Origin of the sequence: Pedobacter miscanthi (assembly GCF_003315595.1) — a bacterium.
Lineage (GTDB): Bacteria > Bacteroidota > Bacteroidia > Sphingobacteriales > Sphingobacteriaceae > Pedobacter > Pedobacter miscanthi.
In genome coordinates this window covers 288,358-346,028 of sequence record NZ_QNQU01000003.1, presented here as the reverse complement: position 1 = coordinate 346,028, position 57,671 = coordinate 288,358, and the positions used below count along the sequence as shown (strand labels likewise).

Genomic DNA, 57,671 nt, shown 5'->3' with positions numbered 1-57,671 from the left:
GGATATTGGCTGCCTTTGCAGAAAAAATCCTCCAGGTATTTTTTCTTACTTTTTCTACTCTAACCGTTTTTCCTGCTGCTGTAGCTTTAAATTCTTCTACACTTTTTTCAAACTCACGTACCAGATAAGAACCTGGCGTCCATACCGGCATTTTTACATCTACATAATCTTTTGCCAAGCCAGAAATATTCATCTGCACTTCGGCATAATGTGCCTGTGGTTCTTTAAAAGAAACCTCAAAGCCTATTTTTACCTGCGCCTTCGCTGCCATAATACACGTTAGTAGTAAAACTAAACTTAAAATTGATTTTTTATTAAACATATTCACTGTGTTTTGCCACAAATTTATATTTATTGATGAGGTTTTGGAACAAAATAGCTAATTGTGGTGTAAAATAGTTGTTTCTGTTGAACTGGCGTTTTGCGCCGGGCGATTGGCGGAAAGCAAAGGACTGTGGCACTGAAGCCCTATTAGACATCAAATTATTGATTATTGTGGAGAAATAGACTTATTATTTTGCGGTTTGACTGTGAACATCGGACCTCCAACTTCAGACTAAAATCAGTAACATCCTTAATACAACAAATTTAGGACTAAACTATTTGAATATTTTTACGCTCTAATTCTGGAACATTAATCTTATTTTAATAACCGGAATACGCACGACACAAATATAAACATGAAGAAAAGGTATATTATCTATGCTGTTTTAGCCATAGGCCTGGCTTATTTAGTCTATTACAGAATTAATGCTAACAAAAAACTCGAGGGTAAAGGCGGGGCATCTGCAGGGGCAGGAAAAGGAAAATCAGGAGGTAAAGATGGTAAATCGGCACCACTGGTTGTTGATGGTATTGTGGTAAAAACAACATCGTTTGATAACGACCTCGAAGTTACCGGTGCCATTGATGCCAACGAATCTGTTGTACTTAAAAGTGAAGTATCGGGTTTGGTAACAGGTATTTTTTTCCAGGAAGGAACAAATGTAAGCAAAGGAAGTGTACTGGTAAAAGTAAACGACAGGGATATCCAGGCACAATTGCAGGACGCATTAACGAAACAAAAACTTTCGGCTACAAACGAAAACCGCGCAAAACAACTTTTGGCTAAAGGCGCTATCAGTCAGGAAGAATACGATACTTCGTTAGCCGATTTAAGATCGTTGCAGGCACAGGCTCAATTAATCAGGGCACAGCTGGCCAAAACCACTATACGCGCTCCTTTTAGCGGACGTGTAGGTTTACGCAGCATTTCGGCAGGAACTTATTTAACGCCGGCCACGGTTATCGCTAATCTGGTAAGTACCAATCCGGTTAAAATTACTTTTTCTGTTCCGGAGAAATATGCCGGACAAATTAAAATGAATTCCGAGATTTCCTTTACTACCGATGGTTCTTCAAAACAGAATAAAGGAAAGGTGTATGCCATAGAGCCCGGCATCAATGCCACAACACGTACCTTACAAATCAGGGCTTTGGCTCCAAATGCCGATAATGCATTGTTACCTGGTTCGTTTGCCAAAATTAAACTGGCTTTAAAAACCCTTCAAAATGCGATCCTTATCCCCAACGAAGCGGTTGTTCCGGTTTTAAAAGGTAAAATCGTATACATCCAGAAAGACGGAAAAGCGCAGGAAGTTAAAGTTGAAGCAGGAACCCGTACCGACGAAAACATTGTAATTACTTCAGGGTTAAAAGTTGGCGACACGGTTTTAACAACCGGATCGATGGCTTTGAAGAAAGATGCTCCTGTAAAAGTTCATTTGGTTAAAGAATAATTATGAGTATCTCAACCACGAGTATAAAAAGGCCGGTTCTGGCCATAGTGATGAACTTATTGATTGTCCTTTTCGGGATAATCGGCTATACGTTTCTGGGGGTGCGCGAGTACCCTTCTATTGATCCAACGGTGGTTTCGGTAAGAACATCTTATCCGGGAGCAAATTCGGATATTATCGAATCGCAGATTACCGAACCTTTAGAGAAATCGATCAATGCCATTGATGGGATCAGGAATATTTCTTCATCGAGTAACCAGGGTACCAGTAACATCACCATCGAGTTTAACCTCGATAAAAATATTGAAGAAGCAGCGAACGATGTACGCGATAAGGTATCGCAGGCCGCCCGTACACTGCCAAAAGATATCGACGGTTTACCGGTAGTAAGTAAGGCCGATGCCAACTCGGATCCGATTTTATCCATGACGATCCAGAGTGATAAACGCAATACTTTGGCTTTAAGTGATTACGCCGAAAACGTAATTGCCGACCGTATCCAGACCATTCCCGGTGTAAGTAGTGTACAAATCCAGGGGCAAAGGAAATATGCCATGCGTATCTGGATGGATCCGAATAAATTAAGTGCTTATGGATTAACCTCGCAGGATATTGTTACCGCACTGGATAACGAAAACGTTGAGCTTCCATCAGGAAAAATTACCGGGGCAACCACAGAGTTAACAGTAAAAACCTTGGGAAAACTAACCGATGAAAACCAGTTTAATAACCTGATCCTGAAGTCAGACAGCAACCAGGTAGTTAAATTAAAAGATGTTGGCTACGCAGTACTAGGGCCTGAGAACGAAGAAACCATTTTACGCGAATCAGGCAAACCAATGGTGGCTATTGCCATTATTCCACAGCCGGGGGCCAATTACCTCGATATCAGTAAAGAATTTTACAAACGTTTCGATAAGCTAAAAGCCGATATTCCGCAGGATATTAAGTTAAAGGTTGCTTTAGATAATACCCTTTTTATCAAACGTTCGGTAACAGAAGTAGCCGAAACCATCGGTTTATCATTGGTATTGGTAATCCTGATCATTTACCTTTTCTTTAGGGATTGGGCCATCGCATTCAGGCCGCTGATTGATATTCCGGTATCGCTGATTTTTACTTTTTTTATCATGTACGCCTTTGGTTTCTCGATAAACGTATTGAGTTTACTGGCCATTGTACTGGCTACCGGTTTGGTGGTGGATGATGGTATTGTGGTAACCGAAAACATCTTTAAAAAGGTGGAGGAAGGCATGTCACCATTTGAGGCCGCCATTAAAGGATCGAACGAAATCTTTTTTGCGGTAATTTCCATTTCCATTACCCTTGCTGCGGTATTTTTACCGGTAATTTTCTTACAGGGCTTTGTGGGCCGCTTGTTTAGGGAGTTTGGGGTAGTAATAGGCGCTGCCGTACTGGTATCGGCCTTTGTATCGTTAACTTTAACGCCAATGTTGAATGCCTATTTAATGAAAAAAGGCGGACATAAACCTTCGAGATTTTACAACTGGACGGAGCCTTACTTTGTGAAGCTAAACGATGCATACGAATCGAACCTGAATAAGTTTTTAGATAAAAGATGGCTTTCCATTCCCATTATTCTGGTATGTATGGGCTTAATCTTTCTCTTCTGGAAAATATTACCAAAAGAAACAGCCCCTTATGATGACAGAAGTGCGATAAACATCAACGTAACAACGCCAGAAGGTGCATCTTTTACCTATACCGATCAGTTTATCATGAAACTGAACCAATTGGTAATCGATTCGGTTCCTGAAAAAAATGTAAATATTACCATTACTTCACCAGGTTTTGGTGGTTCTGGTTCTGTAAACTCAGGTTTTGTAAGGATGGGTTTAATTGATCCCGAAGAACGCGAACGTTCGCAAAAGGATATTGCCGATATGCTTACCCGGGTAACCAAAAAATATACCGAAGGTAAAACCATCGTTAACCAGCAGCCTACCATTTCGGTGGGGCGCCGTGGAGGTTTGCCCATCAGTTATATCATCCAGGCACAGAATTTCGAAAAGCTCAGGGAGAAAATTCCTTTGTTTATGGATGCTGTATCAAAAGATCCAACTTTTACCGTTTCGGATGTGAACCTAAAATTTAACAAACCCGAAATTAACCTGACCATCGACCGCGATAAGGCAAAAAATCTTGGTGTTTCCATTTCAGCGATAGCCCAAACCCTAAATCTGGGCCTAAGCGGACAAAGGTTCTCCTATTTCTTTATGAATGGAAAACAGTACCAGGTAATTGGTCAGTTCGATCGTGGCGACAGGAAAGATCCGTTGGATTTAAGCTCAGTTTATGTACGTAACGATAAAGGCGAACTGATCCAATTGGATAACGTGGTTACTGCAAAAGAAGAAAGCAGTCCGCCACAGTTATACAGGAACAACCGTTTTATCGCAGCCACGGTTTCTGCCGGTTTAGCCCCCGGGAAAAGTATCGGCGAAGGTATAGATGCGATGGATGCCATTTCTAAAAAAGTGCTGGACGAAACCTTTTCTACCGATTTAAGCGGAGAATCAAGGGATTTTAAAGAAAGTTCGTCAAACACCTTTTTTGCCTTTGGTTTAGCCCTCCTGCTCGTTTATTTAATCCTTTCGGCACAGTTTGAGAGTTTTAAAGATCCGATTATTATTATTTTAACAGTACCAATGGCTGTTGCCGGGGCCTTTCTGTCACTGTGGTTATGTGGTCAGAGCTGGAATATTTTCAGCCAGATCGGAACTATCATGCTCATTGGCTTAGTTACCAAAAACGGTATCCTGATTGTTGAATTTGCCAACCAGCTGAAAGAAAAAGGCATCGCTATTCCTGAAGCCATCCGCGAAGCTGCTGTTTCGCGTTTGCGTCCAATTTTAATGACCAGTTTGGCCATTGCCATTGGAGCCCTACCTATCGCCCTGGCCTTAGGTGCCGCTGCAAAAAGCAGAATGAGTATGGGAACCGTAATTGTTGGCGGAACATTATTCTCGTTGGTTTTAACCTTATTTGTAATCCCGGCCATTTACTCATATTGGGCAAAACCATACAAACCGAATAAAGAATTAAAAGAAGCCCATCGTTTTGAACAGGAAGCTTTACACACAGAAGAATAAGATGAGCAAGAAATTTAAAATATTGATCCTGTTGGTAAGCCTGTCGCTTTCGGGCTTTGCGCAAGAGAAATTAAGCTTACAAGAGGCCATTACCATAGCCTTACAGAATAACTACGATATTAAGATCAGCAAAAATCAGATCGATATTGCAAAAAACAATGCAAATATCGGTAACGCAGGAATGTTGCCCAATTTAACCGGAAATTATACCAATGGCGGAAGTATCCAGAATACCAGGCAAACCCCTGCAACAGGGCCGGATAGGGTGATTACCGGCGCAAAAAGCACCAACAACAGCTATGGTGCTGATTTAAACTGGACCATTTTTGACGGTTTTAGCATGTTCGCCAATTACGATCGTTTAAAAGAACTGCAAAAACAGGGCGAGCTTAACTCTCGTTTAACCATTTTAACTACTGTTGCCGATGTAATTACGGCTTATTATGATGTGGTGAGGCAGCAACAACTGCTAATCGCGGCTGATAGTGCCATGGATGTTTCTGTTTTGCGTACCAATATTGCCAAAACCAAATTACAGCTTGGCCGGGGTTCGAAACTGGATGTACTTACTGCGCAGGTTGATTATAATGCAGATACCTCGAGTTATTTGCAAACCAAAAACACATTGCAGGTGGCCAAAGTTCGTTTAAACCAGTTGATGGTGAGGGATATTGGTACAACATTTACGGTTGATAGCAATATTGATGTAGATAAAGGAATCTTATTTAGCAAAATGGCCGAATTAGCCGAACAACAGAACCCGAACGTACAAAATGCTTTTATTAACCAACGTATTGCAGCCTTAAATTTAAAATCTATCCGTGGTGCAAGGTATCCGGCAATCAGCTTAAATTCGGGCTATAGCAGGGCAAATAGCACCAGCCCTACAGGTTTTAACCAGAAATTTGCGGCCAACGGGTTTACTTATGGTGTAACCGCCAGTATCAACCTATTCAATGGCTTTCTACAAAGGCAAAACGAGCGTAATGCAAAAATTGAAATCGATAATTCGGCCCTCACCTTAAATAAAACCAAACTCGATGTCAACTCGCAATTGCTTACTGCTTATCAAAACTATAGCACTTACCTTGATCTGATCAAATTAGAACAGCGGAACGTAGATATTGCGAAAGAAAATCTCGATATCACTTTAGCGAAATACCGTTTAGGCAGTATCGCCCCCCTAGAATTGAGGGAGGCACAACGCAATGCCATTGATGCGCAGAACCGTTTTATCGAAATGCAATACCAGGCCAAAATAGCTGAAACCAACTTAAAAGCAATTAGTGGGAATATAGATTTGGGGAAATAGTTTATTGGGTTAACTGGTTAATTGTTTAAACCGGTTAATCGTCAGGAACTGGTTTATTGGTTCATTAGCGATTCGTTCATTGGGTAGCATGGGTGTAAAATCTTTGAGTAACTGCCTACTGTTAACAGATTACTATTTAACATCACACATAAAAATCCGTTTTGTGCCTTCGTGCCTCTGTGGTAAAACGTTTAGGCTAAATTTATCCAGTGTAATCTTTCTCCAATTCAACACTAAAACGATTTAATATTGGTAACGAAATTATTTCAAGTATAAAATTCTGTAATTAATTTTTATATTTAATCCATGATACTTGTTGCAGATAGTGGCTCATCGAAAACGGATTGGATGGGCTATCACAATGGCGAAACCATTAAATTTAGCACACCAGGGATAAATCCTTATTTTTTGAGTGAGCAGGAAATTACTAAACTGATTACCAAAAACGAATCCCTAATCCAATATGCCAGTGATGTTAGGGAAATTTACTTCTTTGGCGCTGGTTGCTCCTCGCCCGATAAACATGAAGTAGTTTCGAACGGCTTATCAGCGGTTTTTGAAAACGCTTTCATCTCTGTAGATCATGATCTTTTAGGTTCAGTATATGCCACCTGCGGCAATGCAGAAGGCCTGAACTGCATCTTAGGTACCGGATCAAACATCTGCTATTTTGATGGAAAAAAAATCCATGATGGCCATCATGGCCTGGGTTATGTACTGGGCGACGAAGGTTCGGGAACTTTCTTCGGAAAAAAGGTACTTTTAAGCTATTTATATAACAAAATGCCTGCTAATTTAGCAGCAGAATTTAAAAAAGCTTTTCCGGCAGAAAAGGAACAGATCATCACCAACGTTTACCAGAAACCTTTCCCAAATATCTATCTTGCAGGATTCAGCCGTTTTATGGCCAGTCATAAAGACCATCCTTTTATACAGGATATCCTCCGTACCGGCTTTCAGGAATTTGTTGATACCAACATTAAAGATTATCCCAAACACAAAAACGTTCCATGCCATTTTGTAGGTTCAATCGCCTATTATTATCAGGATTCGCTGGTTTCGGTATTATTGGAAAATGGTATCGAGCCCGGAAAAATACTCCAGAAACCTATTGAGGAACTTTTCAGTTTCATTTTACAAAAAGAAGGCATTGTGCAACAGGCCAGTTAAACCTATTTTGCTTCGGTTATAAATTTATTGTTAAAATATTCTTAAGATTGTAAACATAACAACATAACTATTGTTATAATTTTATAGCATATAAATTGCTGACGTATATGAAGAGAATACTGGTTGTAGATGATGATATTGAGGTTTTAGAAACCATACAATTGATATTGGAAATTGGAGGCTTTAAAGTCTCGGCACTTAGTGATGGTGAGGAAATTTTCAACAGGATTGAAAGTTTTAACCCGGATCTTATATTACTTGATATTTCCCTGGGCCATATCGATGGGCGCGTGTTATGCGAGCAGTTAAAATCGATCGAGAGCACTTCTAAAATTCCGATTTTACTGATCTCGGGTTTATACGACCCAAAAGATTTTACCACATTGAATTATGGTCAGGACGATTTCCTTTCGAAGCCTTTCCAGATGGATGTGCTGCTAAAAAAGATTTCAAAAATCCTGTCACTTGAAGAGGACAAACCAAGTTTTCACTTGAATTAATTTCAGTCCGATCAAAAATATTCAGCCAGAAAGACCTTAAATCTCTCTGGCTTTTTTATTTTTATAGTTTATCTACTTTTAAAAACCAATATGATAGCACCAAGTGAAACATGGTTAAAAACCTGGAACGAAAAACGTAATTTATTAGCCTGCCCCAACAACCTTAACGATTATTTTGAAGAAACCGAGGTAGCCGGCAAAGAGATCGATCATCTCGAACTGGGCAGCGTATCTATCCCAACTGGAGAAATTCTGGTTCGCGATCCATTGGTTTATATCCGGAAAGATGCTGAGCCATATATCATAAAAGTACCTACCGGCGAATTTCCGGTTACTGCTGCTGTAGTAGTGCCCGATGATGAAGATTGTGCACGTTATGCAGCGGTAAAAGTGCAGTTTACTGCTTATGATGCGGTAAGGTTCGAAGAAGCATTAATTGGCACAGAAGATCTGGTTGATTTTAACGAGGGCGAATTTTTCGGGTTCAATGTAGATGCAGGCCTTGGCTGTGTGCTGGATAGTGAAACACTAAAACATTTCTGTGCTTTCCAGGATAAGTTTCATAGTGAAAATCCGGGTAAAAACCTTTACGATGATTATTTCGCAGTTCTTTTTGCCGCCAACTATGCCGAAAATCCAATTTATCAACGCGAAGCCGGCGACTGGATCAACTGGAAAATCCCCGAAACCGATTACCATATACCGTTTTTTCAAAGTGGCTTTGGGGATGGTACCTACCCTGTTTATTATGGTTTTGATGCTGCAGGTAATGTATGCTCACTGATTATCCAGTTTATTGATATCGAACTGGCTTACGGGGAGGAAAGTTAAGCTTATTGAGAAGTTTTATTGGTGGTTTGTGGAGACACAGACCACAGGGCAGAATGGATCCTGAAACAAGTTCAGGATGAAGCCCGGAGAAAAACCTTTCATCCATCATCCATTTTCCATATCACCTATATTGTACTGTCATTTTGTCAAATAAATTCTTTTGGAACAGCGCTTGATGTGCGTGATGTAGTTTTAAACAATTTATTTACGTATGAGCATACAGGAAAAAGGAAATATCTCGATACATACCGAGAACATCTTCCCGATAATTAAGAAGTTTTTATACTCTGATAACGAAATTTTTCTTCGTGAATTGGTTTCTAACGCAGTAGATGCGGTTCAAAAAATCAAAAGACTAGGTTCATTAGGTCAGTTTAACGGCGAAGTTGGTACCCCATTGGTACAGGTGGCAGTTGATAAAGACGCAAAAACCATTACCATTAGCGATAACGGTTTGGGTATGACTGCCGAAGAAATCAAAAAATACATTAACCAGGTTGCATTTTCTGGCGCAAGCGAGTTTGTAGAGAAATTTAAAGATGCTAAAGATGCCAACGAAATCATCGGTAAATTTGGTTTGGGTTTCTATTCGGCCTTTATGGTGGCTGATTTAGTTGAAATTCAGACTTTATCATACCAAGATGGCGCTGAACCTGCACGTTGGGTTTGCGATGGAAGCACCGAATTCGAAATTACCGAAGGTACCAGAACTACACGCGGTACCGATATCATCCTTCACGTAAACAAAGATTCGGAAGAGTTTTTAGAAGAAAGCAAACTTCAGGGCATCCTTGATAAATATGCTAAATTCTTACCTGTTCCGATTAAATTCGGTACCAAAACAGAATCTGTTGAAGATGGTGTTGATGAAGAAGGTAAGGCAAAATATAATGATGTTGAAGTTGATAATATCATCAATACCACTAACCCGATCTGGACTAAAGCTCCTGCAGATTTGTCAGATGAGGATTATTTAAGCTTTTACCGCGAATTATATCCGTTTAGTGAAGAACCTTTATTCTGGATCCACCTGAATGTTGATTACCCGTTCAATTTAACCGGTGTACTGTATTTCCCTAAGTTGAAAAACGACTTCGAAATGCAGCGTAACAAAATTAAGCTTTACTCGCGTCAGGTTTTCATTACCGACGAGGTTAAAGACATTGTACCTGAGTTTTTGATGTTATTACACGGTGTAATCGATTCGCCGGATATTCCGTTAAACGTTTCGCGTAGTTTCTTACAGGCCGACAGCAATGTTAAAAAGATCAACAACTACATTACCAAAAAGGTTGCCGATAAATTAGCAGAACTATTTGCTAAAGACCGTAAAGCATACGAAGACAAATGGAAAGACATTGGTTTATTTGTAAAATACGGTATGATCAGCGAAGAGAAGTTTTATGATAAAGCCAAAGATTTTGCGTTGGTTGGAAACACTAAAAACGAACTTTTCACCTTACCTGAATACAAGGAAAAAGTTTCGCCGTTACAAACCGATAAAAATGGCACCGTGGTTTATCTATATACCAACGATGCTGCTAAACAGGATGCTTTTATCCAGTCGGCCAATAAAAAAGACTACGATGTGCTCGTATTGGATTCGCCAATCGATAATCACTTTATCAATCAGTTAGAGCAAAAACTGGAAAAAACATCTATCAAACGGGTTGATTCGAGCGTTGCCGACAAATTAATTGAAAAAGACGAGCAAAATGAACACGTATTAAGCGAAGATCAGGTAAAAGAAGTAACAAGCATTTTCGAAAAAGCCATTACCAAACCAGGTATGCATGTAGAAATTGTGGCCTTAAATCCTGAAGAATTGCCTGTAACCATTACCATGGACGAGTTTATGCGCCGTATGAAAGATATGGCTGCAATGGGTGGCGGAATGAATTTTTATGGTCAGATGCCAGACAACTACAAAGTAGCCATTAACGGAAACCATAAGCTGATCAGCAAGATCTTAAAATCAGATGAGGCAGAACAAAGCACGTTAGCCAAACAAGCGGTAGATTTAGCGTTGTTGGCCCAGGGCATGTTAACCGGAGCAGAACTAACTGCTTTTGTAAGCAGAAGCGTTGAACTGATCTAATCAGAAAATAATATAATCATTTACAGAGGATGTTCGGAGAAATCTGGACATCCTTTTTGCGTTTGGAGCGGAGCGGAGAGCGGAGAGCGTTTGGCGTTTGGCGTTTGGCGCGGAGCGGAGAGCGTTTGGCGGAGAGCATGGAGCAGCGTGTGCTAAGCGTTGGCGTAAAAAATTGCGCACAAAAAAAGTCCTGATTTTTACAACCAGGACTTTTTCGGAATTTCGGGAACCTATTAGGTTGAAATTAATATTTTTAGCTTGCTAAAGGATTGCTTTTAGCATCTACATTGAAGTAATCTTTATGTTCTTCGATCATTTTTGCAATGGTAGCTGCTTTGGTATCGGTAATTTTGAATTCGAAAGCAGGCTCCTGGTTTTTCTTAGATCTTACCATTTTCTCTGTATAGAAACGGTAAACCAAACCGTTGGTTAATAAACCATATTTAGCTTTAGTTTTGCGGAAATACTTAGATAAACGCGAATCATGGATATCTAAGTTATCATCATGGTGCTTGCACTCTACCAAAATAGTTGGTTCACCATCTTTCATAATGGTATAATCCACTTTTTTGCTTTTTTTAACCCCAAAATCTAATACAGCTTCAGATTGAACCTCAGATGGGTCGAATCCTAAGATCTGGATAAATGGCATTACCAAAGCATTCCTTGTTAAATCTTCAGATTGAACTTGTGGAAGCATTTTTTTGATTCTTACGGCAAATTGCCCTATTTCGTCTTTCAATTCCATGTTATATCTTGTTAGGTTTTAGTTTTTCAAATTGTATTGGTTAAATACCGAATTTGCAGTGATGATAATCTGATCTAAACTTTGTTTATCAAAGAAATTTCTGTTCAACATATCAACCATATAGGTTAATTTATTGATATCAGCTGTTTTCATGCTAAACTGAAAGCTTTTTAAACCGTCTTTAATGGCTTGTTGAACATAGTTACGAACAACCAAAAAAGATTTTCTGAATGCATAATCACTGTCTAGTTTTCCGTTTACAAGGCCCGGAGTATCCAGGTTACTGTATTCGTTCTGCATTCTCTGGTACATATCAGAGTTGATTCCCTGGCTTTTAAGAATCCCCTTGTAGTAAATTTTGTTAAGTAAGTACTCGTATTCGTTGTGTTTCATTTTGGAGGTAGATAGATGTAGGGGAAATAATTCTTGTTTTTCGGTATTTTTTTCTTTTTAAGTTTTCAATTCAATCTTTAAACCCAGTTTTGTATGGCCTGTTTATATTTTTTATCCACAGGCTACACAATATTGGGCAGGTAGATGTTTTTTTAATTAATCCGGGATTTAACTCCCTGATTGTTTTGTTTTTGGCAAACAGTTTAAAGATTACAAAAAGAAGTTGACGGGATAAGTTTTTTACACGAACCCGGCAGAATTTTACACGAAACCAGTAGGTTTTTTAGATAAACCCAGAGTTGAAGATTTTTTTAGCCCATTTGCTAAATCAATGCATTTTTATTTAACTTGCATTCAAATCAAAACAAACCTATTTAAAATCATGAATCTAAAATGCGTTGTTATAGACGATGAGCAACATGCAATTGAGGTGTTAACTGACCACATTGCAGAAATGCCGGGGCTAACAATATTTAAGACCTTTACCAGCCCGGTGCAGGCACTTACGGAAATAAAAATCGACGATGAAATTGATTTATTATTTATGGATATTGATATGCCTGGTATAAATGGCCTCGAACTAGCCAAAAACATCAGGGAAAAAGCAAAATATCTGATTTTTACTACTGCTCATCCTGATTATGCCTTACAGGCTTTTGATGTACAATCAGACCAGTATTTACTAAAACCAATTTCCTTTGCAAAATTTGCTTTGGGGATTGACCGGATTTTAAAGAAAGAAGCGCTAAATAATAAGGCTTCAGCCCCTAAAGAACCCGAGCAAGTTGCTGCACTTTATATTAAAGGCGATCACAAATATGCTTTTTCTAACATCGCGATAGATGAAATACTCTATATTAAGGCTTTACAAAACTATATCCAGATTATAACCAAAAATGAAACCCATACAACCTACCTTACACTTAAGGAGATTGAGAAAGCTTTGGAAACCCATGCTTTTATAAGGGTTAACAAATCGAATATTGTGGCTAAATCGGCAATTAAAAAGGTTGATGGAAATATAATCCGTTTAGTAAATAATGAGATGATCCAGATTGGCGAAGGTTACAAAGATGCTTTTTTCGCCTATGTACAGAGCAGTTTACTAAAATCAAACAGAAATCAATAGTAGATTAGATTACGTCGATCCAGCTGGTCATTACCACAGTATGACTTTGATCGCCTGTTGGTGTAGTTTGATAGTTATTTTGAACTTTGATGCTTTTGTAAACAAAAACAGTTTTTTTAGAAAGTTTAGCTGAAGTATTTTGAATTTTCATGATATGAATGTTAAATATAAGGTTTTTAAATATTTGATTTTACAATTAGATTACATCAATCCAGCTAGTCATTACTATAGTATGGCTTTGATCTCCGGTTGGAGTGGTTTCGTAGCTGTTTTGAGTCTTGATACTTTTATAAACGAAAACAGTTTTTTTAGAAAGTTTAGTTGAAGTAGTTGTGTGTTGAGCTTTCATGATATGATGTATTTTAATTTTTTAATTATCGTTGTTATTAATTTCTGTAAAGATGCACCGCAAAATCAATCATCACCACTTTTTTACACAAACCCCTAATTTTAGAAGATAAAAACCCTATTTCAATAGATATAAAGCGAAAAAATGACTTTTTCAACCCTCAAAACATTATATAAAAAATATAAACTTCACCTATTCATCTGGAGTATTTACATCATTTATGAAGTATTTATTTTAGGTTTTACATCTAAACAGTTTAAACCGGCAGGTATATATCTTCTTATCTATATCACAAATATTTCGACCTTTTATACGCATGCCTTTTTATTGAATAAGGTGTTAAATAACAAAAATCAATCTTTCAGGTTCGTTAAGATTTCTTTATTGATACTGATTATGTCTGCAGCTTATATTGCATTTAGCTTTATACTGGTTTTGGCATTTGAAAAAATCAGACTCATCGAATTTGACATGGCAAATTTTGACTCACGTAACTTTATTCTTTCTTGCTTATACCGATCACTTTACTATATTGGTTTTGCAACAGGTTATGTTTATCTGATCAAATCATTTCAGGATCAAAAGAAAGTAGAAGCGCTTGAAAGACAGAATTTGGTTACCCAGATCGAAAAACAAGCTTTGGAAAACGACCTGGTTCAATCGCAGAACAATTATCTGCGCAGTCAGATCAATCCACACTTTCTATTTAATACTTTAAACTTTATTTATAACGACGCCCGTAAAAAAGCCCCCATGGCAGCAGATGCAATTATGAATCTTGCTGAAATGATGCGCTATGCCTTAAAACGCCCTGAGGCATCAGAAATGGTTCCTTTAAGCGAAGAAATTGAGCAGATTGAACACCTGATCAATCTTCATAAACTCCGAACGGCTAACACGATTAATCTGGAACTTGAAGTAAATGGAGATTTATTTGGATTAAGGTTCCCACCTCTTATCTTATTAACTCTTGTAGAAAACATATTTAAGCACGGAAATGTTTCGCATTCTACACAGCCTGCGCTGATTAATATTACTTACGAAAATGATAAGCTGAATATCAAAACCATCAACATGATTAATGATAATAAGGGCAAACAAACCGAAAGTCATCATGTAGGCATCGAAAACATTGGTAAACGCCTGAGCAATTTTTACGGCAGCGAATATGTTTTCAGGTATTTTAAAGATCCGCTTAACCGCTACATTACCGAAATTGAGGTAACTGTAGTTAACCCAATGGCCAGGCTAAACCGCTAAGCATTTATTGCATTTTGCCTCTGGATATCTTTTAACAAAAAGTAGTACATCACCATTTCGTGTGTACGCTGATCTCTGTTAAAAAGCCTGTTTACATGCATGTGCATTAAATTGCTAAACAGTTTAACACGGTTTTCTGGTTTTTCGCGCTGAAGAATATTGATAAATGACATTGCAAACGCTTCTAATTTTTGTGCCTGAACAGGGTTTAGCGCATTAAATTCTGCATTTCTAAACTGCTGATATTGGTTGTTGAGCTGTTTAAAATCTGCAGCGTCCAGCTGGTGCTCCTGATTAAAGGAATCGGAAATCGACCTGATGATTTTAACCGCAGCCTGTTTTCCGAATACCCCTGCCTTAACAATTTGTGATGCCAGAATACTGCAAAGCCGGTATTTCTCGAAATAATCGGGCTGTGTTTCGAAAAGGGAGAGTACATAATCACTATCTACTGAAAAGTGCTGTTCAACACTTTCGATCATATCGTGGCCATAACGCTCGAGTTCGCGTTTATAAGTTTTAATCTGTACATCAGATACCAGTCCGGAGTTGACAAACACGGTCAATTCATCCATCAGGCCTGATGTTAACGCCTGTACTTGAGACTTGTTATTTAACTGCAGCCTGAACCGAATGTGGTTTCCATTTTCATTGTAGCGGATAAAAAACCATGAATTTATATCATCTTGGTAATTTTCTAAGAAAGATGCAATTACTTCGGCCAAAATCTGGTCGGAACGTTGTTGATGGCAATAAATTTCGAAATAAAGCCACTCTGATCCCGGCAAGAAATAACGGGTTACCTGAGCTGGTGCTTCTTCGGGCATTAAAGCTTTATATATTTTCTCCTGATGGTTGATGCTTAAAATAAACTGTGCAAAATAAGGTCTCCCTTCCTCATCTATCACCTGGCTATCGACAGGAATGATCACTTCTTCTATATATAATGAACTTTGTTTTTGCATATACTGAAGAAAGGCATTCAGGTCTTCATCATTGTGCAGGGCAAAACAGAGGGTTTGATCGGATACGCCTGCTTTAAAATAATTGCCCACACCAATTTCTACGAGGTGGGCACGGCAAAGCTCGGGAGATAAGAACTTTTTATCCTTATCCAGAAGATTCTCTTTTCTGATCTTCCATTTACAGTTGCTTAATACGATATTCTGGTATTGTAAACGCGGATAATAATCCAGATCGGGGAACAAGGTATCGAGCGGGATAGAAAGGCTGGCCTGTAAACCCTGGTGCTGTAAATCGCATAAAAGCCTGAATACGGATAAATCGGAACGTGAATAATTATAAGCAGAAGCCAACCGGGGCATCAAACGTTTATTTAAACGTTTACTCCGCAGCACTACTTCATTTCCCACAACCGAAAGATGGATATCATTTAAGGTGAGCGGATGCTCAGAAGTGTCAAAATTTAAGATGGATAGCTGATGCCCGTAGAGTAACTTACGTCGGTTTACATTATCTATATTGGTTTCTACCATATAGGCCACATCAAAAAACAGCACATCCGGATTGGCGGCCTGTTCGGCATCGGCTATGCTTTTGGCATAATTCTCTACAGCTTCATCAGCCATGGTAAACCTTCCGGTTAAGGCATTAGAAGTTACACCGCCAATCTGTTCGGCAAAAATAAGTCCGTCGGTTACCGACATAATCATGCTAAAGGAATTGGGTAGCGGTTTTGTATTTTCGGATGGTTTTATGGTAAGTTTATTCAATAATAAGGATTTACCTTTTTCGAAATTTTGTGGAGAAAGGAGATCCTTAAATACTGATTTAATATTTCCGTTGCTGTTTTCAGATTTGTCTGACTTGTTTTTGAGTTTGTAGATAAAATCGTCGTTTTCGCCGGCCTGTTCGAGTTCATCATAGCCAATGCCCATTTCAGGATCGAGTGCAAATAAAAGCGGTACTTCCTGCTCTTCGAATTTCTTTTTAAACCTGTTTATAAACTGACTTAGGGCTTCGCGGTTATTATCAGGTAAAATACCGTGCAGCAAGTTAACCATGTTGGGTATAGCCTGAAGCAATTGTTCGTTTAAATGGCCGCTCTGCACTGTTCTTTGCGCAATCAGGTATTTTGGCAAATCATTTGTGTTGCTAACCCCGATTCTTTCGAAATAATCTTTTCCAATGATATTAGGATCGTAACTGGTAAAAATGAGCTGCAGATCGTGCATATCCTGCAGCAGCGAAAATAAGTGATCTGTTTCGCCATCTTTTAAATTTAATGCACAAACGAGATCATTAACAGTAATGGGTTTTAAACATAAATTCAGTATCTGTTTTACAAATTCATCTTCATCAAGCTCTGCAAGCTCAAAAACGCCATCGGTACAGGCAATATAACGGATGCTACCGGGTGTAAAATAATAGCTGCTATTGCTAAACAGCAAACAGTTTTTTTGAAGCAGACCGGCTAATGGAAGCCGGATATTGTTTTTGTAGGGCCAATCTACCAGTTCACGGATTTTTTGTTCCCCAGAAATTACAATTTTGCTTTCTGAGGGTTTAATGCCATTGTTAAGCAAGCTAAAACCTGCAAATATCCCATAAGGGGTAGAACGGAATTTTGCCCGGTTAAAATATTTCCAGATGGTAAAATAAACCTTTGGTGGCAGATCTTTTAATTCGCCGGCACTTACATCTTTTATGGTTTCGTAAAAAGAAGCTGAGGATAGGGAAATCGCTATTTTTAATTCCTCCCAGCAATCGGCAATTTCCGATTGGTATGAAAATTTAGGTGTTCTAAAAATTACACTTGGTTGGATATTCAGCTTCATTGGATTTAAATTTTGTTCGGTCTGTAATGCTACTAACCGAGGCGTGGTGAAAATTACAAAGATTAATTTAAAAACAATGAACAGTTTTCCAGTTGACAATTTTCCACGGCCTTATTGGTTCGTGGAGACACGAACCGACGCGTATGGGAATGGGATTGCCCCCCGACCAACGCAAAAACAAAAAAGCCACCTTCTAAAAAAGAAGATGGCTTTACCGGGATGTTAATTGTATTTTATTTTTTGGTTACTTTAAATTCAGTTCTTCTGTTTTTGGCCCTACCGGCTGGATTATCTTTTTTCTTGCGTTTAACGATGATCTCGTTTGGTGCAATAGGCATCGATTCGCCATAACCTTTAGAAGTCATTCTGGCTGCTGCAATTCCTTTACTTTCCAGATAGTCGGTACACGATTTAGCCCTTCTGTTTGACAAATCAAGGTTGTATTCGTCTGTACCAATGTTATCGGTATGAGAGCCCAGTTCGATTTCCATTTCAGGGTTATCTTCCATAATCGGGATCAGGAAGTCTAATACTTTTTTAGATGGTTCAGTTAATTCGGCACTGTTAAATTCGTAATATACGTTATCCAATGCAATAGGAATACCCAGTTTGAAAGGACTTAAACAGTAATCTTTGTAAATCAGTGTATCTGCTTTTGCTAACTCTTCGTAAGGATAATTTTTGGTAACCGCGAAGTAATTATCTTTTGCGAAAAGCAATTTAATCGGTCTTTTCGAATCTATTTTAAACCTGTAAATACCATCGTTACCAGTGGTTACTTTTTGCGAACCTTCTGCATTGCTAAGTGTAACAGATGCACCGGCCAAAGGTAACTTGGTTTTACAATCGGTTAAAAGACCAGCAATAGAAAGGTATTCTTTTTTCACTTCGAAAATCTCCAAACAGCATGACGATTCGCGATCGGAGCTGATGTAACCTTTTGTTCCCCTATCATCGGTTGCAGTAAAGTAAACATCATCTTTTGAAGAGTTAAACGGATAACCCAGATTTTTCGGGGTAGTCCAGCTTACCAGGTCGCCTTCTGATTCGAAGAAATCTAATCCGCCAAAACCTGTTCTGCCATCGGTGCTGAACAATAATTTTTTGGTTAGGGTATTGTAATAAGGTGCGCGTTCGTCATTTTCGGTATTAATGGTTGAACCAAAGTTTACCGCCTGACCCAATGAACCATCTGAACGGATGGCGCAATACCATAAGTCGAATTTGCCATAACCTCCAGTCCTATCGGACGAGAACAGCAGGAATTTACCATCACTGGTTATGAATGGCTGCGAAGAGTTAAAATCTTTACTGTTTACCTGCAAGCCAACCGGTTGCGGATCTGACCATTTATCGCTCACTTTTTTAGAGCTGTAAATCGCATATTTTTCTTTATCCTTCCAAACGGTAAAATAAACGGTATTGCCATCAGGAGTAAATGCAGGCGCAGCAATCTCTGTGCCTTTAGGGAAATTAATATCCAGTTTTTTAACTGCAATATCGCCCGAAGTTAAATCGCCTTTGGCCGAATAAATGTTGTTGATAAAAGGATTGGCTTTGGTTGCTACCTGAACTTCAGTTCCGGCATCTGTTTTAACCATATCTTTTTTGCTGCCAACAAAAACAGGGCGTGATGAGGTAAAATACAGTTCGTTGTTCAATTTAACAGCAGCATAGTTAGATCCTAATCCATTTACATTGGCAGGTACCTTTTTAACCTGCACCATACGTGGAAAACGCATTTCTTCCATTGCAAATTTGCAGGATTCGATTTCTTTTTGAGCATCTTTAACCAATGGATCGCCGCTATTTTTCTGGATAAACTGTTGAAAAGCATCAATAGCCAGATCGAATTTTTTATTTGCCCTTAAACTCTGTCCATAATAAAACAAAGCTTTTCTGAAACGGGTATTGGTAAAGCTAATTGCCAGGCCATAATATTTTTCGGCTTCGTTAAATTCCCTGTACAACCTGCTCGATTCGGCAAGGTTATATACAGATCCTTCATAATCCTCTATCGCTTTAGTATCAGAGGCTGATTTTCTGTCCCCTCCGTAAGGTAATAAGGCCTGGGTACTGTCGCCAGTAATTTTTAAGGCTTTTTTATAAAAAGTTGACGCCGCGTAATAGTCCTTATTTTCGAAGTAGGTGTCTGCAACTTTTTTATAGTTTACCACATACTGAGCGTTAGCAAAACCGCCAAATGCCACTAATAAAATGAGTAATATTTTTTTCATCTTGATGAGGTTTTTTTCAATGGTGATGAAACGATCATGATTAAGAGATTATGATCGTTTCATCAGAATAATTATAAGCGTGGACAAAAGAAATTTGGACCAATAATTCCGTTTCGGCCTATTAGTGATACTGAAAGCTCTAAACCACCATTGCTGTTCGATGCCCTGTTGAAGGTAGAGGTATTAATATCATAACTTAATCCGAAAACCATATTTTTTAGCTGCAGGCCAACAAAGGCTATGGCAGCATCTTTATTACGGTAGTTACCACCAAACAAAATGTTTGCCGATGGATTAACATTAAGCTGGGCATAGGCACCTATTGAAACTTCGTTGGTATTACCCTGCGACATAAATAAGGCATTGGGAACAATATCCAATAATTGCGAAGCTTTGATCCTTGCGCCTCCATGAGCCGTAAAGCGAACAGGGATACGTGAGTTTGTACCCGAGAAACGATCCATAGGGCGTGTAAGGTGGGCTGCACTTGCACCTAAAAATATGTTTACGTTTTTGTTAGGATTACCATCGAAAAACATCACACCGGCATTTACATCAGGTACCAATGATGATTGCGAAGACAGTGTTTCGCCACTCATCATCCCGCCATCATAACCTGTAACCGGATTAAACTGGTTACCAAATCTGGCCTGCGAGAAATCGAAACTGCGGTTGATGATACCGGCCTGTAAACCGAAGCTCACCATCTGCAAACCTTCGGCACCAAACCTTAAACGGTACGAACCGGATACCAGGGCCGACAGGTAGTTAAAATCAAGCTCCCCTGCCCTCTGGTTTAAAATGGTTGCACCAAATGCGAAGTTCTTTTTCGGCGCCATATCGAAAGATGCACCACCGGTTAAGAATGAGCTGTTAAGTGCACTCCACTGCTGTTTAAAGTTTACTGTTGCACGGTAATCGCCATCGATAACCCCCGTTAAAGCCGGGTTAAGGTATAAGGGGTTGGCATAGTATTGCGAAAAGTGCGGATCAGTTTGTGCAAAGGACTTAGCTGTACACAGCAGTAAACCTAGTACCCCAACATATATTTTTAAAGCCGATAGTATTTTCATGGTCTTTGATTTTATCTGTTTATTATTAATCCTCTTCTTATCTAATCAGCGTTACTGTACCTTTTCTCAATGATGTTGTTCCATTATTGAAGGTAATTTCAACCATGTACACATAAACCCCGATCGGTTGATTTACCCCTTTGAAAGTTCCATCCCATCCGTTAGCTACGTTATCTGACTGGAATATCAATTGACCCCATTGAGTGTAAATACTCATTTTGGCGCTTGATATGGTATTGCCATAGACTAAGAATATATCATTTTTACCGTCGTTATTTGGTGTAAATGCATTTGGTATGTAAACCTGGTCTCCAAGCGGATTGGTTGCTTTACCGGTAACCGAACCATTTGCACTGATTTGGCAATCGAGCTGACCTTTAGCCCTTACCAAAATGCTTACACTTTGATCTGGTTTAAGGCCGGTTACCAGGTAACTTGTTCCGGTTGGTCCGTTTGTTGGGTTAATCCACGTTAATCCATTATCCAGCGATACTTCGTAAGCCGTAGCACCCGTAACCGCAGGCCACGCAAAGGTGATGCTGTTTGGTGTTGAGGTTTGTACCGTTACTGCTGGTCTGTCGAGTACAGGAAGTACAGTTACTGTAACAGCTGTTCTGGTTGGGCTTGCACAACCACCTACTGCCACTGCTTCTACATAGTAGATCGTTGTAGCGTTTAAGGCTGGTGTGGTAAAGGTTATGCCTTCTGCCAGTACCGGACCGTTAGAGCTTGCTGCATACCATCTGTATACCAATCCGGCTACCGGATTATTTACAGTTAATATGGTTGTGCTGCCTGCGCAAAGTGTTCCGTTTGCTGCTGTTACAGATGCTGGTGCAACCGGCACTGGTAATGCAATTACATTAACCGGTGTTCTTGATGTTGATGTACAGCTTCCATTTGCTCCTTCTACATAATATGTAGTATTTGCGGTAACAGCTGGTGTTGTAAAGTTTACTCCTGTTCCAACAGGTGCTCCACCTGCTGCATTACTATACCAGTTATAAATTACACCTGTTTGTGGATTGGTAACCGTTAATACTGCCGGGCTACCGGTACAAACACTAACCGATGATGAAGCTACCGTTGGTACTGTAGGTTTTGTATTTACAGTAACCGTTACTTTAACACGGCCACCGTTGTTGTTACAACCACCTGTACCGATGGCTAACACATAGTAATCAGTTGTAGCGGTAAGTGCAGTAACATTATAGGTTGTACCGGTAAACAAAAGGTTACCTGCTGCCGCTGCGTTGTACCATTCGTAAGTAACACCTGCCTGTGCATTGGTTACTGTTAGTGTTGCACCATCACCTGCACATATACCTCCGTTTGGAACAGATACAACAGGATTATTTGGTAAGGCATTAACTGTAATGGCTACCGCTCTTGCAGTTGCTGCAGAACTTTCGCACTTGTTATCACCTTTAACCGTTACGTAATAAGTCGTATTTGCGGTTAAAACCGGGGTAGTAAATACCGGACCTGTAAATACTACTGTATTTAAAGTAGCATCGCTGTACCAGGTAAATATCGGATTGGTTACCGTTGTGCTTGTTGCAGCAAGTGTTGCTGCTGTACTTGCACAAACTGAAGTTGATCCATTTACTGTGATATCTGTAGCAATGGCAACCGGATTAACCTTAATCGTTACGGTTGCAGCATTTGCAGGGGTGTTTTCACATTTATTTGTGCCTTTAACTGTTACGTAATAAGTTTTAGTAGCAGTTAATACAGGTGTGGTAAATGATGGGCCGGTAAAGGCGACACTTGTTAATGAAGCATCATTGTACCAGGTAAATACCGGGTTGGTTACTGTTGTTGAGCTCGCATTGATTACCGCAGTACCCGATCCGCATACCAATGCTGGTGTAGATAAAGTAATATCGGCTGCTGTTGCTACCGCATTTACATTAACGGTAACCACTTTAGCATTTGCAGCAGAACTTTCGCATCTGTTATCACCTTTTACTGTGAGGTAATACTTAGTTGTTGCAGTTAATACCGGTGTGTTAAATGTGGCACCTGTAAATACCGGAGTTGTTAAGGCAGCATCGCTGTACCAGGTAAATACCGGGTTGGTTACTGTTGTAGTGCTGGCAACTAAACTAGCTGATGAACCTGCGCAGATGTTTGCATCGGCCGCAGTAACATCGCTTGCCGAAGCAACAGGGTTAACCACAATGTTTACAGATTTAGCCGTTGCTGCACTGTTTTCGCATTTATTATCACCTTTTACTGTTACATAGTAAGTAGTGTTAGCGGTTAATGTTGGTGTTGTAAATACTGCGCCAACAAAAGCCACATTAGTTAAAGTTGCATTGGTGTACCAGGTAAATACCGGATTGGTAACCGTTGTGCTACTGGCTGTTAATACTGTAGCAGATCCTCCGCAAACATTTGTTGATCCGTTTACAATAATATCGCTCGCAACTGCTATAGGGTTAACCTTAATGGTTACTGCCACTGCATTTGCTGCTGAGTTTTCGCATTTGTTGCTGCCTTTAACGGTTACATAATAAGTTGTTGTAGTCGTTAATACCGGTGTGGTAAATATTGGGCCGGTAAAGGCTACACTTGTTAAAGAGGCATCGTTGTACCAGGTAAATACCGGGTTGGTTACTGTTGTCGAACTGGCATTGATTACCGCAGTACCCGATCCACATACCAGTGTTGGTGTAGATAAAGTAATATCGGCGGCAACTGCAGACTGATTAACGTTAACTGTTACCACTTTTGCGGTGATACCCGAGTTTTCACATTGGTTATCGCCTCTTACTGTAACATAGTATTTGGTTGTTGCAGTTAATACCGGGGTTACAAATGATGTACCTACATAAGCTACCGAAGTTAAAGCGGCATCGTTATACCAGGTAAATATTGGGTTAGTAACCGTTGTTGTACTGGCTACCAATGTAGTACCTGATCCTGAACAGATGGTTGCATCATTAGCAGTAATATCGGCAGCGGTTGAAACCGGTTTAACTGTTATGGTAATTACTTTTGCTGTACCTGGTGCGTTTTCACATTTATTATCACCTTTTACAGTTACATAATAAGTGGTAGTTGTATTAAGTACCGGGGTAGTAAATGTAGCACCAATGAAACTTACATTGGTTAAAGCTGCATCACTGTACCAGGTAAATACCGGGTTGGTTACTGTTGCAGATGTTGCACTTAATACTGCTGATGAACCTGCACAGGCTGTTGTACTGCCGTTAACAATAATATCGGTTGTAGTGGCTAAAGGATTAACCGTTACAGTTACTGCTTTGGCATCGGCCGCAGCATTTTCGCATTTGTTGGCGCCTTTAACACTTACATAATAAGTGGTAGTAGCGGTTAAACCGGTTACTGTAAAAGTTGGACCAGTAAATACCACACTGGTTAATGATGCATCGCTGTACCAGGTAAATACCGGTTGGGTTACCGTTGTACTCGATGCCATTAACATTACAGTAGAACCTGAACAGATCTGGGCATTGCTTACTGCAATATCAGCAGCGGTAGCAAAGTCCTTAACAGTTACAGTTACAACTTTAGCGTTGGCCGGTGTATTCTCACATTTATTATCACCCCTTACGGTTACATAATAAGTAGTGGTTGCATTAAGTGCAGGAGTAGTGAAACTGGCTCCGCTAAATGCTACCGTAGTTAAAGCTGCATCACTGTACCAGGTAAATACCGGGTTGATTACTGTTGTGGTTGAAGCAGACAGCGAAGCGGTAGAGCCTTTACAGATTGATGTAATGCCGTTGATGGCGATGTCAACATCAGTAGCTTTAGGATTAACCGTAATGGTTATCGATTTTGCTGTTGCTGCTGTGTTCTCACATTTGTTATCTCCTTTAACCGTTACATAATAAGTAGTGGTTGCACTAAGTGCCGGAGTAATAAAGCTGGCACCGGTAAATGCCACTGTTGTTAAAGCAGCATCGCTGTACCAGGTAAATACCGGATTGGTTACCGTTGTGCTGCTTGCAGTTAAAGTAACTGTTGAGCCACCACAAATTGTACTGGTTCCGGCAAGGTTAATATCAGTTGGACCCGCAACAGGATTTACCGTGATGGTAACCTCTTTTGCATTGCCAGCTGTATTGGCACATTTATTTGTTCCGCTAACGGTAACATAATATTTGGTGGTTGCCGTTATAGCCGGTGTAGTAAATACTGCACCTACAAAAGCTACCTGCGTTAAAGCAGCATCGCTGTACCAGGTAAACACCGGATTGGTTACCGTTGTGCTGGTTGCAGTAAGTACGGCTGTACCAGATGCACATAATGATGTAGTTCCGGTTACCGTTAAATCAGCAGGTAATGCCGATGGATTAACTGTGATTGAAATTTTAGTACGGGTTGAGCTTGAACAACCTGCGCCACTTAGTGCTTCTACATAATAATCGTAAGTGCCTGCTGCAAGTGATGCAGATGTTGTAAAGCTGCTGTTGTTGGTCACCAATAAGTTTCCGCCAACTGCTGCATCATACCAGTTATAGGTTAAGCCTGCAACTGCCTGTACACTTAAAGTAGCAGGAGTATTGATACAGGTTGTAGCCGGGTTGGTTGTTGATGGTATCGGTACAACCGGTGGAGGCAGAATAGTTACCACAACATTGGTTCCCGGAGTTTCGCAACCATTAGCTGTTGCGGTTACCGAATAAGTATAAGTACCAGCAGTTAAAGTTGGATCGGTTGTAAAAGTTGGTCCGTCTTTTCCTGCCTGATAAGTGGCACCCAGGTACCATTTGTACACTACGCCAGCCTGCGGGTTCTGCACGCTTAATGTTGCAGATGAACCCTGACATGCACTTGCTGTAGCTGCATTAACGGTTGGAGTTGTAATTACCCTTTGTGCATAATCCAGGTTAACAGATGTTAATGCGCCAAGCAGACCTGAGTTTAACCTCAATTCTACTCCATCGAATCTGATGGTTGGTACGAAAGTTAATATGGCCGATGTTCCGCCCGCTAATAGTTTTAGGCTGATTAACGGATTGGATACAGAAACTGCATCGTTATTGCTGGTTGTACCCTGGAAAGTTGTTACCGTTAAGTTAGGTAATACCGCTACCGAAAGCAATGTACCAGGAGTGGTAATTTTCACCCTTAAAGTATCGCCTACGTTCGATAATCCTGTAAAACCAAGCTGGTGATAAACAGATGCACCTAATAATCCTACCGGAATAACCAGGCTGGATCCTGTATTGATGTCGTTATCAACCGCAAAAGTAGGGTTATAAACGCCTGCCAATACTGCTACACCCGTTACACCGCTTGCCACTGTTGTTGTAGCGGCACCGCATGGTGTAACTACTGGGTTACCATTAGGAACAACCGTTACAGTTACCGTTGCCCTGCTGGTTGCAGTACATCCGCCGGCAACTGTTGCCTCTACATAATAGGTTGTAGTAGTGCTTAATTGTGGTGTTACATAAGTTTCACCTGTAAATACCGGAACAGTTCCGTTCGCAGTAGTGTACCAGTTAATGGTTGCGCCTGCTGTACTTGAAGTTGCTTTTAATACCGCAACAGAACCTTCACTGATGGTGATCGATGGAGGTGTAATTACCGGAACATCAATTGTTCCAAGTACAATTTTACCTTCTGTTCTGGCTGATGAAGCACCACAGCTGTTTACCGCTGCCACAAAATAACTTCTGTCGGCAGTAATTAACGGCGTGGTAAAGTTATCACCGGTAAACAATACGGTAGTTGAAGTTGCCGTGTCGTACCAGTTGTAAGTTGTACCTACAACCGGGTTTTTAACCTGGAAGGTAACCGATGTATTAGGGCAGGTATTAACCGATGCCGAAAGTAAATCAGGTGTTACCGGAGCCGGGTTTGTAGTTACATTTACTACTGTTTTGTAGCTTACACAACCTGTTGCAGAAACTGCTGCAACATAGAATTTGGTGTCGCCGGTTAAAGCCGGTGTGGTAAATATGATACCGTCTTTACCGCTTAGGTAAGTACCCGTTGCATCGTACCATCTGTAAGTTAAACCTGCTGATGGATTGCTAACCTGCAACTGCGCAGTAGAACCCACACAAGAGGTAACATTAGCAGCTGTTACTGTTGGAGCCACCAAAATACGTTGTGCGTAATTTAAGTTGATTGATGTTAAAGCACCCAACAAACCTGAGTTTAACCTTACCTCTATCCCGTCAAAAACATTTGTTGGAACAAAAGTGATTAAGGCCTGTGTATTGCCGCTTAACAACTGAATATTGATTAAGTTATCGTTTAATAAATGCGTATCGCCATTGCTGTTGCTTCCCACATAGGTGGTAATTGCAGCGTTGCCCAATAACGCAAGTGATAATAATTTTCCTGGCGATGATACCAGTACACGTACGGTATCGCCCACTTTAGACAATGATCCGAAACCAACCCTTTGATAAACCGAAGCACCTAGTGCGCCAACTGGCATTACCAATGATGATGCAGTTTGAGTATCGTTATCGATGGCCAGCGCAGGGTTAAATACACCTGATAATAAGGCTACACCATTTACACCGTTAACCTGTGTAGTTGCTGCCTCGCAAGGTACCGGATTTGGCGATCCGTTGCCATCAACTGTAATGGTAACCTGTACACGGCTGGCCGAAGTACAACCATTGGTAGAAACCGATTCTACATAATAGGTTGTGGTAGCCAATAATGGAGGTGTAACATACGTAGCACCAACATAAACCGGCGTAGTTGAAGTATTAGAAGTATACCAATTGAAAGTATTGGTTGGATCAGCAGAAGTTGCTGTTAAAATTGCGGTTTGACCTGCACTTACTGTTGATGAACTTGCAGTTACCACAGGTAATGCCGGACGTGGATTTACGGAAACCGCTGCGGCAGCACGTGCAGCACTTGTACAGTTACCCTGCGATGCTTCTACATAATAAGTAGTTGCAGCCGTTAAAGCCGGAGTTTGAAATACTGCACCGGTAAACACTAAGTTCCCAGCTGTTGCGGCATCGTACCATTTGTAAGTTACTGCCGGATCAGGATTAGCAACTGATAACGTTGCCGACGAGCCTTCACAAACATTGGCAATAGTTGCCAGTACCGGTGTAGGTAATGCCGGAGTAACGGTAACAGTTACCGGAACCCTGGTTACATTTGCGCAGGTACCTTTGCTTACCTGGATATAATAAGTGGTGGTAGCAGTTAAAGCTGGTGTAGTAAATGTTTCTCCAGCGGCCAGTTGTGTACCACCCGTAGGGGCATCAAACCAGGCCAAAGTAGTACCACCGTTTGCGGTTGCAGTTAAAGTTGCAGTACTGCCGGCACATATAGTCTGCGAGCCAGCTGTAACTGTTGGGTTAGGATAAATTACGGTTGCACCATAAACATCCAAGCTGGTTACTGCCGAAAGCAATGCACCGAAGCTTACCTGTACCCTATCGTAAGCACCGCCTGCTGCTACTGTTGCAGCGAAACGGTTACCCGAAAGTAACTGCAGATTTAATAATGCTGAGTTTAACTGAACTGTTCTAACAACCGTAGTACCGTTTAATACGTTTACAGTAACATTACCCAAAGCAGTTAAATCCAATAAACCACCTGGTAAGGCTAAATCCAAACGGATGCTATCGGTAGCTGATCCAGCTGAAGGGAAAATCAATTGTTGGTAACCCGAAGCACCCACACCTACCGAAAGTGAAATTCGGGTAAAGTTAGATGGATCGGCATCAGTAGAGTTGCCGGCACCGGTTACACCACACAATAAGCAGATTCCGGTGATACCAGAGTTTTGCGAATTTGCAGCGTTACAGGCCGTACCGCCATTATTGTTTAATACGGTTACAGTTACCGGCACCCGGCTTGCACTTTTACAGCCGTTTGCATTGGTTGTTTCTACATAATAAGTTGTGGTTGCATTAAGTACCGGAGTAGTAAATGAACTACCAGCACCTACCTGTGTACCACCTGTTGCAGCATCGTACCACTGAATGGTATTGCCTGCATCGGCGGTAGCCAATAAAGTAGTAGACTGACCAGCGTTAATTACCTGGCTGTTTGTGGTAACAGTTGCAGGGGTTGCCGGTGGATTAACTGAAACGTTTACGGCAGTTCTTGCACTTACTGCAGTTCCGGATACTGCCTCTACATAATAAACAGTTGGACCAGTTATCGCAGGTGTTACAAACACACCTGTATTATTGGTAGCCAGAGGTGTATTTCCGGTAGAAGCATACCAGTTATAAGTTACACCTGCCTGCAGGTTGCTTACGCTTAAACTAGCAGGGCTGCCAGCACATACTGTTGCTGCCGCAACAACTGGTGCATTAACCGTTACAGTTAAGCTATAAGCGGTTGTGGCTTTGTTTCCGTTTGCATCTGTTGCAGTTAAAGAAATAGTGAAAGTTCCACCTAACAATGGTGTTCCTGTAATTTCTCTTGTTGCGGTATTAAAGCTTAATCCCGGAGGAAGACCGCTTGCCAGATAAGTATATGGTGCTGTTCCGCCGGTTACCGCTGGTAAGGTTTGTGTTGGATATGGAGTACCTACAATACCATTAGGTAAAGTGGCACCTGGTAAAGTTAATACGCCGATTACTTTAAGCGCATAAGTGTTACTGGCTGTTCTGCCTTCGCTATCCGTAACGGTAACACCAATAGCATAATTTCCGGCCTGTGTAGGCGTACCCGAAATTTGTCTGGTAGCAGGATCAAAGGTTATGCCTGCCGGAAGGTTGGTTGCCACGTAAGTATACGGACCCACACCACCAGTTGCCTCAGGTAAAGTTTGGGCAGCATATACTGTTCCTTCTGTTCCATCAGGTAAAGTAGCTGCTGGCAACAATAAAGGATTAACAACTGTAATCGTATAGTTATTGGTTGCTGTTTTTCCATCAGCATCCGTAACTGTTACCGGTACCGTGAAAGTACCTGCCTGTGTAGGTGTTCCTTTAATTTCCCTTGTAGCCGGATCAAAGGTTAATCCCGGAGGAAGACCAGTTGCAGAATAAGTATAAGGTGTTGATCCACCGGTTGCAGAAGGAATAGTTTGTGTAGGATAAACTGTTCCAGTGGTTCCGTTAGCCAAAGTTGCTGCAGGTAAAACCAAAGGATCGGTTACTTTAAGCGTATAGTTAGCCGTAATGGTATTGCCATTGGCATCAGTTACCGTAACCGGTATAGTGTAGGTTCCAACTTGTGTTGGTGTACCTGTAATTTCTCTCGTTGCCGGGTTAAAGGTTAATCCCGGAGGAAGACCTGTAGCCGAATAAGTGTATGGACCTGTTCCGCCTGTTGCAGCCGGAATTCCATTTGTTGTATAAGGCGTGCCTGTTACACCATTTGGCAATGCACCAGGAGCTAAAGCCAATGCAGGTGTTACTGTTAAAGTAAAGGTTGCCGTTGCAGTACAGTTTTTCGTATCGGTTACCACCACATCGAAGGTTGCGTTACCTGTAGCAGTTGGTGTACCACTTACAAGGCCGCCTGGTGATAAAGTTAAGCCGGCAGGCAAGGTGCTGCCTGCAGCCAAAGCGTAGGTATAACCTGGTGTACCGCCTGTTGCTACCGGAAGTTGTTTGCTGTAGGCGGCTGCAATTGTAGCATTGGTTAATGTTGAGCCTGCAAACACAATTGCCGGATTAACGGTAATGGTTACCGGAACCCTTGTGGTATTAGAACAGCTACCTTTGCTTACCTGAACATAATAAGTTGTAGTTGTTGTTAAGGCTGGTGTAGTAAAGTTTGCACCGGTTCCAACCTGTGTTCCGCCTGTTGGGGCATCAAACCAGGCTAAGGTTGTACCTCCGTTTGCAGTTGCACTTAATGCTACCGAACCGCCGGAGCAAATTGATTGTGAACCTGAAATAAATGTTGGATTAGGATAAACAACAGTTGCACCATAAATATCAAGGCTGGTTAAAGCCGAAACCAATGCACCGAAACTTACCTGAACCCTATCGTATGCACCACCTGCCAAAACAGTTGCTGCAAAACGGTTACCGGATAAAAGTTGAAGGTTTAATAATCCACCGCCCAGTTGTACAGTTCTTACAACGGTAGTGCCATTTAATACGGTAATGGTTACGTTATTTAAAAGACCAACATCGGCTAAACCGGTTGGTAAGGCTAAATCTAAACGGATACTATCAGTAGCTACGCCAACTGAAGGGAATATTAATTGCTGATAACCCGTTGCAGTAACGCCTACAGCAAGTGAAATTCTGGTGAAGTTGCTTGTGTTTGCATCTGTTGAGTTACCTGCACCACTAACCGAGCACAATAAGCAGATACCGTTAATACCGGTGTTCTGACTATTAGCTGCATTACATGCAGTTGCACCACCACCGTTAATTACGGTTACAGTTACCGGAACGCGGCTTGCGCTTTTACATCCGTTGGTACTGGTGGTTTCTATATAATAAGTTTTGGTTGCAGTTAAAGCCGGGGTAGTAAACGAAGTTCCGGTTCCTACCTGTGTTCCTGCTGTTGGAGCATCAAACCAGGCAATGGTATTTCCTGCATCAGCAGTTGCATTTAAAGTAGTGCTTTGTCCGGAGTTGATGATCTGGTTGTTTGTGGTTACCGTAGCTAAAGTTGCAGGTGGGTTAACCGAAACGGTTACCGACGTTCTTGCACTTACTGCTGTTCCAGAAACAGCTTCAACATAAAATACGGTTGCCGAAGTAACCGCAGGGGTTACAAAAGTTCCGTTATTACCCGTTACTAAAGGTGTACTTCCTGTAGAAGCATACCAGTTATAGGTAACACCGGTTTGAAGATTACTAACCGTTAAAGTTGCTGTACTTCCGGTACATACTGTTGCCGAAGCCACAACCGGAGCATTTACAGTAACTGCCAATGCGTAAGTAGTAGTTGCTTTATTGTTGTTAGCATCTGTTGCCGTTACAGAAATAGTATAGTTACCACCCTGCGTAGGCGTACCGGTAATTTCTCTTGTAGTTGGGTTAAAGGTTAATCCCGGAGGAAGGCCGGTAGCCGCATAAGTATAAGGACCAACGCCACCTGTTACCGCAGGTAAAGTTTGTGGTAAATAAGATGTACCCACAATTCCATTAGGTAATGTTCTTGTAGGTAAAGTTAATGTACCATTTACTTTAACAGTATAAGTATTGCTGGCTGTTTTACCCTGACTATCGGTAACGGTAACACCAATACTATAATTACCTGCCTGAGTTGGCGTTCCGGTAATTTCTCTTGTAGTGGTATTAAATGATAATCCGGCAGGTAAACCCGTACCTACATAAGTATACGGACCAACACCACCTGTTGCAGCTGGTAAAGTTTGCGTAGCATACACTACTCCTTCAGTTCCATCAGGTAAAGTTGCCGCTGGTAAAACCAACGGGTTGTTGATGTTGATGGTATAATTGGTTGTTACCGTTTTTCCATCAGCATCGGTTACCGTAACCGGTACGGTATAAGTTCCGGCGGTGGTTGGTGTACCTGTAATGGCTTTGGTAGCCGGGTTAAAAGTTAAACCCGGAGGAAGACCAGTTGCCGAATAAGTATAAGGCGTGGTTCCACCCGTTGCAGATGGGATAATCTGCGTGGTATATACTGTTCCGGTTGTACCATCAGCCAAAGTAGCTGTAGGCAATACTAACGGATCAGTAATTTTTATAGTATAGTTTGAAACAAGGGTATTGCCATTTGCATCAACCACTGTAACCGGAATAGTATAAGTTCCGGGCTGGGTTGGTGTTCCGGTAATTTCTCTTGTAGTTGGGTTAAAGGTTAATCCCGGAGGAACGCCTGTTGCGCTGTAAGTATAAGGTCCGGTTCCACCTGTTGCAGCCGGAATGGTCTGCGTGGGGTAAACTGTGCCTGTAATACCATCAGGCAATGCTCCCGGGGTAAGTACCAAAGCAGCGGTTACCGTTAAATTATAGGTTGCGGTTGCTTTACATCCTTTAGCATCAGTTGCTACAACAGAAAAAGTGTAGGCATTGGCTACAGTTGGTGTTCCGGTAATTGCACCGGTTGAAGATAAAGTTAAACCTGCCGGTAATGTACTGCCTGCTGCTAAAGCATAAGTATAACCTGCCGTACCACCTGTAGCTACATCCAGTTGTTTAGAGTAGGCAAAACCAGGAGTGGCGTTGGTTAGGGTTGATCCGTTAAATATAATCTGAGGGTTAACTGTAATTACTACTGGTACCCTTGTAGATTCTGTTGTACAGCCAATTCGTCTGGCAGCAACATAATAGGTTTTATTGGCAGTTAATGCCGGTGTTGTAAAAGTACCGTTATAAGCAACAGTTTGTAATGCTGTTCCGCCTTCAATAGCATCGTACCAGATCAGTTCGTTGGTACTTGCGGTGGTAGCGGTTAAAGGTACTGTGCTGTTATAACAGGTAGCAATTGCATTGCTTGCCGGAGCCGTAAAAGTTGGTCTGGCCGCAGAGCGTGTAACACCATAAACATTAATCGTTTGTGTAGCATTTACAGTTAAAACCGAGCCCAATGTAACCTTAACACGGTCGTATACCACATTTGCTCCCGGAGAAAATGGTACCGTTACCGGCTGGCCGCTATTTAATAAACCTAGTAAATCTAAATTTAACAGCGAAGCTGCCGAAGTGGTGTATACCTGCGTACCACCATTATACGCTGTTACCGAAACGTTTTGGAGAAGTCCCAGTGTTAGCAATGCCTGCGTAGAACTAAACCTGAGGTTAATATCATCACCAGGATTTGATGGTGTTGTAAAATAGAAATTTTGGCTAACCGATGAAGCTACGCCAAGTACACCTAAACTTAATTGAGAAAAATTATTCGGATCTGCATCAATAGCCCTTTCGCTATTGGTTACGCCCGAACTGCCCAATTGCAGGGCATCGAGTGTAATGCCTGTACCTTCAAAACCTGTGGTAAATGCCTGTGCACAGGGATCGGTACCAGAAACATAATATGAATAATAAACTTTGGTACTATTGCTAACACCCAGTAAAACGGCATTGGTAACATCTTTAATGTACACCCTGTCGTAAGCCTGTGTTGGCGTTATCGCCAAGTAAAAGAAACCATTGGCATCTTTAACCAGTCTTAAATTATCTGATGAAAAGCCGTCTACACTGTTACCACCCAGTGGAGGAACTGCCGTAGCACCATTTCTGGCACCTACCTGGAAAGAGTGGTTCCCAAGAATCACCGTTCCGCCAACATTTGCCAGCAGGGTACCCAGGCTTCCGCCCAGTAGCCTGTTCAGGATATCACCATCAAAATCTATTCGGATATAAGAGGTGGTTCCGGCCGCAACTGATGCGGGATATTTGAGTTCCAGCTCACCGCTATAAGCGCCAATGCCAACTGCAACTCCACCATAAGAGTTTACCGAAGCAAACGTATTATCGTTTAAGGTTGCGTTGTTCGCATTATCGACCCTGCTTTGCGCAGATACGGTATTTGCAAAAATTTTAGTTTGCGCATACGATTTCGAGTGGAAGAGCGTTAATAGAATGATGAGTGCAATACAGGTATTGCGGAATATCCCATTTAGGGATGAAGGAGTACGGGTTTTCATCATGTCAGGCGTAATTTAGAAGACTTACTATGTGGTAATGCTGCTGTTAGGTAAATGTTTTTTCAAGGGCATTATATAATTATGACAAATCTATACCTAGATTAGCAACCTATCTTATCCATTGCTATTCATTTTCGTGCAATAGCTTTCATTCATTTTATTCATACAGAGCATTCTTGCTGAATAGATTTCCTCAATTGTGAAATTATGATGACATTAGCGCTAGTCATCCCATCAGTCAATTCATGAACGCTAACGATCTCCTTATCGAACTCAGGAAGTTTGTCCTTATAAAATCTGGTTTGAGAAACATCGACCCAGCCCATTGTAAGATCATTTCCGAATATGTATTCCAGGAAACGAAGAACTATGTAAGCGAAACAACCATTAAGCGCTTCTTCGGATTTGCAAATACGCTGCACAAATTTTCATTGTTCACCCTAAATAGCCTTTCACAGTATATTGGCTATAACGATTGGGATTCGTTCTGTAAAGACAAGGAAAACCAGACCACTTCCGTTCAGAGTGTATGGCAGGATTTAAAACTAAAAGCACATGCCATTACCGAAATTTCGTTAATTGCCAAAAAAAATAATTCAGGTGTTCCGTTTAGCGCCACAGCGAACAGAAGCTTTTTCTACCCCGATTTCGATTATTTTTTAAAAAACAATTACCAGTTTACCACGGTAAGTGCACAACCCGGGCAGGGTAAGTCTATTTTACTGGCACACATGGTAGAGTATTTTTTCTTTTCGGAAAATGCCCTGTACAAAAACGATATCGTGCTGATGATAAACTCTACCAGCATCAGCACCATTATACAGAATGGCAGTACATTAAAAGATTGGTTTTTAAAGGAATTCAAATTTGGCAGTTTAACCGAACTGATCAGTTTTTTTAAGAAAAATCCCGAAAAGCGCGAAGGCCGTTTCATCATTATTGTTGATGGCATTGACGAATTGCTTGCCAGAAGCAACCATTTTAAAACTTTTATAGATTTTTTATACAGCATAGAAGAAAATAATTTTGTTAAACTTATTTTCGGTTTAAGAACAAACAGCTGGATTAATTTACAGCCTGCTATTTACGGTTCTGCATCTTTAACTAAAGCCTGGTATACAGGCTTATTTTATGATGAAGATACACTAAGCAATGTACCGCCGCTAAATGCCGATGAGGTGCTTTACACCCTTAGCCACATCGAAAATAAGATTATCAACCGGGCAGATGTAAGCCCTCCCCTGCTGGCCCAGTTTAAAACACCATTTTGGTTACAGGTTTATTTCAAGCTCAAGGATGAGAACCACCATCTTGAGCTAAGTAATCCTTTGCTTTGTTACGAATTAATCAGCTATTTCTTAGAAAAGCGGGTATTCCTGGCAAAAAAGAGTACAGAAAAGATATTCCTCCTCAAAAAAATAAGCGATTGCATATCCGAAGGGAATAAAAAACTAAGGGTATCGAAAGAAAAGATATTGAGTTATATCAATTGTTATCCTGATGCTTACGAAGAATTACTGCATGCTGGTATTATTATCGAGGAAAAGAGGTTAAGCACTACCATACCTACTGAAATTGTACGCTTCTTAAGCGACGATATCTATACTTATTTTCTGTTTATACAGATTACCGATAAATTCGAATATAAACCCGGAAAATCATTTTTTGAATATATTTTAAACAGTTTTCCGGCACAAAATGCCCGCAGAGACCATATTTTAAACTGGTCTATCCGTTTCTGCATCAACAGGAACGAAATTGCGGCACTAAAAAACATTTTTAAACTTCCGTTTACCAACAGGGAGAAAAATACTGCTTTTGATTTTTTCTGTTATGTTTCCAAATTCGAACTTACCAAGCCAAATTCCAACTTTAATAAGTTAAGCATCGGTGTCGATTTTATCGATATTATGGCTTCGGGCCGCACGATGAGTACACTTTATAAGGAAACCATCAAAACCATTTCGGAAAATGTACTGAACGAGGATATACAGATCATGCTGCACGTAATAGAGTGTAACGTAAATCTGATCGATGTAGATAAAGTATCGCTGGCCAACACCATGCAATTGCTTAAAAGGAATTACAAACGTCTTGGCGAACTGTTTCCTATCAACCCTTATGATCTGATCCTGTATTTTTACAACAATATTGTAAACAAGCCTAACGAGAGCAAAACATTAGAAGATAAGATTATCAAACTTTGCCAGGATATAGACCGGAGCGGTCCGAAAAGGAACGATGAGATTACGGCAACTGAAATGTTATCCTACCGTCTGGTATTAATTACCCTGTTTTCACAAAAAAGTTATGCAGAGTGCCATCGTTTTATTATGGCTATTTTAAGTAAATATCCTAATATTTTTTACGTACGGCATTCCGTTTTTTCGCCGTTCCTGCTGTTGCACTTAGGTCAAACCTATATTAAACTTAACTACTTTAAAAAGGCACAACGCATTATGCAGTTTGTGGATAAGATTATCAGCAGCGAATATACTTACCACACTAATTTTATCCTGGCCAGTTTCAGTATTTTTAAAGCAAACTTTTATAATGCAACGAACAATTATGAACAGGCGCTGATAGAAGCCAATGCAGGTCTCCAAATTACCGGAAATAACGATTTTAAGATGTTCGAGATTTCGCTTCTGCTGAGTAAAATAGATACCCTAAAACATACCGAAGAATCGGAAGAGGTATCGAATGTGATTAAAGAACTGCTTAATTTCTTAACGGTACATAAACTTTCGATGCCGGATTATTCGAACCTGAGCGGTAGTGAGTTTGAACATACCTTTAAGATTTTAAAATCGTACCGCCGCCATCAGAATTTATAAAAAAAAGTCTTGCAGGTTATGCAAGACTTTTTTAGTTCATTAGTTCACTAGTCATTAGTTCATTGGGCTAATCGGTTAATTGTTCAATTGCAGGATTGTTTAATTGTTAACTGCAAATTGCCAACTGTAAACTGTAAACTGCCAACTGCTATTTAATCAGGTTATATAGTTCATCCAGTTTTGGAGAAAGCACAATCTCAATTCTTCTGTTTTTGCTTCTGCCATCAGCATTTGCATTGGTACCCAGAGGCTGGAATTCGCCTTTACCGGTGGCTGTCATCCTTACGCTCTCTACTTTTTCATTCTCAGTTAAATAACGTACTACGGATGTTGCCCTGAGCACACTTAAATCCCAGTTATCCTTGATCTGGCCTAAATTGTTTATTTTCTGGTTATCGGTATGTCCTTCAACAGCAATGTTAATTTCCGGCTGCTGTTTCAGTACGTTTGCCAATTGCGTTAAAGCCTGTTTTCCTTTTTCATCGATAATGATACTTCCTGAAGGGAATAAAAGTTTATCAGTTAAAGAAACATACACTTTACCGTTTTTAATTTCAACGGTTAAACCGCTTTTGGTAAAGCCCAGCAAAGCCTGCTGCAGTTTTTCTTTTAATGCATTGGTGGCTTCATCGCGTTTGCGTAAAACTTCTTCTACTTCCTTTAAACGTTTTTCCCGGGCGGCCAGATCGCCTGATAATTTGGTAATTTCGGTTGAGGAGTTGCTTTTAAGCTTTTTATAGTTTGCATCAACGGTATTGTAGCTGTTCTGCAGGTCGCGCAGTTCTTCGGCCATTAATGTGGTATCTTTTTTCAATTTAGCCACTTCTTTTTCAAGATTTTCGATTTTAATCAAACCTTCGTTAAAGGCTGTATAAAGCGAATCTTTCGTTCCCAATAAAGCCTTATACTTTTTGGGCGATAATACCACACAGGAAGTTAGTGAAGAAATAAAGAGGAGAAAGGCAAAGGCAAGAAAGGTATTTTTCATTGTTTTTATTTTCAGGGTTTAGTGTTAGGTTCGAGTATTAGGTATCAAGTATTTAGTAGCGAGTATTCAGTAGCAAGTATTAAGTAGCAAGTATTAAGAAAGTATTGCTTCGAAATTACTTTTTGGTTCTTAATTATTTATTGCAAATTGGTTATTGATTATTACTGCTCAATGGCGTTCCGTAAAAATGCAACTAAAGGTTGTACTGTTTTAAAAGAACTTATCAACTTATTAACGAGGTTTGGTTTTAAAAATTCTTCATCATCAATTTTTGTAATGGCTTCGAAGCTTTTCAACTTTAAAAATTCGATGTTAGGATCTGCGGGGTCATAACCTTTTGGGGCATTCTTTAATGCGTTATCAACACCCAGCTTAAAGTTTTTCTTAAAATCTTTTTCATTGATGATTTCTTTAAAATCGCCGATGTTATAATCAATTTCCTGCCGGATAAGTTTTAAATGTGGTGCTTCAGGCATCCAGTAACCACCTGCCAGAAAACCTTTGCCGGGTTGAATGTGTAGATAATAGCCCGGTTCATTGCCACCCTTGCTTTTGGCCGAAAACCAGATACCGAAGTTGTTTTTATAAGGGTCTTTGTTTTTACTGAAACGTACATCCCGGTAAATGCGCAACAGGCTCTTTCTAGGATCGGCCTCTGCCGAAAGTAACGGATCTATCTTGGCCAGCTCAGGAATTAAACTTGCAACAAGTTCAAGCACATCGGCCTTTGCAGCTTCGTATACATCTTTGTTTGCTGCAAACCATTCGCGATTATTGTTTTCGGCAACGTTTTTTATAAAGTTTAATGTTTCTTTTTTAAGCATACAGTTTTATGGTTAACTGGTTAAGCGGTTAATTGGTTAATCGTTGCAAAATGTTTATTGGTCATTCGTAATTTGTTATTTGTTCATTGGCGATTGCCTCATTCGTAATTTGTTTATTGGGAATTGCGAACAGCCAATTGGTTTATTCGTTCACTTGTCATTTGTTCATTGGTAACTGCAAATTGTGAACTGCAAATTGGTTAATTCACGCCAAACCAACAGTTAACCGATTTATACAATTTAAACAATTAACCAATATCACTTATCGTAATACGGCTTGTACTTTATATTCGGCGATAAAATATGAAGCAATATGATCCTCGAATACCGGTAATTAAAGGGGTACAGGATAAAACAGCCAGCAAAAATAACGATGAGGTAATGCCAGAAAGTAGCATCGGTAAGCGGTCCGAAAAACAAATAAGTAATGAAACTGGCCAGAAGCATTTCGATTACGTTCATGGCATAACTTACATACATGGCGGCATAAAAGTAACCGGGTTCAATCTCGATACGCTGTGCACAATGACCGCAGATTTCTTTGGTATGCTGAATGTTCCAGCCATACATGGTGCCGGTAAAAATAGATCCCCTACGGCAATGCGGGCATTTACAATGCACAATGGCATATAACTTTGAAGTTTGGCCCTGCACTCTTTTAATTTAAGTTAAAAGGTTCTTTCTTCATGTTGAGGTGGATATTCTTTTTACGGTATTTTTTGTACCAAACCACACCCACAATTACCGCCATTAAATAAGGTACAGATAACAGGTACAATACGCCAGTATTTAAACCTGCGGTTTGCGTATTGCCATTTTTAGCACCCTGCTCGGCGTTAATGCTACACATGGCACATTGTGCATTTACATTAGGACTTATAGCACAGGTAAATACCAGCACAAACAGGATAAAAATTGCTTTCTTCTTCATGGATTACAAATATAAGAATAAACGCATGGAGGGGTTTAAAAATTATGTCATAAAAAAACCTCACTTTTTAGGGTGAGGCTTTCCTATTTATGAGAGCTTGAATATTTCTCTAAATTACCCTGCCAAATTTTCTTTCACTACAAGGTGTTTCTTAAATAAAAAGAAAGCGATCCATAATACGGCATTGATGGCGACGAACAGATAGGCACCATTGAATGCCCACATCGTAATATTCAGGATAAAAAGCAGGCCAAACGAAACACTGACCCCTCCTGTTTTTTATAATGAAGCTGATAGTCATACAAGCCTAACAAAATCACGATCAATGCCAATATTATGTTAGCTCCCATCAAAACTGAGAAATGGGTTTTTCCCTGATCAATAAAAAGCAGATATGATTGGAAATAAAAATGAGATAGCTCATTATCTGAAAAATTATTGTTTTCATTAAAGAAGATCTGGGTTAGCAAAAATTTTAAGATAAAGATCTCCGCACAAGTGGCGGAGATCTTTACAGGATTGTGATAAGTTTAAAATACCGGAACCAGTTTTACAGTTCCTGCAGCATTATCATAATAACCATTAGGATAAGCAGTTGTGGCTGGCTTATAAGTTAAATCTTTAAACTTAATACCATCAATTTCAGATTCAGCATAAAAAGATACGCCGGTTTCTGTTGCCCTTACTGAATAAGTTGTAGTCATTGAAAGCAAACTATTAAACCAGCCAAATTCTAATTCGGTTTGACCTTTTGCAGTTTCAAATCGATATGAATTAGGACTATAGAAACGAGCATATGAAGTTTTGTAATTGGTAATTACCGTAGCTGAACCCGCTGGCATAGGTACCAATACAATACGATTGCCTCTTTTTCTGCCTTTTAAAATTACCGAGTCTGCTGTAGCTTTCATTACTAAGAACTCGATATCACCGCCTAAGCCAACATCATTATTAACTTGCTGAGAAATTGCACCAGGCGCTGCAAAAAAACCGAAAATCGAGTTATAAGTATCGAAAGTTAAAATTGGTCCGGCACCAGGGTAAACCTTATAAGTACTGGTTACATTACTTGATACATAATCAGCTTGTACATTGACATCGGCGTTTGATGTAAAGTTTACAAAAAGATTAGCACCACCATATTGTGCATTATCTCCTGGGAAATACTGCATAATCCAGCCGTTAGGCTTACTTTTCAGGATGGTTTGTGCATTGGCCACCGCGGCATTCAACCGTTCGGTTGGACTATCTTCAAATACCCGTTCTCTCTTTTTATCGCAAGCGGCAAAAAGAAAACATGGTATCAATAACAATAAATAATAATTTCTTTTCATAATATAATAACTTATAATGTTGTTTGATCGAAATTGACTAAGTTGGCTTTTCTGGCTATAATATTAGCCCTTAATAAATCCATATCAATATTCCAAACCGATAACATATAGTTTTTAACCGCTACGATTTTATTGTTGATAATGGTTCTGCCCGCAGCAGTACTACCTGTAACATTTAACATTGCATTAAACTGGGTTGCGGATAATGTAATGTAAAACGAGTAAAGTTCAGCGAAATCTTCTTTATCAGAACTGCTCGCATAAGGTGATATAAAACCTGCCGCAATTGCTGCTCCTGGTGTAGCCCAGTTTGAAACCCAAAGATCATCTACATAAGTGTTTCCAGAAATTGATCTGAAACTTGTAGGAAACTCTGTAGTTTGATTTAAAATGTGCTGAAATTCATGGTGAATGGTGTGAAAATAACTGTCTGTTAAAAAATCAGCGTTAGCACCTGTAGTAGCAGTTAATCTGTTTACTTCATAAAGTGTTATTTTCTTCGCACCTTCTGCTGTACCCAAAATTTTGGTACCATTATTTCTATAAGCGGCTTCTCCAATGTAATTAATCACTTTTGGAAAATACCTTTTAATAAATGCTTTGCTACCTGTGATGTCATCATAAGGTTCAAAGCCTAAATATTTAAATAATTTGGTTAATCGGATCGAGCTATTATAACTGGCAGGAAGCAAGTTATAGTTTTGATCAGATTCCTTATCTACAAACTTGTATAAAATATCGATGTTATAATTTAACACGTAATTATTGTAGATGTAATTATCTAATGGATTTTTCTCAATAGTCGAATCAACAAAAACACTGTTTGGATCCAACTTTTCTTTATTACAAGCAGTAATCATTAACGTGCTTGCAAATAGGACGGTATAAAATTTTACGAATTTCATGTTTATCTTGGATTAGGTGTTAAACCAGAACTTATTACATCTTGAGGCAATTGTAATGCCCTTCTATTATCTCTAACTACCAGGGTATTAGTACTAATAGGACCAACTGCACCGGCAACAATAGTACGTCTGGTGATTTCAATTCCGTAACGTTTTACATCAAACCAGCGTAAACCAGTGTGTAAAGTTTCTATCCTTTTATAGTACAATACTGCATGAAGCATATTTTCCTGCGTACCGGCTTCAATTGGGAATTCGGCATTAAATTTCTTTTTAGCCGTTGATACTGCCGCAGTTGAATACGCCATTCCGTTAGCCCAGTTATTAATAGAAGTTTCAGAAACAACCGGATTAGCAACTGTATAGGTATTGCTTACAAAAAGTTGCATATCGGCAACTGCTGCTGAATAATTTTTCAACATGATATTAGCTTCTGCTCTGGTAAGTATAGCCTCTTCTGCTGTGAATGATGCAAATACACCATGTCTGAAACCAAAACCTGCAACAGGATCTGTAATCTCAAACTGATAAGAATCGTGTGGCAATAAAACCTTATCTAAGTTTGCACCAGAATAAACATAGGTTCTGATCCTGTAACCAGGAGCCCCAGTGTAAGTACCATGTGGTGTTCTTAATGTTAAAACCGTTTCCCTGTCGGCAATATACCTGCCATGAGAATAGCGGCTACCATCATAATAAGGCCCAAATTGAATCCCAATATTAGAAGCAGGTGTATTGATTAAAAAATTAGCTTTAATAGAACTGGCATTGTACTCTCTTGAAGTATTTCCAAAATTTGCACTAAAAGTTGAAATATATGCCCAGTCTCTTAAGTAAGCAGAAGGTGCATTACTGAAAGAAGCAGTAGCATAGTCAATTGCTTTTTGCCAATCGCCTTTATACAGAAATAACCTTGCAGCAAAAGCATTTGCAGCCGACTTATTAAAATGGAATTTAGCTGCATTAGCACTTACGTAAGATGCATCATTAATTAATGGAAGGCCAGCCTCCAAATCTTTGATCATTAAATCGTATACCTCAGCAACTGTATTTCTAGTGTATTTAGGATTTAGGGTAGTTTCAGACTTGGTCATGTAAGTTACACCTAAATCGGTTGTTGATTTTGTAGGTGAATAATGCTGCGCAAAAATGTTCACCAATAAAAAGTGTCCGTATGCTCTTGCAACCAATGCTTCCCCCCTTTGTGCAGAAAGAGATGCGGGGTTACCTTGTTCTTCAATGGCTGCTAGTGCAGCATTGGCACTGGCAATAGCACTATAGCATGAACCCCATAAAACATCAATACCGTCATTGTTGGTTTCAGTTACGTCTTGCCAGTTAAATATCTGCGACGACATTCTGTCGCCATAAGGATTCGATTCTCCGTAATCGTCAACATTATCTGAAGACAATTCGGTTGCCAAAACGTACGAATTTTGTGGATAGGCAGAAACCAGCATTTTGGCAATCTTCTCAGTAGTATTTAATTCTGCTCTATTATCTGGTAATACATCCAGGTATTTCTTACATGAAGAAATACCTAAGCTTGTAATTACACCAATGGCTACAAATAAATATTTATTTTTCATCTTAAATGTCATTAATTAAAATCCAACTCTTAATGTTAAGGTGTATTGTTTTGGCAATGGCATGGCTACACCACCCGCATTTGCAAATTCAGGATCTTGTCCGTTAAGTTTCTTATCGGCATAAAGCAACCATAAGTTTGTTGCATTAACACGCAATCCTGCAGAGGCAAGGCCTATTTTGGCTAATTTATCTTTAGGGAAATCGTATGATAAAGAAATATCTTTCAACCTAACAAAATCACCTTTAGCAACAGTTGCACTAGAGTAATTATAAGAGTTGTAAGCGATTCCATAATCAGAGTCGTTCCTGATATATCTCGAATCTAAAATTACTGGTATATTGGTTCTCAACTCATCACCAGGAACAGTCCAGGCATCAAAAAATTCTCTGGTAGTTGCATCTAAATCAGAATAACCTGTTTTAAAGGCTGGATCTAAACGTACTACGTTACCATAAGAATAAGTAAGGAACACGTTTAATTTGAATGCTTTATAAGAGAATATATTACCAAAACTTCCTAAGTCTGTTGGCTCCAAAGTACCTTCATATTTAAGGAAATCTGTTTTATCTCTGTTTTGCAAATATACACCAGTAACGGTTTCAGAACCATCGCTATTGGTAAATACCGGTAAACCATCATCCTGTAATTTTACAAATGGGATTGAAAATAACGAACGTGCTGCATAACCCTGACGGCCATAACCTTGTCCGGTAATTAAATCAATAACCCTTGCATTATTTTCTGATTTGGTAACTTTATTTTGCGTGTGCGTGTAGATAAAGTTAGAAGTCCAAGAGAAATCTTTGTTTTTAATGATGGTAGCAGCAAGACTTACCTCAATACCGCTCGATTTCATATCGGCAACGTTACCATATTTGGTAATTTCACCACCTAAACCTTGTGTATTTACGATACCGATAAGGTCGAAGTTATTTCGCTTATACCAGTCTACATCTACCGCAATTCTGTTTTTGAATAAACCAAAACTTGTACCGATGTTGATCTCGTGTTTTTTCTCGTAAGTTAATTCCGAGTTCTCTAAATTATCAAGTTGTAAACCAACTTCTTTATCACCAGGTGTAGGTCTCCATGGCGTGTAGCTGCTGTAAATAGCCTGTGAGTTGGTTACATAATTCGGTCCTCTATTGGCCGATAAACCATAAGAACCTTTTAATGATAAGCTAGAAAACGGTGTATTCAGGTCTTTAAAGAATTTTTCTTCCATTACATTCCACAATCCTGATACGCTCCAGGTTGGCATCCATCTGGCAGAAGTAGCTTTACCTAAACGGTTAGAACCTTCGTACCTTCCGGTTGCTTTAATGGTGTATTTATTATCGTAAGTGTAAGCCGCTTCACCAAAAAATGCCACCTCTTTACTTCTGGTGTTTCCAACCGAGAAATAATTGGTGTTTTCTTCAGCAGCTCTTTTAAAAATACGATAATCGGTAAAAGGAATCTCACCTAAGCCATATTGTAAACCCCAACCCCTGTTAAAGTTGTTATTTCTGGTGATATTACTTAAGGTTGATCCACCCACGAAGTCAATCGTGTGTTTTTCGCCAAAAGTTTCATTGTATTGGCCAATTAAACGGAAATCGTTACTCGTTAATTTATTATCTGTACGGTTGTAAATACCACCTGATGGTAAAATTGAAACCGGAACAGCATATAATACACTAGGATCTGTATACAATAATGGGTTGGCATCTCTTATGATCGTTGTACCCATTGCCCTGTAGGCCATTGCCTGGTTAGATTCATCCTTGATATAGTGCTGTTGTGAGGTTTGTTGATACCTGGTTGAAGCAAGAAAACTAAAGTTTAACGTTTTTAAGGCTTTCCAGTTGATTTCACCCTGAAACTTAACATCAGCAACATTTAAATCAATATAGTTATTATCCAGTTCTTTCAGAATATTGAATGGCGCATAATTTCTGACATAAGTTTCATTTGGATCTAATGTTCTTGATGAATTTAAGGCAAACGAGAATGGATTGATGTCAAAATCACGAAGTATTCTACCAAAAACAGCATCTGTACGACCAGCTAAAGTACCAGGCGCTCTCTGATCACGGTATGATCCGTTAGAAAGTAAGGTTAATTTTAAGTCGTCGCGTAAATTATAGGTGGCATTAAAGTTTGCCGTATATCTTTTGAATTTACTTTGTTTAGACCATCCTGGATCGCTAATTGCACTTAAAGATGAATAATATTGTGCTTTTTCACTACCAGAGCTAATACTGATGGAGTGATTTTGCGCAACAGCATTACTGAATAACTGATCAAACCAGTCGGTATTTCTGTATTCAGCTTCTCTTAAATAAGCATTTTTAGATTCCTGTGTATTTAGAAGCTGACCAGAATTGATTAATTGATACATCTTTCCATAAACACCACTGCTAGATGCATTGGCAACTGAAGAGTTATTTAACCAACCTCTTTGCTCCAACATCTGGTAAACACCCATTTGTTCCTGAGAGTTCATGATGTTAAAGTTATTGTAAGAAGGTGTTGCCCTGGTTGTAAATTCTGATACATAGTTGAAAGAACTTACACCATTTTTACCCCTTTTGGTTGTTACAACAATTACCCCACCCATACCTTTAGCACCATAGATAGAGGTAGCAGCACCATCCTTTAAAATCTGGAACGACTCAATATCGTTTGAGTTTAAACCACCTACAGCCGAACTGATTAAGGTTAAGGCATCACCCGATGATAAAGCGTCGGAACTTACGTCGGCCACATCTTCTAAAATCACACCATCAACAACCCAAAGTGGTTTAGAACTTCCATAAATAGAAGTTGCACCACGAACCCTGATTTTAGGTGCGGTACCAAATGTACCTGAGGTATTTTGAACCACAACACCGGCAACTTTACCATCTAACATCCTACTTGGATCGGGCAAACCACCTATTTCTGCATCGGCGACCCTTAAATTTGAGGTAGCCCCTGTAAATGTGCGTTTATCAACCTGTGTACCCATACCTGTGATTACAACTTCGTTTAGCAGCGCAGCATCCTCCTCTAGAGTTACGTTGACACTTGTTTTGCCATTTATTGCCACTTCGATAGTTTTATAACCAACATAACTGAAAACCAAAGTTCCACGATCGTTTACACTGATTGTATAATCTCCTGAACTGTTTGTTGATACTCCATTTGATACTCCTTTTTCTTTAACACTTACGCCTGGTAAAGCATTTCCATTTTTGTCTCTTACTTTACCAGTTACCTTAACTTCGGCAAAGTAGTCAACAACTTTATCAAATAGTGATTTCTCTATGGGTCTGATTAGAATAGTCTTATCCTCAATTGTATAGGTTAAATCTATCCCCGAAATTATTTTCCGCATTACTTCATCAATGGTTGCATTATTGAAGTCCGCATTAATTGTTGTGGTACTTTTTATTTTATTGGTAGATAATAGAACATCGTAACCAGCTTGTTGTCTGATTTCTTTGAACATTTTCTCCAATGTTACATTATTTTCCTTTAATGTAACCAGCTGGCCAAATGAAGCTGCACTTACCTGCATTAACGAGGCAAGCAATATGACCGTAACTAACTTCATAATTAATAGCAATTTAGGAATGTAGCGTCGATGCGTACATAAAATTCTGATATAAATTTTGTACATTTAATAGTCTGTTTTTGTGCGGAACGCAATTAAGTTTGGACGCCAAAAAGCGTTTCGCGGTTATCCAAGAAATAAATTGATTTTTAATCGATTCCGGTTTACGGAATAACTGAGCAGATATTTAAAGGGGTGTTGCAAGCACTCCTTTTTTTATTTATTCAGCGTAGAATCGTCAGAAGTGTTGTCGAAGTTTATTCATCATTTGTTAGGTTAAGGTTGATTAATTAGTTGTTTATTTTTAAGATGGCGGATAGTTAAGCCACCATCTGATTTGCGTCATTCTTTATGCACAATAATGGTATTACCTTTAATATCGAAGCGAACCTTTCCGGTTTGCTCTAGTTTGGTTAAGACTTTCGATATTTTTTCAAAACGGCTTACCGTTCCATAATACATTACATTTTTCGCTTCAGGATCGGCATATTCGATCTCTACATTATACCAACGCGCCACTTTACGTAAAATACTGGCATGTCTTTCATTATCAAACATGAAATAGCCATTTTTCCAGGCGATGGCTTCGTCTACATCAGCTTCTTTTACATCAATACCAGTTAATGATACGATTGATTGTTCGCCAGGTTTTAATATTTCGCTTTGGTTAGTGCTTTTGTGCAATACACGCACGCTACCTTCTAAAAGAGTAGTTTTGGTTACCATTTCGTCGCGGTAGCTATTGATATTAAAGTGTGTACCCAGTACCTCGACTGATTGTTTATCCGTTTCTACAATAAAAGGGTGTGATTTATCTTTTGCCACTTCGAAATAAGCCTCTCCGTCAAGTCTTACCAAACGCTGTTTGGCTATACCTATATTTAAGGAATATTGAATTGATGATGCTGCATTTAGCCATACAGTAGAGCCATCAGGTAAACGGATCTGCCATTGCCCTCCCTTGGGAGTAGTTATGGTATTCACCCTTGTATCATCAACATTTTCTGATTCGGCAATATGATAAACAAGTTGTCCATCTGCTGTTTTGGTAATGGATAAACCCGCCTCTTTGGCTATATCACCTGTGGTAGCATCAGAAAGTGAAATCTTTCTACCATCAGCCAAGGTAAGGATTGCCTTATTTTTACCCGGAGCAACATCTGTTACAAAAACGTGCTCCTTCTTTTTATTTAAGGATATATAACCTGTAACAGAGAGCGTGATGAAAACAACTGCTGCCGCCGCCCACTTTATGGTATTCATTAAAATTCTGCGGGGAGCAGCTTTTGGTTTATCAATAGTCAGGATTTTATTGAGAACAGGATTCCACCTTTCTTCTACTACTTCGGTTATACAATCTTCCTCAGCAACGATCATTTTCACAATTTCGCTGCTTAGTATTGTAGATCCGTTATCAACCAAAGCCAAAAGTTCTTCTCTTTCTGCAGGACTTAATGTTTTAGCTGAAAACTGTTGTAAGAGATAATGTATACGTTCTTCCATAAAGATTCTGATACTAAGAAGCAGTAAAAGAAAATTAGGACTATCGGGATTTCTCTTTTTTTTATTTTATTTTAAAAAAGAATAAAATCAATGGAAAAACAAAGGTAATACCATGCTGATTGAGGTGTAATCTTATGGATTTAAGCGATATTACAAGTGCGTTTTTAACGGTATTTGGAGAAATATTTAATATTTCGGCTATTTCTGGAATGCTTTTCCCATCACGACGACTCAATTGATATATATTTTTACGCTGTTCGGGCAGTTTTTCTACAGCTACCGAAATGATTTTGGTAATTTCATTTAAATTGATTTCTTCGGATGTACTATTGTGACTGCTAGGTTGCTTATTGGTAAAAGCATCGATCACTTTATCTTCTTTAAGCTTTTTACGGAGATAACTCAAACACTCATTTGAAACATATTTATAAAGATATGCCCTAACATTCTCTATTTCTGCCAATTTATCGCGGTTTAGCCAAACCCTTAAAAAAGCATCCTGGATAATTTCTTCTGCAGCATCATCTGATTTAGTAAATTTTGTAGCAAAAATCTGAAGTACAGGAAGATAGTTGAAGAATAAAACAGAGAAAGCCTGTTCATCTCCTCCAACGATTCTTTCTATAAGCTTATGCTCGTCTTCAATCCTTCCTATAGCCATAAATTAGTTGATATATGCACACTTACAAAATTTAAGAATCATTTTGTGGGTATAGTGATACATAAAAGTGGAAAAAAAAATGGTTTAAAGCAAATGCTAAAGCAACTATAACTAAAAAAGCCTTACATTTTTGGGTAAGGCTTCATCTATTTTTGTACTCAATAAAGCTACTAATACTGATAATACGGCGAAATCATCAGGTACACCACAACTCCGGTTATTGCTACGTACAGCCATAATGGAAAAGTTATTTTTGCAATTTTCCTGTGTTTATCAAAACGCTCGGCCAATGCCCTCACATAGGTAACCAATACCAAAGGGATAATGGCTACAGAAAGCAGTATATGTGTTAAAAGGATAAAGAAGTAAATATATTTTATCGTACCATCGCCACCGAACTTAGTTGATGGTGTAGTCATGTGATAAGCAATATATAGTACTAAAAACAATACAGAACAACCAATGGCCGTTTTCATTAAGTTTTGGTGCAGATTAACCTTGCCATTTTTGATTGCCCAAACAGCAACCACCAACAATATGGCTGTTATGCCATTAATAGTCGCATAAATAGGAGGTAAAAAAGGAAGGGTTGGTGCATCAATCCCCAAGTCTTTTAATTTAACCACAAACAAAAAGGCTACGGCAACAGGGATAAAAATGGATAGGATAATGATCCATTTATTATATTTTTTCTCAATCGGGCTATTTTCCATGAGTATTATTTAATCTCTTTTATATTTATTTAATGTAATTGGCAGAATTAGGACTCAAGACTCCCAACTCTAAATCCCAACTAATTTAGCGGCCGTCCTTAACGTTTCTCAGGTATTCTGCAATAAGCACTTTAATTTCATCTTCCAAACGTGCATTGGCTTCGGCATTATCAGCATCGTACATGCCACGGATGCGGTGCAAGTTATCGATGAGCAGAATTTTATTACCGAAAATGAATGTTGGTTTTTCTTTGGTATCGTCTTCGATCACATCCAGCAGTAAGCCCTGTTTAATCAAAGGGTAGGTTTGTGCAGTATCGCCAGCCAGAAAATCCCACTTGCCTTCTTTCGCTTTAAAACCGGCTGCAAATTCTTTCAATTTACTTTTATCAGCAGGATCTACCGATAAGCTTAAAAACTTAACCAATGGTTTTTGTTCATAACCGTCAGATAGCTGTTTAATGTATTTGTTGGTTTGCTGACTACCGGCCCCTGAATAGAACAGGTTAAGTACTACAATTTTATTCTCAAGTGATTTCCAGCTAACGGTATCGCTATGCTGGTTGATCAGTTTAAAGTCAGGAACCAGGTGGTAGATCGTATCTGGGATTTTTTTTCCCTTTACACTATGGAAAGTTGATGCAACAACCTTTTCACCAAAAATGGGTAAACTCTTATACCTGTTTTTTGCAAAGTGAGGCAATAAGTAAAAAAACAAAAATCCCGGTATAGCTAAAATGCTTACCAGGATTAATACCTTTTTTATAGGGTTTCTTTTCATTAATGGTGCATCATGTGCAGGTTTAAAAACCCACCTTCTGTTAACATTAAAACAATAAAGTAAATAATAAAAATGAATGATACGGTTAACGCAAGCTGTAAGCCCAGTTTCTCATACTTTAAGTGCATAAAGTACGCAACAATATAAAATGCTTTTAACAAGGTTAATACAATGTAAACGTAGTTACCAAAATGTTGGGTCATAATTCCTTTCGGGATTAATACCAATGCAATGATAAACTCGATTACGGTGATTAATAAAAGGATACCAAAAACCTTCCAGATTTTACCTTTTGATAAACCTGCATGATCATCGTGTCCGTGTTCTTCTGTTGTATGTGAGTGCTCTGACATAAAAATATTTTTATAGAATGATAAATTAAACCAAGTAGAAGAATGTAAATACGAACACCCATACTAAATCTACGAAGTGCCAGTATAAACCAACTTTTTCAACCATTAAATAATGTCCGCGTTTTTCGAAAGTACCATTAATCGTCATAATCAGGATGATGATATTAATGATAACCCCACTGAATACGTGGAAACCGTGGAAACCTGTAATCGTGAAGAACAAGTTTGCAAATTGTTGCGAAGCGATCAAAGATACATCTTCAGGTTTATTGAAGAAGTGTTTTAATTCTTCTGCAGATGGGATATGTCCCCACCAGAAACCATCGTGGTGTAAGTGAGTCCACTCAATTGCCTGACAGCCTAAGAACATGAAACCACCAATGATGGTTGCAATCATCCAGCCGATTACTTCTTTTTTAGAACGTCTGTGCCCAGCTTCTACAGCCAATACCATAGTTACCGAACTCATAATCAATATAAAAGTCATGATACCCACAAATACCAGTGGTGCACCATGCTCCATAACGCCCGGGATAGATTGGAAAACCTTATCAGGGGCTGGCCATGTTAATTTAGAAAAACGCTGAGCGCCGTAGTAGATCAATAAAGATGAAAAGGTAAAAGCATCTGACAAAAGGAAAAACCACATCATGATTTTGCCATATTCTACCGACCACGGAGAACGACCACCATTCCATGGTCCGGTTTTAACTTGATCTAATTGTGATACTGCATTCATTTGGAAATAGTATAATAGTTTGTTAACAAATTTAACGGTTCAAAAGTAAAAAAACATACAGATATATCCATAATATATCTATAAAATGCCAAAAAATAGAAGCAATTTCCATTCTGTACTGGCTTTTAGCAGCAGGAATGTTTTTATAGCTACCTGCTAATGCATTAATAATAAGGCCAACACCTGCAATAATGTGCAATAAGTGCATGCCCGACACCACATAAATAAAAGAAATGGCGGCATTGTTACCTACTAAAGTAGCACCGGTCCTCACCATACTTCCCCACGCATTAAACTGCATTATGCCAAAAGCAATGGCCAATATAACAGTAACCCAAAGCAGGTTGCGCTGTAAGCTGAAATTAAGTTTCCGTAGCGCTTTAGACGCTAAAAAAAGGGTAATACTGCTTGCTATAATTACTAAGCTTGAGTAAATAAATGCATCGGGCAATACTAAACCATGCCCTTTACCTTTAGATGCGGCAAATACCAGGTAATAACTGGTAAAGCCCCCAAACATAATGGTAGATGATACTACAAATAGCCAAACAATAAACTTTCTGGGTTTTGGATCAAATGTATCCTGGATTTTTTCCATTGTGATAACCATAAGTTATTTTGCTATAAAATTTAATAATAAGCCCAACTGTACAGCCGGGATGTAAAAAAATGAACAGAACATCACTTTCTTTGCATCAATCAGTTCTCTGTTCATTAAAAGTTTAAAAGCCAACCAGCTAAAAATCAATCCGGCAATTAACGATAAACCGCCAATGTAATAACCGCCAAAACCATAAATGGTTGGCAATAAACTTACCGGGATTAAAATCAATGTGCTTAAAAAGGTAATCAAAGCTGTTGTTTTGTCTCTTTTTTTGGACGGCAATAATCTGAATCCGGCTTTTTTATAATCATCATCCAACACCCAGGCAATTGCCCAAAAGTGTGGAAACTGCCATACAAACTGGATCAGGAATAAAATAACTGCAATATTATAGTCTATTGCGTAAAACATTTCAGCCTTTAAACTACCAAAAGCAGCCAAATAACCGATAAGTGGTGGTAATGCCCCAGGGATTGCGCCTACAAAAACAGCAATTGGCGATTTTCTTTTTAATGGTGTATAAGCAAAAGCATATAGCAGAATCGAAAATACCGATAGTAGCCCCGTTTCGAGGTTTAAATGTCCTAACAGCCATGTACCTAAAAATGCCATAAATACACCCAAAATTAAACCCTGTCCGGTTGTCATCCTACCTGCAGGCATTGGGCGATCTTTTGTTCTCGACATTAGTTTATCAAGATCCTTTTCTATTATCTCGTTAAAACAGTTTGCCGCTGCAGTAACTAAAAATCCACCGGCAATCAGGATTAGCCAATTTCCCCAGTCAATAGTAGGGATATGGCCTCTTCCCACCTGCATTTTCTGTCCGATTAAAAAAGAAATCGATGCCGAAAACACCACCGTAAACGATAGCCTGAATTTGATAAGTTTAGAAAAATCTGAAAGATATTGTTTCAATTTCCTTAAAAATTATTGTTTATACGTACTTGTTCGGTAAACCAACAGGTATAGATAAAACTGTAAACTAAATAACAGTGTTGAGAACAGGATATGTAATGCCTGCGCTACAGGTGGAAAAGCAATGTAAGCCAATGCAAATCCACTTAACAACTGAACCAGGAGCGTAATTAAAATAAACCGTGCCGTTAACAATGGCGCAGCTTTGCCACTAAAACGGTCGATAACCATTTTATAAACTATGGCATTGGTTACCACAACCAAAATAGCTAAATCGCGGTGGTAAGAAAATACTGAGCCAACTTTCGAAATCCATGTATTTCTACTGTTATAAGCCAGTGCTTTTGCAATTTCATCAATAGCTTCTCTTACATCAGTACCTAAAACAATCTGAATAATGCTGATTATCAAGGTAAAGAACAAAAATCCTTTCAGCCATAATATCCTGTACATAATAACAGAAGGTGTCTTATTTAGCTGTTTAGCGTAATTATAGGTATAAATAGAAATGGCTAATATAACCAGCGCTAAAAGCATGTGTACAGTTACTACCCACTGGGTAAGGTTGGTTGATACCACTATAGACCCTAACCAACCCTGATAGCCAACTACCAAAAGGTTTAGGATACTTAATACAATAATCCTTTTGGCTGTTTTACGATAGGTAAAAGAAAAAACAACGGTTAAAAAAAGGAATATCCCAGCGGCTACACCAGCCAAGCGGTTTAAATACTCCGTCCAGGTTTTGGTTGGATTAAACTCTTCAGGTATGGTAATGCTTTTATCATGCCTTATACTATCAGCCAGGGCAACTTTACCCATGCTTTCTAAATATTTGGCAAACTTCTCATTCTTTTTTAACCTGCCCGCTACATATTTTTCTTTATAATCGGCAGGAAGCTGCGATACATCAGTTGGTGGAATATAACGATCGAAACATTTAGGCCAATCCGGACAGCCCATGCCCGAGCCTGTACTGCGCACAATACCTCCGGCAAGTATAACCAGTAGCGTAACTACAATGGTTATAAGATTAATACTAATGAAACGTTGTTCTGATCTACTGACCATATATCTATTAAGATGAAAAGGGTATCCGGATAAGCAGAAACTTAATCAGATACCCCTTTTAAAATTTTATTTAAAGCTTAAACTAGCCCTTGTTTTCTGTAACAGGATTAGCTAATTCCCAGTCCTGCTGAATTTTTTCTGCTTCCGCATTTCCTTCAAAATCGTGAGGCAGATTAGAGCTCATGGTTTGAGAGAAAGGAACAGTTTGAGGAATAAAGTCTGCGTCATGACCAGGTTTGCTGTAATCATATGGCCATCTGTAAACAGTTGGAATTTCTCCAGGCCAGTTACCATGTAGGTGCTCAACCGGTGCAGTCCACTCTAATGTATTAGATTCCCAAGGATTTTGAGGAGATACTTTTCCTTTAAAGATTGAGTAGAAGAAGTTAAACAAGAACGCTACTTGAGCAAGTGCGGCCATAATAGCTGCCCAGGTTACAAATACGTTAACTGTTAACCATTTTTTCATAAACTCAAACTCGGTAAATGCATAGTAACGACGTGGTACACCATCTAAACCTAGGAAGTGAAGCGGGAAGAATACCAGGTAAGCTGCGATGAAAGTTAACCAGAAGTGTAAATACCCCAGTTTGGCATTCATCATTCTACCGAACATTTTAGGGAACCAGTGATAAACACCTGCAAGCATACCAAAAATTGCTGCTGATCCCATTACTAAGTGGAAGTGGGCAACAACAAAGTAAGTATCGTGTAAGTTAATATCCAGTGATGCGTTACCTAAGAAGATACCGGTTAAACCACCAGAAATAAAGAATGATACCAAGCCAATAGCAAATAACATTGCAGGAGTAAAACGGATATTACCACGCCATAATGTAGCTAAGTAGTTAAAGGTTTTTACTGCCGATGGTACCGCGATAATCAGGGTTGTAATCATAAACACACCACCCAATAACGGGTTCATACCGGTTACAAACATGTGGTGCCCCCAAACAATGAATGATAATACAGTAATACCGATTAGTGAATAAACCATCGCATGGTAACCGAAGATCGGTTTACGCGAGTTTACAGAGATAACCTCAGATGAGATACCCAATGCAGGCATAATTACGATATATACCTCAGGGTGACCTAAGAACCAGAATAAGTGTTGCCATAAAATTGGAGAACCACCTTCGTTTGGTAAAATATCAGTACCCATTACGATATCTGATAAATAGAAACTTGTTCCAAAGCTACGGTCGAATACCATTAACACTACACCCGCTACAAGAACAGGGAATGATAAGATACCTAAAATAGCAGTTAAAAAGAAAGCCCAGATGGTTAACGGCATTTTCCAAAGGTCCATACCTTTAGTACGCATGTTTAAGATTGTACTTACGTAGTTAATACCACCCATTAAAGATGACGCTACGAAAAGTACCATACTCACCAACCATAAAGTCATACCCATACCCGAACCCGGCATAGCCTTGGCTACAACAGATAGTGGCGGGTAAACCGTCCAACCACCAGATGCTGGTCCCGTTTGGATAAAGAATGATGACATCATGATCACGCAAGCCATAAAGAAGAACCAGTACGAAAGCATGTTCAGAAATGGCGAAGCCATATCCCTGGCACCAATCTGAAGCGGGATTAATAAGTTACTGAATGTACCACTTAAACCAGCGGTAAGTACAAAGAATACCATGATGGTACCGTGAATAGTTACCAGGGCAAGGTAAAAATCTGCTTTAATACGGCCACCTTCAGCCCATTTACCCAAAAATGTTTCTAAAAATGGGAAAGTTTTATCTGGCCATGCCAATTGAATACGGAATAAAATAGATAAGCCCATTGCAATTACCGCCATAATAATACCGGTAATTAAAAATTGCTTGGCAATCATTTTATGATCCATACTAAAGATGTACTTTGAAATCAAAGTCTCTTTATGATGCCCATGATCAGCGTGATCGTGATTGTGTTCGTCGTGTAATGCTATTGTTGACATAATTCGTTCGCTCCTGCTTAATATTATTTATTTAAAGCCATTTGGTTAGTTTTAACAGCTGCTGTATCTGTAGCTGTCGAATCTGCTGCTGCTTTTGCAGGTGCAGGTGCCACTGGCAAATTAAATTGTTTTCTTAAATCATCGTTTAAGTATGTTTTCTGCTCAGCTATCCAGGTTTTGTACTCGGCTTCAGAAACTACACGTACAACTTTCTGCATGTTGTAGTGACCAGATCCACAGATTTTAGCACAGTAGAACAGATACTTAAAGTTAGGATCGTTTGTTTCCTGCTGCATTTCGGCAGTAGTTTTTGTAGGCGTAAACTCAAAATATACCCTCATACCCGGCACGGTATTTAACTGTACCCTGAAATGCGGCATATAAAAACTGTGAATTACATCTTTACTGGTTAAGATTAATTTTACCGGTTTCCCAACAGGGATTACCATCTCATCAGCCATTTCATCATCACGTGAGTTAAGATCTTTAAAATCGATACCCAGTGGATTGGTTGCTGTAGTTAATTTGTAGTTTTTGTTACCTACTACACCATCAGCTCCAGGATAACGGATAGACCATTTAAACTGCTCTGAAGTAACCTCGATCTGCAATGGTTTATTTTTAGGATCTTCTACTTTGAAGAAAATAGATCTCCAGGTTAAGAAACCCATTAGCACCAATACAGTTAATACTAAAGCAGGAACGATAGTCCAGATTTTTTCAATTGTATTGTTGTGTGGATAGTAGTAAGCTTTTCTTTTAGCTGAGTATTTGTAGATATAAGAAAATCCGAATAACAGGATGTGTGTAACCACAAATACGATTGTGGTGATGATTAATGTTAAGTTAAACATTTCATCAATTTTCTTTCCGTGTTCAGATGCTGCATCAGGTAACAACATGGCGCCATGCACCGTGTATTCCCAATATACACCATATAAACCTACTACCAAAAACAGGGCAAATAAACTTGCATGTATCCTGTTCCAGTTAATGCCCACAGCTTTACCCTGTGCTTCGCGGCTTAATTCGTATACCCTTATTGCTTTACCAATAATGGCAATGAATAAACATGCGGCAAG

General features: G+C 39.4%; 38 protein-coding genes (2 of these 38 only partly in view). 10 read left to right on the top strand and 28 right to left on the bottom strand.

Annotated elements, in window-relative coordinates:
* A protein-coding gene (locus DRW42_RS05155; RefSeq protein ID WP_113947756.1) for a M61 family metallopeptidase crosses the window boundary here: on the bottom strand, positions 1–322 show its 5' portion. Its footprint begins 1,508 nt before the window's first position; only the first 322 of its 1,830 coding nucleotides appear in the window; its start codon is at positions 320–322; its stop codon lies beyond the left edge, outside the window.
* 358 nt (positions 323–680) lie between these two features.
* On the opposite strand from DRW42_RS05155, the gene DRW42_RS05150 reads away from it, so the two are divergent.
* The 7 genes from DRW42_RS05150 to htpG all read left to right on the top strand — a co-directional run bounded on the left by DRW42_RS05150 (position 681) and on the right by htpG (position 10,802).
* Positions 681–1,778 (top strand): efflux RND transporter periplasmic adaptor subunit, encoded by a 1,098-nt coding sequence (locus DRW42_RS05150; RefSeq protein WP_113947755.1) that lies wholly within the window; start codon positions 681–683, stop codon positions 1,776–1,778.
* Positions 1,779–1,780: 2 nt separating this feature from the next.
* A complete protein-coding gene (locus tag DRW42_RS05145) occupies positions 1,781–4,891 on the top strand; it encodes an efflux RND transporter permease subunit (RefSeq protein ID WP_113947754.1) in 3,111 nt (1,036 codons plus the stop codon).
* A 1-nt stretch (position 4,892) separates the two neighbouring features.
* Positions 4,893–6,203 (top strand): TolC family protein, encoded by a 1,311-nt coding sequence (locus tag DRW42_RS05140; RefSeq protein ID WP_113947753.1) that lies wholly within the window; start codon positions 4,893–4,895, stop codon positions 6,201–6,203.
* 306 nt (positions 6,204–6,509) lie between these two features.
* Positions 6,510–7,373 (top strand): N-acetylglucosamine kinase, encoded by an 864-nt coding sequence (locus DRW42_RS05135; protein ID WP_244215190.1) that lies wholly within the window; start codon positions 6,510–6,512, stop codon positions 7,371–7,373.
* Between the two features lie 107 nt (positions 7,374–7,480).
* Positions 7,481–7,873 (top strand): response regulator, encoded by a 393-nt coding sequence (locus DRW42_RS05130; protein ID WP_113947752.1) that lies wholly within the window; start codon positions 7,481–7,483, stop codon positions 7,871–7,873.
* Between the two features lie 90 nt (positions 7,874–7,963).
* Positions 7,964–8,704 carry a DUF4241 domain-containing protein gene (locus DRW42_RS05125; protein WP_113947751.1) on the top strand — a complete coding sequence of 247 codons (741 nt, stop codon included), beginning with the start codon at positions 7,964–7,966 and terminating at the stop codon, positions 8,702–8,704.
* A 211-nt stretch (positions 8,705–8,915) separates the two neighbouring features.
* Positions 8,916–10,802 carry a molecular chaperone HtpG gene (htpG, locus tag DRW42_RS05120; RefSeq protein WP_208643499.1) on the top strand — a complete coding sequence of 629 codons (1,887 nt, stop codon included), beginning with the start codon at positions 8,916–8,918 and terminating at the stop codon, positions 10,800–10,802.
* A gap of 253 nt (positions 10,803–11,055) precedes the next feature.
* Here the strand turns inward: htpG and DRW42_RS05115 are convergent, their stop codons facing one another.
* Entirely contained in the window at positions 11,056–11,550 is a 495-nt protein-coding gene (locus DRW42_RS05115) for a type I restriction enzyme HsdR N-terminal domain-containing protein (protein WP_113947750.1), read from the bottom strand.
* A gap of 18 nt (positions 11,551–11,568) precedes the next feature.
* Positions 11,569–11,943: a hypothetical protein gene (locus tag DRW42_RS05110; RefSeq protein WP_113947749.1), complete on the bottom strand. Its 375-nt coding sequence runs from the start codon at positions 11,941–11,943 to the stop codon at positions 11,569–11,571.
* A gap of 382 nt (positions 11,944–12,325) precedes the next feature.
* Between DRW42_RS05110 and DRW42_RS05105 the strand changes: the two genes are divergently transcribed.
* Entirely contained in the window at positions 12,326–13,072 is a 747-nt protein-coding gene (locus DRW42_RS05105) for a LytR/AlgR family response regulator transcription factor (protein ID WP_158544280.1), read from the top strand.
* Positions 13,073–13,076: 4 nt separating this feature from the next.
* Here the strand turns inward: DRW42_RS05105 and DRW42_RS28695 are convergent, their stop codons facing one another.
* Together DRW42_RS28695 and DRW42_RS28690 are read right to left on the bottom strand one after the other, a co-directional pair.
* Positions 13,077–13,223 (bottom strand): hypothetical protein, encoded by a 147-nt coding sequence (locus DRW42_RS28695; RefSeq protein ID WP_158544279.1) that lies wholly within the window; start codon positions 13,221–13,223, stop codon positions 13,077–13,079.
* Between the two features lie 45 nt (positions 13,224–13,268).
* On the bottom strand, positions 13,269–13,421 hold the full coding sequence (locus DRW42_RS28690; protein ID WP_158544278.1) for a hypothetical protein: 153 nt from the start codon (positions 13,419–13,421) through the stop codon (positions 13,269–13,271).
* Between the two features lie 144 nt (positions 13,422–13,565).
* On the opposite strand from DRW42_RS28690, the gene DRW42_RS05100 reads away from it, so the two are divergent.
* Positions 13,566–14,681, top strand: coding sequence for a sensor histidine kinase (locus DRW42_RS05100; protein WP_113947747.1), 1,116 nt, complete (start codon positions 13,566–13,568; stop codon positions 14,679–14,681).
* Here DRW42_RS05100 and DRW42_RS05095 read toward each other — a convergent pair.
* The 4 genes from DRW42_RS05095 to DRW42_RS05080 form a co-directional block, all read right to left on the bottom strand.
* Positions 14,678–17,479 (bottom strand): lantibiotic dehydratase, encoded by a 2,802-nt coding sequence (locus DRW42_RS05095; protein WP_147243666.1) that lies wholly within the window; start codon positions 17,477–17,479, stop codon positions 14,678–14,680. The genes DRW42_RS05100 and DRW42_RS05095 overlap by 4 nt on opposite strands.
* A 233-nt stretch (positions 17,480–17,712) precedes the next feature.
* A complete protein-coding gene (locus DRW42_RS05090) occupies positions 17,713–19,716 on the bottom strand; it encodes an OmpA family protein (RefSeq protein WP_113947745.1) in 2,004 nt (667 codons plus the stop codon).
* Positions 19,717–19,787: 71 nt separating this feature from the next.
* The gene (locus DRW42_RS05085; protein WP_113947744.1) at positions 19,788–20,789 is read right to left on the bottom strand and encodes a PorP/SprF family type IX secretion system membrane protein; all 1,002 of its coding nucleotides are present in this window, start codon (positions 20,787–20,789) and stop codon (positions 19,788–19,790) included.
* A 37-nt stretch (positions 20,790–20,826) separates the two neighbouring features.
* Entirely contained in the window at positions 20,827–34,296 is a 13,470-nt protein-coding gene (locus DRW42_RS05080) for an Ig-like domain-containing protein (protein WP_113947743.1), read from the bottom strand.
* A gap of 299 nt (positions 34,297–34,595) precedes the next feature.
* Here DRW42_RS05080 and DRW42_RS05075 point away from each other — a divergent pair, with 299 nt between their 5' ends.
* On the top strand, positions 34,596–37,130 hold the full coding sequence (locus DRW42_RS05075; protein WP_147243665.1) for an NACHT domain-containing protein: 2,535 nt from the start codon (positions 34,596–34,598) through the stop codon (positions 37,128–37,130).
* A gap of 148 nt (positions 37,131–37,278) precedes the next feature.
* Here the strand turns inward: DRW42_RS05075 and DRW42_RS05070 are convergent, their stop codons facing one another.
* From DRW42_RS05070 to DRW42_RS04980, 19 genes are all read right to left on the bottom strand, one after another.
* Positions 37,279–38,118, bottom strand: a complete 840-nt coding sequence (locus DRW42_RS05070; RefSeq protein WP_113947741.1) for an OmpA/MotB family protein — start codon at positions 38,116–38,118, stop codon at positions 37,279–37,281.
* Positions 38,119–38,279: 161 nt separating this feature from the next.
* Complete coding sequence (locus DRW42_RS05065; protein WP_113947740.1) at positions 38,280–38,942, bottom strand: DUF2461 domain-containing protein; 663 nt, start codon at positions 38,940–38,942, stop codon at positions 38,280–38,282.
* Positions 38,943–39,200: 258 nt separating this feature from the next.
* Positions 39,201–39,596 carry a DUF983 domain-containing protein gene (locus DRW42_RS05060; protein WP_113947739.1) on the bottom strand — a complete coding sequence of 132 codons (396 nt, stop codon included), beginning with the start codon at positions 39,594–39,596 and terminating at the stop codon, positions 39,201–39,203.
* A 4-nt stretch (positions 39,597–39,600) separates the two neighbouring features.
* Complete coding sequence (locus tag DRW42_RS05055) at positions 39,601–39,873, bottom strand: hypothetical protein (RefSeq protein ID WP_113947738.1); 273 nt, start codon at positions 39,871–39,873, stop codon at positions 39,601–39,603.
* 530 nt (positions 39,874–40,403) lie between these two features.
* On the bottom strand, positions 40,404–41,207 hold the full coding sequence (locus tag DRW42_RS05050; protein ID WP_113947737.1) for a DUF4302 domain-containing protein: 804 nt from the start codon (positions 41,205–41,207) through the stop codon (positions 40,404–40,406).
* An 11-nt stretch (positions 41,208–41,218) separates the two neighbouring features.
* Complete coding sequence (locus DRW42_RS05045) at positions 41,219–42,112, bottom strand: zinc-binding metallopeptidase (RefSeq protein ID WP_113947736.1); 894 nt, start codon at positions 42,110–42,112, stop codon at positions 41,219–41,221.
* Between the two features lie 2 nt (positions 42,113–42,114).
* Positions 42,115–43,701, bottom strand: a complete 1,587-nt coding sequence (locus DRW42_RS05040) for a RagB/SusD family nutrient uptake outer membrane protein (RefSeq protein WP_113947735.1) — start codon at positions 43,699–43,701, stop codon at positions 42,115–42,117.
* A gap of 15 nt (positions 43,702–43,716) precedes the next feature.
* Positions 43,717–47,283 carry a SusC/RagA family TonB-linked outer membrane protein gene (locus DRW42_RS05035; RefSeq protein ID WP_244215189.1) on the bottom strand — a complete coding sequence of 1,189 codons (3,567 nt, stop codon included), beginning with the start codon at positions 47,281–47,283 and terminating at the stop codon, positions 43,717–43,719.
* Positions 47,284–47,625: 342 nt separating this feature from the next.
* On the bottom strand, positions 47,626–48,786 hold the full coding sequence (locus DRW42_RS05030; RefSeq protein ID WP_113947733.1) for a FecR family protein: 1,161 nt from the start codon (positions 48,784–48,786) through the stop codon (positions 47,626–47,628).
* Positions 48,787–48,847: 61 nt separating this feature from the next.
* Positions 48,848–49,447, bottom strand: coding sequence for an RNA polymerase sigma factor (locus DRW42_RS05025; protein WP_113947732.1), 600 nt, complete (start codon positions 49,445–49,447; stop codon positions 48,848–48,850).
* Between the two features lie 170 nt (positions 49,448–49,617).
* Positions 49,618–50,160: a DUF420 domain-containing protein gene (locus DRW42_RS05020; protein ID WP_113947731.1), complete on the bottom strand. Its 543-nt coding sequence runs from the start codon at positions 50,158–50,160 to the stop codon at positions 49,618–49,620.
* 85 nt (positions 50,161–50,245) lie between these two features.
* Complete coding sequence (locus tag DRW42_RS05015) at positions 50,246–50,941, bottom strand: SCO family protein (protein WP_113947730.1); 696 nt, start codon at positions 50,939–50,941, stop codon at positions 50,246–50,248.
* Complete coding sequence (locus DRW42_RS05010; protein ID WP_113947729.1) at positions 50,941–51,294, bottom strand: cytochrome C oxidase subunit IV family protein; 354 nt, start codon at positions 51,292–51,294, stop codon at positions 50,941–50,943. Before DRW42_RS05010 ends, DRW42_RS05015 begins: the two co-directional genes overlap by 1 nt.
* A gap of 25 nt (positions 51,295–51,319) precedes the next feature.
* Positions 51,320–52,033 carry a cytochrome c oxidase subunit 3 gene (locus DRW42_RS05005; protein WP_113947728.1) on the bottom strand — a complete coding sequence of 238 codons (714 nt, stop codon included), beginning with the start codon at positions 52,031–52,033 and terminating at the stop codon, positions 51,320–51,322.
* Positions 52,034–52,064: 31 nt separating this feature from the next.
* Positions 52,065–52,631 carry a cytochrome c oxidase subunit 3 gene (locus tag DRW42_RS05000; RefSeq protein ID WP_113947727.1) on the bottom strand — a complete coding sequence of 189 codons (567 nt, stop codon included), beginning with the start codon at positions 52,629–52,631 and terminating at the stop codon, positions 52,065–52,067.
* A 15-nt stretch (positions 52,632–52,646) separates the two neighbouring features.
* Complete coding sequence (cyoE, locus tag DRW42_RS04995; RefSeq protein WP_113947726.1) at positions 52,647–53,555, bottom strand: heme o synthase; 909 nt, start codon at positions 53,553–53,555, stop codon at positions 52,647–52,649.
* A 12-nt stretch (positions 53,556–53,567) separates the two neighbouring features.
* Positions 53,568–54,626, bottom strand: coding sequence for a COX15/CtaA family protein (locus tag DRW42_RS04990; protein WP_113947725.1), 1,059 nt, complete (start codon positions 54,624–54,626; stop codon positions 53,568–53,570).
* An 82-nt stretch (positions 54,627–54,708) separates the two neighbouring features.
* The gene (locus DRW42_RS04985) at positions 54,709–56,589 is read right to left on the bottom strand and encodes a cytochrome c oxidase subunit I (protein WP_208643498.1); all 1,881 of its coding nucleotides are present in this window, start codon (positions 56,587–56,589) and stop codon (positions 54,709–54,711) included.
* A gap of 23 nt (positions 56,590–56,612) precedes the next feature.
* Positions 56,613–57,671, bottom strand: the 3' portion of a protein-coding gene (locus DRW42_RS04980; RefSeq protein ID WP_113947723.1) for a cytochrome c oxidase subunit II. It continues 174 nt past the right edge of the window; 1,059 of the gene's 1,233 nt are visible here — the last part of the coding sequence; its start codon lies off the right edge, out of view; it ends in the stop codon at positions 56,613–56,615.

Bases quoted from the DNA above. Each gene is read 5' to 3' on its own strand.
- DRW42_RS05105 (WP_158544280.1), top strand. From the start codon at position 12,326: ATGAATCTAAAATGCGTTGTTATAGACGATGAGCAACATGCAATTGAG.
- DRW42_RS05030 (WP_113947733.1), bottom strand. From the start codon at position 48,786: ATGGAAGAACGTATACATTATCTCTTACAACAGTTTTCAGCTAAAACA.
- DRW42_RS05025 (WP_113947732.1), bottom strand. From the start codon at position 49,447: ATGGCTATAGGAAGGATTGAAGACGAGCATAAGCTTATAGAAAGAATC.
- DRW42_RS05000 (WP_113947727.1), bottom strand. From the start codon at position 52,631: ATGGAAAAAATCCAGGATACATTTGATCCAAAACCCAGAAAGTTTATT.
- DRW42_RS05035 (WP_244215189.1), bottom strand. From the start codon at position 47,283: ATGAAGTTAGTTACGGTCATATTGCTTGCCTCGTTAATGCAGGTAAGT.
- DRW42_RS05150 (WP_113947755.1), top strand. From the start codon at position 681: ATGAAGAAAAGGTATATTATCTATGCTGTTTTAGCCATAGGCCTGGCT.
- DRW42_RS28695 (WP_158544279.1), bottom strand. From the start codon at position 13,223: ATGAAAATTCAAAATACTTCAGCTAAACTTTCTAAAAAAACTGTTTTT.
- DRW42_RS05115 (WP_113947750.1), bottom strand. From the start codon at position 11,550: ATGGAATTGAAAGACGAAATAGGGCAATTTGCCGTAAGAATCAAAAAA.
- DRW42_RS05090 (WP_113947745.1), bottom strand. From the start codon at position 19,716: ATGAAAAAAATATTACTCATTTTATTAGTGGCATTTGGCGGTTTTGCT.
- DRW42_RS04985 (WP_208643498.1), bottom strand. From the start codon at position 56,589: ATGTCAACAATAGCATTACACGACGAACACAATCACGATCACGCTGAT.
- DRW42_RS05145 (WP_113947754.1), top strand. From the start codon at position 1,781: ATGAGTATCTCAACCACGAGTATAAAAAGGCCGGTTCTGGCCATAGTG.
- DRW42_RS05040 (WP_113947735.1), bottom strand. From the start codon at position 43,701: ATGAAAAATAAATATTTATTTGTAGCCATTGGTGTAATTACAAGCTTA.
- DRW42_RS05020 (WP_113947731.1), bottom strand. From the start codon at position 50,160: ATGGAAAATAGCCCGATTGAGAAAAAATATAATAAATGGATCATTATC.
- DRW42_RS05010 (WP_113947729.1), bottom strand. From the start codon at position 51,294: ATGTCAGAGCACTCACATACAACAGAAGAACACGGACACGATGATCAT.
- DRW42_RS05100 (WP_113947747.1), top strand. From the start codon at position 13,566: ATGACTTTTTCAACCCTCAAAACATTATATAAAAAATATAAACTTCAC.
- htpG (WP_208643499.1), top strand. From the start codon at position 8,916: ATGAGCATACAGGAAAAAGGAAATATCTCGATACATACCGAGAACATC.
- DRW42_RS28690 (WP_158544278.1), bottom strand. From the start codon at position 13,421: ATGAAAGCTCAACACACAACTACTTCAACTAAACTTTCTAAAAAAACT.
- DRW42_RS05130 (WP_113947752.1), top strand. From the start codon at position 7,481: ATGAAGAGAATACTGGTTGTAGATGATGATATTGAGGTTTTAGAAACC.
- DRW42_RS04990 (WP_113947725.1), bottom strand. From the start codon at position 54,626: ATGGTCAGTAGATCAGAACAACGTTTCATTAGTATTAATCTTATAACC.
- DRW42_RS05065 (WP_113947740.1), bottom strand. From the start codon at position 38,942: ATGCTTAAAAAAGAAACATTAAACTTTATAAAAAACGTTGCCGAAAAC.
- DRW42_RS05050 (WP_113947737.1), bottom strand. From the start codon at position 41,207: ATGAAAAGAAATTATTATTTATTGTTATTGATACCATGTTTTCTTTTT.
- DRW42_RS05015 (WP_113947730.1), bottom strand. From the start codon at position 50,941: ATGAAAAGAAACCCTATAAAAAAGGTATTAATCCTGGTAAGCATTTTA.
- DRW42_RS05110 (WP_113947749.1), bottom strand. From the start codon at position 11,943: ATGAAACACAACGAATACGAGTACTTACTTAACAAAATTTACTACAAG.
- DRW42_RS05080 (WP_113947743.1), bottom strand. From the start codon at position 34,296: ATGATGAAAACCCGTACTCCTTCATCCCTAAATGGGATATTCCGCAAT.
- DRW42_RS05070 (WP_113947741.1), bottom strand. From the start codon at position 38,118: ATGAAAAATACCTTTCTTGCCTTTGCCTTTCTCCTCTTTATTTCTTCA.
- DRW42_RS05055 (WP_113947738.1), bottom strand. From the start codon at position 39,873: ATGAAGAAGAAAGCAATTTTTATCCTGTTTGTGCTGGTATTTACCTGT.
- DRW42_RS05125 (WP_113947751.1), top strand. From the start codon at position 7,964: ATGATAGCACCAAGTGAAACATGGTTAAAAACCTGGAACGAAAAACGT.
- DRW42_RS05095 (WP_147243666.1), bottom strand. From the start codon at position 17,479: ATGAAGCTGAATATCCAACCAAGTGTAATTTTTAGAACACCTAAATTT.
- DRW42_RS05140 (WP_113947753.1), top strand. From the start codon at position 4,893: ATGAGCAAGAAATTTAAAATATTGATCCTGTTGGTAAGCCTGTCGCTT.
- DRW42_RS05085 (WP_113947744.1), bottom strand. From the start codon at position 20,789: ATGAAAATACTATCGGCTTTAAAAATATATGTTGGGGTACTAGGTTTA.
- DRW42_RS05135 (WP_244215190.1), top strand. From the start codon at position 6,510: ATGATACTTGTTGCAGATAGTGGCTCATCGAAAACGGATTGGATGGGC.
- DRW42_RS05045 (WP_113947736.1), bottom strand. From the start codon at position 42,112: ATGAAATTCGTAAAATTTTATACCGTCCTATTTGCAAGCACGTTAATG.
- DRW42_RS05005 (WP_113947728.1), bottom strand. From the start codon at position 52,033: ATGAATGCAGTATCACAATTAGATCAAGTTAAAACCGGACCATGGAAT.